The following is a 56,250-nucleotide window of genomic DNA, read 5'->3' on the forward strand; positions in this document are numbered from 1 at the left end:
GGCCATTAGCTCAGTTGGTTAGAGCGCTGTGTTGATAACGCAGAGGTCCCAGGTTCGAGTCCTGGATGGCCCATTAAGAACTAGGAGAGGTTTTCCTCTCCTTTTTTGTTGCCTTTTAGTAGATAATGGGTTAAAATGAGAGCAATAGTTACCATAAGTAGCGCATTTTAGAAAATCATTGGTTGATGAAAAATGGTACGCGTGAAACTCCAGTAACAAACTTTTAGCAGGTAATGCTGCTCGGAATCGCCGTTACCGATAATGAAGTGTTATGATTTACTTATAATCATAAAAATTGGGTGGTACCACGGAAATGCGTTTTTCGTCCCTTGTTTAGCGACAAGAGAAGAACGCATTTTTTATTTTATGAAAAAGAGGACATATTATATGTTAGATATACGTTATATTCGAAAAAACAGCGCAGAAGTTAAGCAGCGTTTAGAAAATCGTGGTGTTAGCCCAGAAACAATTGACGAATTATTGGCACTTGACCAACAACGACGAGATTTGATCCAAAAAGTTGAGTCTCTCAAGGCACAACGTAATGAAGTATCAGACAAAATTGCTTTTGCTAAGCGTCAAAAAGAGGATGCTAGTCAAGCAATCTTGCAAATGAAGCAAGTTGGAGCAGATATTAAGAGTCTTGATAATGAGCAAGCACTACTAGATGAACAGGTTCGAGAAATCGCTGCTCATTTACCAAATATGGCTGCCGTTGATGTACCAGTTGGTCCAGATGAATCTGCTAATGTAGAACAACGAAAGTGGGCGCCGGAGTCATATGGATCACGTCCGCACGCATTAGAAAATACACCGTGGGTTAAAGCTCATTATGAAATTGGCGAGCGGTTAGGAATACTTGACTTTGAGCGAGGTGCAAAAGTTTCAGGTGCCCGTTTCTTATACTACGTTGGTGATGGAGCAAGGCTGGAACGTGCGGTATATAACTTTATGTTAGATGAACATAGGCAAGAAGGGTATACTGAAATGATTACACCGATTGTGGTGAATGATTCAGCGATGTTCGGAACAGGACAGTACCCAAAGTTTCAAGATGATGCGTATCGTGTAGAAGGTTTGAATCAAACATATATTCCAACAGCAGAAGTGCCTTTGACGAACTATTATTCAGGTGAAGAATTGCCGAGTGAAGACTTGCCAATCAAATTCACTGCATTGTCACCTTCTTTCCGTAAAGAAGCAGGATCAGCAGGTAAAGATACACGTGGATTAATTCGTTTGCATCAATTTAATAAGGTTGAGATGGTTAAGTTTACTAAACCAGAAGATTCTTATGAAGAGTTAGAAAAGATGACACTAGATGCGGAAAACATTTTACAAAAATTGAATTTACCTTATCATGTGATTACATTGTCAACAGGTGACATGGGATTCTCAGCAGCAAAAACATATGATATTGAAGTTTGGATGCCACAGCAAAATGTTTATCGAGAGATTTCTTCAGTATCAAATACTGAAGATTTCCAAGCCCGTCGAATGCATATTACTTATCGTGATGCAAATAATAAGTTACAACTTGTGCACACATTAAATGGTTCTGGTCTAGCAGTTGGACGAACAGTAGCGGCTATTTTAGAAAATTATCAAAATGAAGATGGTTCAGTGACTATTCCAAAAGTTTTGCGACCTTATTTAGGCGGACAAGAGAAGCTAGAACCAACACCACATCATTAATTCAAAGGAAGGGTCTATATTTTGGGCTCTTTTTTTGGTATAATTAAACATATAATACACTTATTTTGCAGTAATATACAAAAAATAGATTTCAGAGGAGAAATGGGCGAACTTAATACTCGCGCGTTAAAAGTAATGGCCAATCCAATACGTAAATTAGTTGATAATTCAAAGCAACAACTAAAGAAATTAAATAAAATTGCCGATCAAGTCGAAAGCTATGCAGACACAATGGCTAGCATGTCAGATAGTGAGTTACAGGCTAAAACTGGAGAATTCAAGTCGAAAATTGCTGATACAATTGATAGTATTGAAGATAAGGACAAGCAAAATAAGGCTTTGGCAAAAGTTTTAGATGAGCTTTTACCAGAAGCCTTTGCAGTAGCACGGGAGGGAGCTAAACGAGTTCTTGGTTTGTATCCTTTCCATGTTCAAATCATGGGGTCCATTGTATTACACGGTGGTAATTTAGCCGAAATGCGTACAGGTGAAGGAAAAACCTTGACAGCAACGATGGCAGTTTATTTAAATGCGTTATCAGGTCGTGGTGTACATGTCGTTACGGTGAACGATTATTTATCTGCTCGAGATGCTGAACAAATGGGTCAATTGTATAATTGGCTTGGATTGACAGTTGGTGTCAATGTTGGTGATGCACCGGCAGAAGAAAAGCGTGCTGCTTATAACGCTGATATCACTTATTCTACCAACTTTAATATCGGCTTTGACTATCTGCGTGACAATATGGTACGACGAGCGGATGAGCGTGTGATGCAACGTGGACTGAACTTTGCCCTTATCGATGAAGCAGATTCAATTTTGATTGATACAGCACGTACACCGTTGATTATTTCCGGACCTGGTTCTGGCGTCTCACAACTCTATGCTCGTGCTGACCGTTTCGTGAAAACTTTGCAACGTGATGAGGACTTTAAGGTTGACGAAGAAGCTAAGGCAACTTTGTTAACATCTGAAGGAATTCATAAAGGCGAAATATTCTTTAACTTGGATAACTTGTATGATGCCGATGATACAGCTTTAACGCATCATATTGACCAAGCCTTACGGGCTAATTTTAACTATATCAAAGATAAAGATTACGTCGTTCAAGATGGCGAGATTAAGTTGATTGATCAGTCAACAGGCCGTATTTCTGAAGGCACACGTTTATCAGACGGTTTACACCAAGCAATTGAAGCTAAAGAAAACGTCGAGATTCAAGAAGAAAATAAATCAATGGCACAAATTACTTATCAAAATTTGTTCCGTATGTATAAAAAACTTTCAGGCATGACTGGAACTGCTAAAACTGAGGAAGAAGAATTACGTGAAATTTACAATATGGAAGTAATCAGCATTCCTACGAATCGTCCTGTTAGACGTGTGGATAAACCTGATTTGCTTTATACGTCTATTCGTGCCAAGTATAATGCGGTTGTAAAATTGATTGTTGAGTTGCATGAAAAGGGACAACCTATTTTAATTGGTACGGGATCTGTCGAAGATTCAGAATTATTATCAAAAATTTTGATGACAAAGAATTTGCCTCATAATGTTTTAAATGCTAAAAACAATGCTAAGGAAGCTGAAATCATTGCGAATGCTGGACAGCGTGGTGCAATAACAGTAGCTACAAATATGGCAGGTCGTGGAACAGATATCAAACTTGGACCTGGCGTTGCAGAACTTGGTGGGTTAGTTGTTATTGCTACAGAACGTCATGAGTCACGTCGTATTGATAATCAGTTGCGTGGTCGTGCAGGTCGTCAGGGCGATGAAGGCTTTTCACAATTCTTTCTTTCATTAGAAGACGATTTGATGATTCGGTTTGGTGCTGAACGTGTCCGCTTGATGATGCAGAGAATGAATCTAGATGAAGATACAGTGATTACCAACGGATTTATTACTCGTTCTGTCGAATCAGCTCAAAAGCGTGTTGAAGGAAACAACTACGATACACGTAAAAATGTTTTACAGTACGATGATGTTGTACGTGAACAGCGTGAATTGATTTATCATGAACGTGATATTGTCATTGATGAATCAGAGTCATTGGAATGGGTATTGATGCCAATGGTTGAACGTACAATTAACCGTGTCGTGGATGCTCAAACGAAAGAGAAAAAGTCTTCCGATTGGAATCTACCACAAATTGTTGCTTTTGTTGGTAATGCTCTAGCGCATGATGATGCCGTTACAGTGCAACAGCTGCAGGGATTAACTCGTGATGAAATTAAAGCAAAATTATTAGAGCTAGCAAAGTCGAATTATAAAGAAAAGCAAAGCCAGCTTTATGATCCAGAACAAATGTTAGAGTTCGAGAAAGTTGTTATTTTGAGAGCTGTTGATCAACACTGGACAGATCATATCGATTCTCTTGATCGCTTGCGTCAAGGTGTTGGTTTACGTGGATATGGACAATTAAATCCGCTCATCGAATACCAAAGTGAAGCGTTTGCAAACTTCCAAAAGATGATTGCAGATGTTGAATATGACACAACACGTACATTTATGAAAGCTGAAATTCGTCAGAATTTACGTTCTTAATATACAAATAAAAGCGAACTTTGTTCGTTTTTATTTTGAAAGGAATCAATATGGAAATTATCGATGCAAAGCATGCCGTTAGTGATATGCAGGAGAATATCGAACGTTTTCGCGGAACGCTCGATATGGAAGCACTTACGGAAGAAATTGCTGATTATGAAAATCGTATGACAGAACCCGATTTTTGGAATGACAATGAAAAAGCACAAAAGGTTATTGAAGAAAATAATGTTTTAAAAAATCGTCGTGATTCATTCTTAAATTTAACAAATCAAGTTGAAGAATTAGAATTATTAATAGAAATGGCTGTAGAAGATCCTGAGGATGAAGACACGCTTGGTGAACTTGAATCAGGGGTTGCAAAAGCACAAAAAGATATTGATGCTTATAATTTAGAGCAACTATTAACTGAGCCGTATGATGCCAATAATGCTATTCTAGAAGTCCATCCAGGATCTGGCGGTACTGAGTCGACAGACTGGGGTGCTAACCTGTATCGCATGTATACGCGATGGGCACAACAACATGATTTTCAAGTTGAAACTTTAGATTATCATGCAGGTGATGAAGCGGGTATTGATAGTGCAACGATTAAAGTAACGGGACATAATGCCTATGGATTTTTACGGAGCGAAAAAGGTGTACATCGTTTCGTCAGAATTTCTCCTTTTGACAGTGCTGGTCGGCGTCATACGAGTTTCGTATCAGTTGATGTAATGCCTGAACTAGATGATTCGATTGAGGTTGAGGTACGTGACGATGATGTTAAGATGGACGTGTTCCGTTCTGGTGGTGCCGGTGGACAAAACGTCAACAAAGTTTCAACAGGTGTTCGTCTAACACATGAACCTACTGGAATTGTTGTTTCATCAACTGTAGAGCGTACTCAGTATGGTAACCGTGATTATGCTATGCGTCTGTTAAAAAGTAAACTATACCAGCTCGAGTTAGAGAAAAAAGAGGCTGAGCGTGCAGCGCTAACAGGTGAAAAAATGGAAAATGGTTGGGGATCGCAGATTCGCTCTTACGTTTTGCACCCCTATCAAATGGTTAAGGATCATCGAACAAATTATGAAACTAACCAACCACAAGCAGTTTTAGATGGTGATTTAGATCCTTTCATCAATGCATATTTACAGTGGCAGTTGTCGCTTAAAAATCCTAACTAATACCTAGTCGAAACAGTACTGTTTCGACTTTTTAAATTGTATAAGTATAGATAGAGTAAACAAAAATATTTCCTAATAAATGTTTAATAGGTTATAATATAAGTCAATAAAGACGTAGGCAGCCTAATTTTAAGGAGGCAAGCATGGATAATAATTATACACCAAGTGCGCAGAATGTATTAGTTCTGGCACAGGAACAAGCAAAGTATTTTAAGCACCAAGCTGTGGGAACAGAGCATCTTTTACTCGCCCTGGCAATAGAAAAAGAAGGCATTGCTAGTAAGATATTAGGCCAATTTAATGTTATGGATGATGATATTCGTGAAGAAATAGAACACTTTACAGGATATGGTATCACTAGTCGTTATGATAAAAATAGCTATTTACCTTATTCACCAAAAGCGGCGGATATTTTACATCAAGCGAATGAAGAGTTACGCGCTTTAGCACAATCAAAAGTTGGAACAGAGCATATTTTATTATCTTTATTACAAGATGAAAGTATACTATCTTCGCGAATTTTACTAGCATTAGATGTTAATTTGCAAGATATGCGCCGTGCACTTCTTAGGAAATTAGGCATTACTGACGTACGGAAGCAGATGAAACAACAGGAGAAGCAGCAAGCATCAGCAGGAACACCTACGCTAGATGGATTGGCACGTGATTTGACTCAAATGGCGCGAGACAACAAAATCGATCCAGTAATCGGCCGTCCAAAAGAGGTTCGCCGCGTTATACAAATATTATCTAGGCGGACAAAAAATAATCCTGTGTTAATCGGAGAGCCTGGTGTTGGGAAAACAGCCATTGCTGAGGGTTTGGCACAAAAAATTGTAGATAATGAAGTCCCAGAAAACTTAGCCAAGAAACGTTTGATGGCATTAGATATGGGTTCACTGGTTGCAGGTACAAAATATCGTGGTGAATTTGAAGACAGATTAAAAAAAATCATTGAAGAAATTTACAATGATGGTGAGGTTATTTTGTTTATCGATGAGTTGCACACATTAATTGGTGCTGGTGGAGCTGAAGGTGCTATTGATGCATCGAATATTTTAAAGCCAGCGCTAGCGCGTGGTGAGCTGCAGACTTTGGGTGCTACAACATTTGATGAGTATCAAAAATATGTTGAATCTGATGCCGCGCTAGAGCGGCGCTTTGCATCAGTCACAGTTGATGAGCCGTCCCAAGATGACGCTATCGCTATTTTGAAAGGCATTCGCCCTCATTTTGAGCAACATCATCAAGTTCAGATTGATGATACGGCTATTGAAGCGGCTGTAAAACTCTCGGCTCGGTATATTTCAGATAGGTTTTTGCCTGATAAAGCTATTGACTTGATGGATGAAGCTGGGGCGAAAGTGCGTATCGACACCGATGGAAAGACGACACCAATATCGAAAGCTAAGGCCCGTTTTGCAGAAGTTCAAGCAGAAAAAGAAGCTGCTATTACGTCATTAGACTTTGAAAAAGCAGCCCAGTTGCGCACTGAAGAGATGAAGTTGAAGCAGAAACTGGCAAAGTCAGAAGCTAAAAATACTCAAAATAGCCAAAAAGAAAATGCTGAACGATATTCGATTCATGTTACAGAAGAAGATATTGCTGAGGTTATTTCGCAACAAACAGGTGTGCCTGTTATGCAAATGGAAAAAAATGAGCAGAAACGTTTAGTCAATTTGGAGTCAGTTTTGGGACGTCGCGTTATTGGACAAAAAACGGCCATATCTGCAGTGGCTAGAGCAATTCGTCGTGCGCGTTCTGGATTAAAAGATCCTAGTCGCCCGATTGGTACATTCATGTTCTTGGGACCAACTGGTGTTGGAAAGACTGAACTAGCTAAAGCATTAGCTGAAGCCATATTTGGTAGTGAGGATAACTTGATTCGTATCGATATGTCGGAGTATCAAGAACGTTGGTCATCCAGCCGTTTGATAGGTTCAGCACCTGGATATGTTGGTTATGACGAAGGTGGTCAATTAACGGAGCAGGTTCGTAATCACCCGTATTCTGTTGTCTTATTGGATGAGGCGGAAAAAGCGCACCAAGATATCTTTAATTTAATGTTACAGGTGTTTGATGATGGGTATTTAACGGATTCAAAAGGACGAAAAGTTGATTTTAAAAATACAATCATCATTATGACTTCCAATCTTGGTGCAACACGATTACGTGATGAAAAATCGGTTGGCTTTGGTGCGGTTGATTTGAAGGACAATCATGAAGCAGTAGCTGAAAAAATACGGGAAACGTTAAAAGAAACATTCAGACCAGAGTTTATTAACCGGTTAGACGAAGCTATCGTGTTTGAAAGTTTGACAAAATCTGAACTGCATGAAATTGTGAAACTAATGAGTCGTTCAGTTCTACAGCGTGTGGCTGAACAAGGTATCAGTGTTAAGATAACACCCGCAGCAATTGATGTAGTAGCTTCGGCGGGATTTGATCCTGAATATGGTGCACGCCCAATTAGACGTGCACTTCAAACTAAAGTTGAAGATGCTTTAAGTGAGGAACTACTGCGCGGTAATATAACGACTGATGACGCGGTAACGATTGGTGCTAAAAATGGTGAAATCAGAATTAGCACAAAGCCATTAAAAAAAGATACGACAAAATCGTAAGCTTTTAAAGCAAAAATAATAGATAAAGATTAGTGATTACCCAACCACCGCTCAAAAACGGTACAAAAGGTAATCTTTTTTGTTGTGAGCATAATAGATAGAGTAAAGCCAGGCAACAACTGATGAATAAAGTACAAGCAAAAATAATAGGTGTACTTGATAGTACTAAAATCAGTAGTACAGGTATATCGCCACTGCCCAATGCGTGTCGTTGTTTGACAAGAATTAGGGATAAAAGAAAAATGAAAACGGCTAGAAATAGATGTGCGGTATCATGATGAAGTACAAATAGATAGCCTATCCAAGGTAATAAAATATTCACGTGTATACGTTGTTTTGAACAGTCTTCTAAGGACAAAAATAATAATAAAATTCCTGTAATCCAAGTTATAGGTGTAGTCCATAAGAATGTGCCGATTAAAATGTAAGATAATTCGAAAATAGTATAGTAGCGACCGAAAGGTATATCGCAATAGCGGCATTTATTGCGTAAAACACATGCCGAAATAACTGGTATAATATCAAACCAAGCTAAATGATGGCCACAATAAAAACAAAAAGAGCGTTTTATGCTGAGGGGGACACCGTTGGATAACCGATCCGCAGCGCATATAACAGTTGAGATAATAATGCTATTAAATAAAAAAATAAAAATCTTTTCCATAACTTATCGTACGTTATAGAAAAGATTTTTTCATGTCACATGAAAAGTTGTTAAAATCTATTGACAATACGGCTCAAAATGGTATTATATTGAACGTGCTTTTGAGTAATCTGTTCTGTGACATCGTCACACTGTGCTGAACGGCGCTGTAAAGGCAATTGTCAGCAGATTTTCAGTGTTGTGATTTTTGAAAATATAAAAATGATACACCTGGAACTGTGAAATTAATGAAAATTTAAAGGAGACTGTAGCATGCCTACAATTAACCAACTGGTTCGTAAGCCACGTAAGTCAAAGGTTTCTAAGTCAAAATCACCTGCTTTGAACTTTGGCTACAACTCAATGAAGAAGAAGGCAACTAACAATGCTGCACCACAAAAGCGTGGTGTTGCTACTCGTGTCGGAACGATGACACCTAAGAAGCCTAACTCAGCTTTGCGTAAGTACGCCCGTGTGCGTCTTTCAAACTTATATGAAGTAACTGCATATATTCCAGGTATTGGACACAACTTGCAAGAACACTCTGTTGTTTTGATTCGTGGTGGCCGTGTTAAGGATTTGCCTGGTGTACGTTATCACATTATCCGTGGAGCTTTGGATACTGCGGGCGTTGATGGTCGTATGACTTCACGTTCAAAGTATGGCACAAAGGCACCAAAGAAGTAAGAAGGAGACTGACTAATGCCACGTAAAGGTTATACTAAGCGTCAGGAAATTTTACCTGACCCAATTTACAATTCAAAGCTAGTTTCACGTTTGATCAACAAGTTGATGCTTGATGGTAAGCGTGGTACAGCTTCAACAATTTTGTACGATGCTTTTGATCGTATCAAAGAAGCAACTGGTAACGATCCATTGGAAGTTTTCGAACAAGCTATGGAAAATATCATGCCAGTATTGGAAGTTAAGGCTCGCCGTGTTGGTGGTTCTAACTACCAAGTGCCAATTGAAGTTCGTCCAGATCGTCGTTCAACTTTGGGACTTCGCTGGTTAGTTAACTACTCACGTTTGCGTAACGAACATACAATGGATGAACGTTTAGCTAAAGAAATCATGGATGCTGCCAATGATACAGGTGCATCTGTGAAGAAGCGTGAAGATACACACAAGATGGCTGAAGCGAACCGTGCATTTGCACACTACCGTTGGTAAATATTTAATACTGAGGTTAGTAGAACATACAACCCTTGGTATGCAGATAGTGTACAATTGTCATAGATGGTGTTTGTCACACGCAAGCACCATCAAAAAGCGAACACAAATATGTGTCGCTTTTTGTTGCATATAGAACTAAACCAGGAGATAACTCACAATGGCAAAACGTGAATACCCACTAGAACGTACACGTAATATTGGAATCATGGCCCACATTGATGCGGGTAAGACAACAACTACTGAACGTATCTTGTACTATACAGGTAAAATTCACAAAATTGGTGAAACACATGATGGTGCTTCACAAATGGATTTCATGGAACAAGAAAAGGAACGTGGAATCACTATTCAGTCAGCGGCTACAACAGCTGTATGGCATGGTTTCTTTGACCAATTCGCTAAAACACCTTACCGTGTCAACATCATTGATACACCAGGGCACGTTGATTTCACAATTGAAGTTGAACGTGCATTGCGTGTTTTGGATGGTGCCGTAGCGGTTTTGGATGGTGCTGCCGGTGTTGAACCACAAACTGAAACAGTTTGGCGTCAGGCAACAACATATGATGTGCCACGTATCGTGTTCGTCAACAAGATGGATAAGATGGGTGCTGACTTCCAAATGTCAGTGGATTCAATCCATGAACGTTTGCAGGTTAATGCTGAAGCTATTCAATGGCCAATTGGTGCTGAGGACGACTTTGAAGCTGTTATTGACTTGATTACACAAGAAGCATACTATCCTGAAGATGATTTGGGAGAAAAGTGGGCACCTCGCGAAATTCCTGCAGAATTAAAGGAATTAGCCGAAGAAAAGCGTAATACATTGATTGAAGCTGTCGCTGATGTTGATGATGATTTGATGGAGAAGTATCTTGAAGGTGAAGATATTTCAATCGAAGAATTAAAGGCTGCAATTCGTCGTGCTACTTTGGCATTGCAATTCTATCCAGTTCTTGCAGGTTCTGCCTACAAGGATAAGGGTGTCCAAATGATGTTGGATGCGGTTGTTGATTATTTGCCAGGACCTTTGGATGTTAAGCCATATATCGCTAACGATCCAAAGACTGATGAAGAAATTGACTTGATTGCTGATGATACAAAGCCATTTGCTGCTTTGGCATTTAAGATCATGACTGATCCATTCGTTGGTCGTTTGACATTTATGCGTGTGTATACTGGTACTTTGAAGTCTGGCTCATACGTACAAAACACATCTTCTGATACTCGTGAACGTGTTGGTCGTTTGCTCCAAATGCACGCTACTTCACGTACTGAAATCGAAGAGGTATTCTCAGGTGATATCGCTGCTGCGATTGGTTTGAAGAATACAACAACTGGGGACTCGCTGACAGATGTTAGCCACCAATTGATTCTTGAATCAATGGAATTCCCAGAACCTGTTATTGAATTAGCTATTGAGCCTAAGACTAAGGCTGACCAAGATAAGCTATCAAATGCTATTCAAAAGTTAGCTGAAGAAGATCCTTCATTCCGTGCAACAACGAACCAAGAAACTGGTCAAACTTTGATTGCTGGAATGGGTGAATTGCAATTGGATATCATGGTTGATCGTATGCGCCGTGAGTTTAACGTTGAAGCAACCGTTGGTGCGCCTCAAGTTGCTTATCGTGAAGCGTTCACTAAGACGGTGCAAGCTCGTGGATTCTTCAAGCGTCAATCTGGTGGTAAGGGTCAATATGGTGATGTTTATATTGAATTCGCACCAAACGAAGAAGGTGCTGGCTTTGCGTTCGAAGATGCTATTGTCGGTGGTGTTGTGCCACGTGAATACATCCCTTCAGTTGAAGCTGGTTTGAAGGATGCATTAAATGCTGGTCCTTTGGCTGGATTCCCATTAGTTGACTTGAAGGCTAAGTTGTATGATGGTTCATATCACGATGTCGATTCTAGTGAAGCAGCCTTTAAGATTGCTGCATCATTAGCTTTGAAGGAAGCTGCAAAGACTGCTGGTGCGGTTATTCTTGAACCTATCATGGCTGTTGATATTGTTGCACCCGAAGACAACCTTGGTGATGTTATGGGACACGTTTCAGCTCGCCGTGGTATGATTGAAGGTCAAGAATCACGTGGACCTGTATTGGCTGTTAAGGCTAAGGTTCCTTTGTCAGAAATGTTTGGTTATGCAACTACTTTGCGTTCAGCTACGCAAGGTCGTGGTACATTCCAAATGGTATTTGATCACTATGAAGCTGTTCCTAAGAACATTCAAGAAGAAATCATCAAGGCAAATGGTCAAGAAGATTAATTCTAATATTTAAATATCTAACTGACAGATGGTTCAGTATAAACGGCGTCACTCATATTGAGTGACGCCGTTTTAATAGGAAAAAAGTAAAATGCTAAAAAATAATAAAAATCATAGTAAGTTTTTAGTACCTGGAATAATTGTTGTGGGCATGGTTTTACGTTTACCCTTTACGGCTATTCCGCCAATATTGGGAGATATTGCACGATCATTGCATGTGCCGGTTTCTAGCCTAGGGACCCTAACAACGATACCTTTACTGGCGTTCGCCATATTTTCGGTTTTTGCACCAAAAGTAGCACAAAAGTTGGGGTTAGAACGTGCTTTTACACTCATGTTAGGATTGCTTATTGTTGGTTCGTTCATCCGAATTTTAAATACACCACTTCTATACATTGGTACTGCGTGCATAGGCGTTGCGATTGCACACATGAATGTTTTATTGCCTAGTGTGATTCGAACATATTTTCCCCAAAAAGTTGGCTTTATGACTTCGATATTTACATTTAGTATGATGCTGGCGACTGCTATAGGAGCTGCGTTATCGGCACCTATTACTGCTGTGACAGGTTGGCCTACATTCATAACTTTGCTAACAGTTTTATTGATAATTGCATTACTTGTTTGGTTACCTAATCAAAAATTTGCCCATAATAATCAAATAACTGTTAAAACAAAATCTGAGAATGTTTTGAAGCCCAGTATTTGGAAAAATAAGTATGCTTGGTTATTGTTGTTTTTTAGTGGCGTGCAGTCAATAATGTTTTATATTCTATTGGCCTGGGGACCGACGATGGCAGTGCAGACCGGCTTATCAGCTTCCACAGCAAGTCTGTTTGCTGGCTTGAATTCATTGATTGGTCTGCCTTTTGCTTTGTTTATTCCATCGATTGTTGCTACACTTGATAGTAGACAACGACAGTGGCTAGTGGGGATATTTTCAATACTGGGCACGTTAGGATACGTGCTGTTACTTTTCCCACAGGCGACGTTTACTTATTGGCTAATTGTTAATTTATTAATTGGGATTGGTACATCGGCATTATTCCCATACTTAATGACAACGTTTAGTTTAAAAACTAGTAACGCAGAACAAACAGCGCAGTTGTCTGGCATGGCACAAAGTGGTGGCTATTTATTAGCTGCAACGGGACCACTATTGTTTGGTTATGCATATGGTTGGTTCCATTCGTGGATACCACAAATTATTATGTTAGTAATCTTATTTATTCTGATGACAATTGCGATACTAATTGTGGAAAATCAAGATAAAATTTTGGATTAAAAAGCGCAATCGTCGCGCTTTTTTTGTTTTTGTAATTAGTGTAAAATGTATTCTATTGAAAAGATTCGAGGGTAGGCAAGTGAGTGAGAAACAAGTACCAATTATTGCTTTTAATCAAGTAGATTTATCTTTTGGAGATACACATGTTTTAAAAAATGTTGATTTAGAAATTGAAGCTGGTAAATTTTATACATTGCTTGGACCATCTGGTTCAGGAAAATCAACAATCTTGAAATTAATTTCAGGACAGCTAACGGCTGACTTGGGAGATATATCTTTTGAAGGTCAACGTGTTAATGATGTACCTGCGGAAAAAAGAAGAGTGAATACTGTATTCCAGAATTATGCATTATTTCCAAATATGAATGTTTTTGATAATGTTGCTTTCGGTCCAACTTTAAAAGGAATGAATAAGACGCAAATTAAGAACAAAGTGAAAGAAATGCTTGATTTAGTGAAATTAAGCGACTTTGTTGATCGTGAGATTGATGAGTTATCAGGAGGACAACAGCAACGTGTTGCGATTGCACGTGCTTTGGCTAACGACCCAGAGGTGTTATTACTTGATGAACCTTTGTCAGCCTTAGATTATAAGTTACGTAAAAACATGCAATATGAACTTCGAGAAATACAGCAGCGCTTAGGAATTACTTTTGTTTTCGTAACACATGACCAAGAAGAAGCGTTGGCTATGTCTGATTGGATATTTGTTATGAACGATGGGGTTATTCAGCAAAATGGCTCACCAGAAGATATTTATGATGAACCAATCAATCATTTTGTTGCTGATTTTATTGGTGAGAGCAATATTGTTGATGGTATCATGAAGGAAGATTATGTAGTCCACTTTGTCGGTAAAGATTTTGAAAATGTTGATGCAGGAATGCGCCCTAATGAGAGAGTTGAAGTAGTGTTACGGCCTGAGGACTTAGACTTGACGTCTATTGAAAATGGTAAGTTAATAGTTACGATTGAAGATCAGTCATTTCGTGGAGATTACTATGAAATTACCGCTAGAGATGATGACGGCAATGAATGGCAAGTTCAAGCAACAAATTCAGCAATAGTTGGTGCTAGAGTAGGTCTTACATTTGATCCTGAAGATATCCATATTATGCGGTTTAATGAGTCTGAGGACGATTTTGATGCGCGTCTGGAGAGTTATGAGGACGATGATGAAATCTAAACAACAACGTCAAATATTTTATATTGTTCCTTATGGTATTTGGTTATTATTATTCGTTATTGCACCATTGATATTAATGTTATTTCAGTCATTCACGACTGCTAGTGGACATTTCACGTTTAGCAATTATGCTGCCTATTTTGGCAGTGGGACATATTTGCGGATGACCTTCAACTCAGTATGGTACGCCTTTCTGATCACGGCGATTACTTTAGTGATTAGTTATCCTACTGCCTATTTATTGAATCAACTGAAACAAAAACAGTTCTGGCTATTATTAGTTATATTGCCTACATGGATTAACTTACTATTAAAAACGTACGCTTTCATTGGACTATTATCCAAGACTGGGACTGTGAATAATTTCATTTCGCTGTGGGGCATTGCGCCACAGCAATTGTTGTTTTCAGACTGGAGCTTTTTGTTGGTGGCAGCTTATATCGAAATTCCTTTTATGATTTTGCCCATTTTTAATTCGTTAGCGGAGATTGATTCAAGGCTCTCTCAGGCTAGCCACGATTTGGGTGCTAATAAATGGCAGACAATCCGCTACGTTATCTTCCCGTTATCAATGCCAGGTGTTAAGGCCGGTATCCAGGCGGTATTTATTCCTAGTTTGTCGTTATTTATGATTACACGTTTGATAGGAGGTAATCGAGTGATTACCCTAGGAACCGCAATTGAAGAGCACTTTTTGGTCACGCAAAATTGGCAAATTGGTTCAACGATTGGTGTTGTTTTGATTGCTGCAATGCTTGTTACGATGATACTGACACGTGACCGTATGCACAAAAATCGAAGGAATTGAGGTATGGCTAATCATGCATAAAAAATTTAGATGGTCTAATTTATATTTAGTGTTTATATTTGTTTTGTTGTACTTACCTATTTTCTTTTTGATTATTTACTCTTTTAATGCGGGAGATGTCATGCAAGGATGGGATGGCTTTTCATTGAAGCATTATGCTGAGCTTTTTGTTGATACAAGGATTTTAGAGATTGTGGTTAACACATTTTTAGTTGCGCTGTTATCTTCACTACTGGCTAGCATAATTGGCACAGCAGGAGCCTTGTATATTTACAATCAACGGCATCAATTGGCAAAAAATATTTTCTTGTCACTGAATAATATCTTACTTGTTTCGCCGGATGTTATTATTGGTGCTTCGTTTTTAATTCTATTTACCGTTGTTGGCTTTACTCTCGGTTTTACTTCTGTTCTGCTTTCGCATATTGCTTTCAGTATACCGATTGTTGTTTTAATGGTATTACCCCGTTTGCAGGAGATGAATCCTGATTTAGTCACCGCAGCAAAGGATCTTGGTGCCAATAATTTGCAAATGTTGTCTAGGGTGGTGTTACCAGTTATCTCACCGGGCATTCTAGCAGGATTTTTTATGGCATTTACTTACTCATTGGACGACTTTGCAGTGACGTTCTTTGTAACAGGAAATGGTTTTTCAACTTTGTCAGTCGAAATATATTCCCGTGCGCGCCAAGGGGTTAGTTTAGAAATCAATGCGTTATCGGCAATGATGTTTTTGGTTTCGCTATTATTAGTATTCATCTATTATATGATTTCTAACAGATCTTCTAAAGGCAAAAAGCGGGGCGGAACCAATCTTGTAATGCCGGCTACGGAGGGACTATAAGATGAAAAAATTATTGTCCAGTGTAGTGGGAATATTAATTATTGTTGTTTTGCTGATTAGTGCACAGCATTATTTTTCGACACAGACAGGCACAGGAGATAAAAGTGGTAAAGTTTTGAATTTATATAATTGGGGAGACTATATTGATCCTGCCTTATTAAAAAAATTCACCAAAGAGACAGGGTACAAGGTTAGTTATGAAACTTTTGATTCAAACGAAGCGATGTATATGAAAGTTAAGCAAGGTGGTACACCGTATGACTTAGCAGTACCCTCGGAATATATGATAGAGAAAATGAAAGCAGATAATTTACTCCTACCACTTGATCATAGTAAATTAACCGGTTTGGACAATTATGATAGTCGTTTTCTAAATCAATCTTTCGACAAAGGTAATAAATATTCAGTGCCCTACTTTTGGGGCACACTTGGTATTATTTACAATGATAAGTATGTCAAAGCCGAAGATGTTCAACACTGGGATGATCTTTGGTCATCAAAGTTTAAAAATCAGGTGATGCTCATTGACTCAGCCAGAGATATTTTGGGTATCACTTTAATTACACAAGGCAAGTCCGTGAATAATAAATCAGTGGCTGATTTAGCTGCAGCACAAGGGAAACTAACAACTTTGATGCCAAATGTCAAAGCCATTATTGCTGACGAGATTAAAATGTATATGGCTCAGGATGAAGCCGCCATAGCTGTAACTTACTCTGGTGAAGCTGCAGAAGCAATGAATAGAAATACTCATCTGCATTATGTTGTGCCTAGTGAAGGCTCGAATTTATGGTTTGACAATATTGTGATGCCAAAAAATGCTAAACATAAAGCAGCAGCATATGCTTTTTTGAATTTTATGAGTGAACCGAAGAATGCTGCTCAAAATGCAGAATATATTGGTTATGCTACACCAAATAAGAATGCGTTACCATTGTTACCAAAATCGATTCGTGAAGATAAACAGTTCTATCCGGATGAAAAAACAGTCAGCAATTTACAAACGTATGATGATTTAGGACAAAAATGGACTGAAAAGTATAATGATGCATTCTTAGAGTTTAAGATGACGCAACGGTGAAATAAAGTTAATCGATTTAGTTGTAGAAATTCGTTAAAAATAGACAATAAACATTGTCAAATTAAAAGAACAAAACCCTTGCAAAGCAAGGGTTTTTCTGTTATTATATTTAAGTACGCTTTTGGAACAGTAGTAGTAAAACCCTACCGAAAGCCTAGTGTATCAATGTTTAGCGATGATGATTAAGGTTGCGACACGCGCGGCCGCGTTGCCATGGGCGCGCAAAACACAAGCAGTGTTGTCGGTTTTTAATCGAAGTTAGCTGATTTACAAAATCAACGAGGAGGCATGAAATAATGGCACAAAAGAAGATCCGTATCCGTTTGAAGGCATACGAACACCGTATCTTAGACCAATCAGCAGAAAAGATTGTTGAAACAGCTAAGCGTACGGGCGCAGAAATTGCTGGTCCTATTCCGCTACCAACTGAACGTACATTATATACAATTTTACGTTCACCACATAAGCATAAGGATAGCCGTGAGCAATTTGAAATGCGTACGCATAAGCGTTTGATTGACATTGTGAACCCTACTGACAAGACAGTTGACGCACTGCGTAAGCTTGAATTGCCATCAGGTGTTGCAATCGAAATCAAGTTGTAATCCATAACGGATATAACTTCCATGTCTCATCGAGGCAAAATTAAAATAAGAAAAATATTTAAGGAGATTAGTCATGACTAAAGGTATCTTAGGCCGCAAAGTCGGTATGACTCAGGTTTTTACAGAATCTGGTGAATTGATCGCCGTGACTGCTGTTGAAGCAACACCAAACGTCGTTTTGCAAGTAAAAAATGCAGAAACAGACGGATACAGTGCTATTCAACTTGGTTACCAAGATAAGCGCACAGTTTTGTCAAACAAACCTGAACAAGGCCATGCTTCAAAAGCAAATACGGCCCCTAAGCGCTACATTCGTGAAATCCGCAATGCGGGAGACGAATTTAACGTTAGGGATGAGATTAAAGTTGACACATTCCAAGCGGGCGAATACGTCGACGTAACAGGAATCACGAAGGGACATGGTTTCCAAGGTGCTATCAAGCGTTTGGGACAGTCTCGTGGTCCTATGACTCACGGTTCTCGTTACCACCGTCGCCCAGGTTCAATGGGTGCTATTATTAACCGCGTTTTCAAGGGTAAGCTTTTGCCAGGACGTATGGGTAATAATAAGCGAACAATGCAAAATATTGCTATTGTTCATGTTGATGTTGAAAACAATTTGTTGCTTTTGAAGGGTAATGTACCTGGTGCTAACAAATCACTTTTGACAATCAAATCAACTGTAAAAGTAAACGCAAAGCATCCTGAAGTTAAGATGGCTAATGCATCTGCATCTGCTACTAACTCAGAAGAAGCTTAATATAAATTATATAGAAAGGAGAACAATCAATCATGACTAAAGTTGCTGTATTAAAGCAAGATGGTAGTCAAGCTGCAGAAATCGAATTGAATGATGCAGTATTCGCCATCGAACCTAACAATGCCGTTATTACTGATGCAGTATTGATGCAGCGTGCATCATTGCGTCAAGGTACACATGCTGTTAAAAACCGTTCTGCGGTTTCTGGTGGTGGACGTAAGCCTTGGAAGCAAAAGGGTACTGGTCGTGCACGTGCCGGTTCAATTCGTGAACCACAGTTCCGTGGTGGTGGAATTGTTTTCGGACCTACACCACGTTCATATGCTTACCGTATTAACCGCAAGGCATATCAATTGGCATTAAAGTCAGTTTTGTCACAAAAAGTCGCTGATAACAAGCTGGTAGTTGTTGATGCTTTGTCATTTGAAGCACCAAAAACACAAGACTTTAAGAAAGTTTTGGCAAACTTGTCAGCTGATAAAAAGACATTAGTAGTTGTTGATGAAGACAACGAAAACGCAATCTTGTCAGCACGTAACTTGGCTAACGTTCAAGTTATGACAACAAAGGGTATCAACGTGCTTGATGTTGTTAACGCAGATAAGCTGGTGATTGTTCAATCATCAATCGAAGAAATCCAAGGAGGTCTTGCCTAATGGATGCACGCGATATTATCCGTCGCCCTATCATCACTGAAGCTTCAATGGCGCAAACAGAACGTAAGCGTTATGTCTTCGAAGTTGATACACGCGCAACAAAGCCTGAAATTAAAAAAGCTATCGAAGAAATCTTTGAAGTTCAAGTTTCTGGTTTAAACACAGCAAACGTTCGTGGTAAGAAAAAGCGCCAAGGTCGTTATGTTGGTTATACACGTAAATTAAAGAAGGCAACGGTTACGTTGTCAAAAGATTCAAAAGATATTCAAATCTTTAACGAAGGTTAATCTAAATAGGAGGATAAGACATTGGCTATCAAGAGTTATAAGCCAACTTCTGCCGGACGTCGTAATATGACGACTTCAGATTTCTCTGAAATCACAAAGACAACGCCCGAAAAGAGTTTGTTGGCCAAAAAGTCAAAGACTGGTGCGCGTAATGCATCTGGTCGTATGACAGTTCGCCACCATGCTGGTGGACATAAGCAAGCCTACCGTATCGTAGACTTCAAGCGTACTAAAGATGACAAGACAGCTACTGTAAAAGCTATCGAATATGATCCAAATCGTACTGCTAACATTGCTTTGTTAGTATACGAAGATGGTATCAAGTCATATATCTTGGCGCCAAAGGGATTAAAGGTTGGCGACAAGGTTCAATCTGGTCCTGATGCCGACATTAAGCCCGGCAATGCCTTGCCATTGAGTGCTATTCCTGAAGGTACTTTGATTCACAATATCGAATTGAAGCCTGGTAAGGGTGGACAATTGGCTCGTTCAGCTGGTGCATCAGCACAGATTTTGGGACGTGATGGTAAATATATCATCGTTCGTTTGACTTCAGGTGAAGTTCGTTTGGTATTAGCTACAAACCGTGCAACAATCGGAGAAGTTGGTAATGCTGAACATTCATTGATTAACTGGGGTAAAGCTGGTCGTAATCGTTGGCGTGGAAAGCGTCCACATGTTCGTGGATCAGTTATGAACCCTAACGACCATCCACACGGTGGTGGTGAAGGTAAAGCACCAGTTGGTCGCCCAAGTCCTATGTCACCATGGGGTAAGAAGACTGCCGGTAAGAAGACTCGCGATAAGAAGAAGGCTTCAACAAAGTTTATCGTTCGCGGTCGTAAGAGTAAGTAAGGGAAAGGAGACAACTAATGGCTCGTAGTTTAAAAAAGGGACCATTTGCGGACCCACACTTGCTTAAGAAGATTGAAGCGCAAGCTGATTCTGAAAAGAAATCAGTGATCAAGACTTGGTCACGTCGTTCAACAATCTTCCCAAGCTTCATCGGCTTTACAATTGCCGTTTATGATGGTCGCAAGCACGTTCCAGTTTATGTGCAAGAAGATATGGTCGGACACAAGTTAGGTGAATTCGTACCAACTCGTACGTTCAAGGGACACAAGAACGACGATAAAAAGACTGGTAAATAAGGAGGAAGTGAAAAATGGCTGAACAAGTTACATCAGCTCGTGCGACTGCTAAGATCGTTCGCGTTGCCCCACGTAAGGCACGCTTAGTTCTTGACACTATTCGCCGTAAGAGCGTTAACGAAGCATACGCAATTTTGAAGTTCCTACCTAATACTTCTACTGAAGATATTTACAAGGTTTTGAACTCAGCAGTTGCTAATGCTGAAAATAACTTCTCGTTAGACCGAGAAGATCTTATCGTGAAGGAAGCCTTTGCTAACGAAGGACCAACGCTCAAGCGTTTCCGTCCTCGCGCCAAGGGTTCTGCTTCACCTATTAACAAGCGTACAAGCCACCTAACAATTGTGGTTGCTGAGAAGGAGGCAAAGTAATGGGTCAAAAGATTAACCCTACTGGATTCCGTGTCGGCGTTATTCGCGACTGGGATGCAAAGTGGTTTGCTGACAAGGCTGACTATGCTAACCAACTTCACGAAGACTTACGTATCCGTAAGTATATCGAGAAAAACTTAGCAGATGCCTCAGTTGATCGCATTGAAATTGAACGTACAACCAAGTCACGTGTTGACGTTTCTATCCAAACTGCCAAGCCAGGAATGGTTATTGGTAAGGGTGGTTCAGAAGTTGAAAAGCTTCGTACACAATTGGCAAAGTTGACAGATACTGATGAAAAAGGTCGCTCAAAGCGTGTCTTTATTAACATCGTAGAAATCAAAAAGCCAGATTTGAGTGCGCACTTAGTTGGACAACAAATCGCTGGTGATTTGGAACGCCGTGTGGCTTTCCGTCGCGCTATGCGTGGTGCTATCCAACGTGCCACTCGCTCAGGTGCCAAGGGTATCAAGGTTATGGTCTCAGGTCGTTTGAATGGTGCTGATATTGCACGTATTGAACAATATACTGAAGGTACAGTACCTTTGCATACTTTACGTGCCGATATCGATTACTCATGGGATGAAGCAATGACTGCTTATGGAAACTTGGGTATCAAGACTTGGATTTACCGTGGTGATGTATTACCACAAAAAAAGAACAGTAAGTAAGGAGGGAAGCAAACATGTTAGTACCAAAGCGTGTTAAGTTCCGTCGTGTACACCGTGGTCACATGCGTGGCGAAGCAAAAGGTGGCAAGACGGTAACATTCGGTGATTTTGGCTTGCAAGCAACAACTTCAAGTTGGATTACTAACCGTCAAATTGAAGCTGCTCGTATTGCAATGACACGTTATATGAAGCGTGGTGGTAAGGTTTGGATTAAAATCTTCCCTCATAAGTCATATACATCTAAAGGTGTCGGTGTTCGAATGGGTAACGGTAAGGGTGCACCCGAAGGTTGGGTTGAACCAGTTAAGCGTGGCAAGGTAATGTTTGAAGTTGCAGGTGTTCCTGAAGCAACTGCTCGTGAAGCATTACGTTTGGCACAACACAAGTTGCCTGTACGTACAAAGATTATTGCTCGGGAGGCTGAATAATGGCTAAAGCAAGTGAATTGAAAGAATTGTCACTTGCGGATTTGCAAAAGCGCGAAGCCGAATTCAAGGAAGAATTATTCAACCTACGTTTTCAATTGGCTACTGGTCAACTAGAAAACACGGCGCGTATCGCACAAGTTCGTAAGGACATTGCACGAGTTAAGACAGTTATTCGTGCACAAGAATTGGCAAACGCCAACAAATAAGACGAAAGGAAGAAGCTGAAAAATGAGTGAAGAACGTAATACTCGTAAGGTTTACCAAGGACGAGTTGTTTCAGATAAGATGGACAAAACAATTACTGTTGCTGTTGATACTTATTTGACACATGATGTCTACGGTAAGCGTGTCAAGTACACAAAGAAGTTTAAGGCACACGATGAAAACAATGCTGCCAAGCAAGGCGACATTGTTCAAATCATGGAAACACGTCCTTTGTCTGCAACTAAGCACTTCCGTTTGGTTAAGATCGTTGAAGAGGCTGTTATTCTTTAATGCTCTACCCAAAACGTCGTAATTAATTGCTAACAAGGAGGAAGAACCATGATTCAACAAGAGAGTCGTTTAAAAGTGGCTGACAACTCTGGCGCACGTGAAATCTTGACGATTAAAGTGCTCGGTGGTTCAGGCCGTAAGTTTGCTGGTGTAGGTGACATGATTGTTGCTACAGTTAAGCAAGCAATCCCTGGTGGTAACGTAAAGAAGGGTGACGTCATTAAGGCTGTTATCGTTCGTACTGTTTCTGACGTTCGTCGTGCAGATGGCTCATACATCAATTTTGATGAAAACGCCGCTGTTATCGTGAAGGACGACAAGTCACCAGTAGGTACACGTATTTTTGGTCCTGTTGCACGTGAATTGCGTGACAACGACTATATGCGTATCGTTTCATTGGCACCAGAAGTGCTCTAATACTGACAAGGAGGAGCCAAATCATGTTTGTAAAAACAGGTGATAAGGTTCGCGTCATTGCCGGCAAAGATAAGGGAAAAGAAGGCACAATCACTAAGACTGTTGCTGGAAAAGATCGCGTCGTTGTCGAAGGCGTGAACATCGTTAAGAAGCATCAAAAGCCTTCTAACGAATATCCACAAGGTGGTGTTATCGATATCGAAGCACCTATCCATGTTTCTAACGTGCAATTGCTTGACCCTTCAACTAATGAACCAACACGTGTTGGATTCAAGGTCGAAGATGGCAAGAAAGTTCGCGTATCTAAAAAGTCTGGTAACGTACTAGGCTAATATCGAAAGGTGAAATCATTTTCATGGCTAATGCTTTAAAAGAAAAATATGTTAATGAAGTTCAACCTGCTTTGATCGAAAAGTTTAACTTTAAGTCATCAATGCAAGCCCCAAAGATTGAGAAAATCGTCTTGAATATGGGTGTTGGTGATGCAGTTTCAAACTCAAAGAACTTGGATGAAGCGGTTGAAGAATTGAAGTTGATTGCTGGTCAACAACCAGTTATCACAAAGGCAAAGAAGTCAATCGCTGGGTTCCGCTTGCGTGAAGGTATGTCAATCGGAACAAAGGTTACACTACGTGGAGAGCGTATGTATGACTTTTTAGACAAGTTGATCAACATTTCATTACCTCGTGTTCGTGATTTCCGTGGTGTATCATCAAAGGCTTTTGATGGCCGTGGTAACTATACACTCGGCATTCGTGAACAATTAATTTTCCCTGAAATTGACTTTGACAAAGTTAACCGCGTACGTGGTTTAGACATTGTTATTGTTACAACAGCGCAAAACGATGAAGAAGGTCGTGAGTTGTTGACACAAATGGGAATGCCATTTGCTAAGTAATTGGTAAATAAAAATGTTGTTGCTCTAAATGAGTGACGCGTTTTTAACTGTTATTGACAAAAATAGTCTATAATAGTTAAGAGCGTGTCATTTTGCATGATTACGTTCAAAATAAAAAGGAGGATATCGATAGATGTCTATGACTGATCCAATTGCTGATTTTTTGACTCGCGTTCGTAATGCCAATTTGGCACGTCACGAAGTAGTTGAAGCTCCAGCATCAAAAATTAAGAAGAGCATCGCTGAAATCTTGAAAGCAGAAGGTTTTATCCGTGACTTTGAATACATCGACGACAACAAACAAGGTGTTATCCGTGTATTTCTCAAGTATGGAGAAGATCGTAATCGTGTGATTACAGGAATTCAACGTATCTCTAAGCCTGGCTTACGTAAGTATGCTAAGGCTGAAGAGTTACCAAAAGTTTTGAACGGTTTGGGAATTGCTATTATCTCAACTTCTGCAGGTGTTATTACTGACAAAGAAGCACGTTCTAAGCAAATCGGTGGCGAAGTTATCGCTTACGTTTGGTAATATATCTAAGAAAGGAGACTTACCATGAGCCGTATTGGAAACAAAACAATCACTTTACCAGCTGATGTGACAGTATCTCAAGAAGGTACAGTTGTAACAGTTAAGGGCCCAAAGGGTGAATTGTCACGTGAAATCGTCCCAGTTATCACAATGACTGTAGAAGGAAACGAAGTTTCTTTCAGTCGTGATAGCGATGACAACAAGACTCGAGCATTGCATGGCACAACTCGTGCAAACGTTGCAAACATGGTCGAGGGTGTATCTGAAGGTTTCACTAAGACATTGAAACTTGTTGGTGTCGGATATCGTGCAGCAAAGTCAGGATCAAAATTGACTTTGAGTGTTGGATATTCTCATCCTGTTGACTTTGAAGATCGCGAAGAATTGACTGTTGAAGTGCCAGATGCTTTGACAATCAAAGTTTCAGGGATTTCAAAGCAAAAGGTTGGCGATTTAGCAGCTGAAATTCGTGCCGTGCGTTCACCAGAACCTTATAAAGGTAAAGGTATTCGTTACGAAGGCGAAGTTGTACGCCGCAAGGAAGGTAAGACAGGAAAGTAATCTATTACTTTTTGTCTACCAAAACTTTATTAATAATAAACTTAAAATGGCATTTGCCATAAGAAAAGGAAAGCACAGCTATGATTTCAAAACCAGATAAGAATAAGCTTCGCGTAAAGCGCCACAAGCGCGTTCGTGGAAAAATCTCTGGTACTGCTGCTCGCCCACGTTTGAACGTTTTCCGTTCTAATGCAAACATCTACGCTCAATTAATTGATGACGTAGCGGGTGTAACGCTAGCAAGTGCCTCAAGTCATGATGCCGAAGTAACGGGATCGAAGACAGAACAAGCAATTAAAGTTGGTGAGTTGATCGCTTCACGTGGTAAAGCCGCAAACATCGAAGAAGTTATTTTCGATCGTGGTGGTTACGTTTATCATGGACGTGTTCAAGCATTAGCAGAATCAGCCCGTGAAAACGGCTTGAAGTTCTAAGGAAAGGAGGAATATAAAAATGGTTGAATTCGTTAATCCTAAGTCACTTGGTGAATTAGAAGAGAACGTTGTTGCTATTAACCGTGTCACAAAGGTTGTCAAAGGTGGTCGTCGCTTGCGTTTCGCAGCTTTGGTCGTTGTTGGTGATAAGCAAGGACACGTTGGTTTTGGTACTGGTAAAGCACAAGAAGTTCCTGAAGCTATCCGTAAAGCTATTGAAGATGCTAAGCGTAAGTTGATCACTGTGCCAACAGTTTCTACAACTATTCCTCATGATGTCCTTGGTGAATGGGGTGGCGGTAAGATTTTAGTTAAGCCCGCCGAAGAAGGATCTGGTGTTGCTGCTGGTGGTGCAGCACGTTCTGTTATGGAACTTGCTGGTATCGCCGATGTGACTGCTAAGTCACTTGGTTCAGCAACACCAATTAACGTTATTCGTGCTACTTTCGATGCGCTTACAAGCTTGAAAGATGCCGAAGAAGTTGCTAAGTTGCGTGGTGTTTCTTTAGAACACTTAGCTGAATAAGGAGCGATAAAATGGCTGATTTGAAAATCACTTTGATTAAGAGTGCGGTTCATCGCTTACCTAAGCAACGCGCGATCGTTAAGTCTCTTGGACTTGGACGCGTATCTAGTTCAGTGGTGAAGCCTAACAACGAAGCTACACGTGGTGCGATTTTCCATATCGCTCACCTAGTTAGCGTTGAAGAAGTTAAGTAATTACACAATTAAAATAGGAGGTACCGAAAGATGAATTTGAACGAATTACAACCAGCTGCTGGTTCACGTCACGTACGTAACCGTGTTGGTCGTGGTACATCATCTGGAAACGGTAAGACATCCGGACGTGGTCAAAAGGGTCAAAAAGCTCGTGGCAAAGTGCGTTTGGGGTTTGAAGGTGGTCAAATGCCTTTGTACCGTCGTATTCCAAAGCGTGGATTTACTAACATTTCACGTAAGGAATTCGCAGTTGTTAACTTGAACAAGTTAAACAGCTTTGATGATGGTACAGAAATTACACCAACACTTTTGATTGAAAACGGTATTGTTAAAAATCAAAAGTCTGGTATTAAGATTTTGGCTGTTGGTCAACTTGAAAAGAAGTTGACTGTTAAGGCACATAAGTTTTCTGCAGCTGCAGTTGCTGCAATTGAACAAGCCGGTGGGTCAACTGAGGTACTTTAATGCTTAGCACGTTATTTAATGCAGTACGTGAAAAGGACATTCGCAAAAAATTAGGGTGGACATTTTTTATTCTGTTTATTTACAGAGTTGGAACGCACATAACTGTGCCTGGTGTTAACCCTTCTGCTATGTCTGAGATGGCTAGTTCCGGATTAATGAACATTTTGAACATCTTTTCTGGTGGTGGCCTGACAAACTACTCGTTGTTCGCAATGGGCGTGTCACCATACGTGACAGCACAAATTATTGTACAACTTTTGCAATTAGATATCGTGCCTCGCTTTGTTGAATGGAGTAAGCAAGGTGAAGTTGGTCGCCGAAAGTTGAACAACGCTACGCGGTGGTTAACACTTATTCTTGCGTTTGTTCAATCTGTTGGTATCACAGCTGGATTTAATTCATTATCATCTTATGGATTAGTGAGTCAAACTAATAGCGTAATGTCATTTGTTGTAATCGGTTCTGTTATGACTATTGGAACATTTTTTGCAATGTGGCTTGGTGAAATGATTACTGAAAAAGGCCTAGGAAATGGCGTTTCAATGATTATTTTTGCGGGTATAATCGCCCAAGCACCGGAAGGTTTCTATGAAATTTTCAAAGAAAATATTCTGCAAGCAGACAGTAGTGACATGCTTAATGGTTGGATATTTGTTGTTGTATTAATTATAGCTATGATTTTAGTAGTTGCATTTACGACATGGTCTTATGAAGGAACTCGTCGATTACAAATGCAGTATACCCGATCTGCCACATCATATGGTAGTGAGGCGTATCTACCATTAAAGGTGAATGTTTCTGGTGTTATACCTGTCATATTTGCTTCATCATTTATTAGTACACCACAAACGGTTATGCTAGCGTTTCAAGACAAATATTCATCAGCCCAGTGGTACCAAATTATGCAACAGATATTCAGTATGACAACTTTGCCTGGTGCAATTCTGTATACTGCATTGATTGTTGTTTTCACATATTTTTATGCCTTTGTTCAAGTTAATCCTGATAAGTTATCAGAGAATCTACAGAAACAAGGTGCATATATTGTTGGTGTTCGTCCCGGTGCAGAAACAAAAGCCTTCGTTTCAAAGCTCTTGTTAAATTTGAGCTTTGTTGGATCAATTTTCTTGGGAATTGTTGCGTTGGTTCCTTTGATTGCATCGGATGTTTGGGGACTCAATGAAAAGATAGGTCTTGGTGGTACAAGCCTGTTAATATCAATAGGTGTCGCTTTGGATCTAATCCGTCAAATTGATGGTTTGATGCAGAAAAAAAATTACGTTGGATTTATTACAAAAGATCAGTTAGCAGCTCGGGAGGCAATCAATGGCTAAAAATTTGATTTTGTTGGGTTTGCCAGGTGCTGGTAAAGGCACACAGGCAGACTTCATTGTGAAGGATTATTCTATTGTTCATATTAGTACTGGAGATATTTTCCGTGCCAATTTGGCAGAGAATACTGAATTAGGACAAAAGGCGCGCCAATTCATGGATGCGGGCGACCTAGTTCCTGACGAAATCACAAATGCTATGGTTGCTGACCGTTTAAACCAAGCAGACGTTGAAACTGGTTTTATGCTTGATGGTTATCCTCGTAATGAAGCACAAGCAGTATTCCTAGATAAGTATTTATCAGATAACGGTAAATCTGTGTCAGCAACATTATATTTTGAAGTTACTGACACATTATTGCGCGAACGTCTTTTAGGACGTGGTCGTGCAGATGATACACCCGAAGTTATTGACAACCGTTTGGCAGTTAATAAAGCAGCTAACTTACCTTTGGTAGATTACTATCAAAAGGCAGGTGTGTTGCACACAATCGATGGCGGTCGTGAACTTACTGATGTGTATCATGATGTCAAGAAAGTTTTGGACAATTTAGACTAATTATTCAAAATACCATTGTTGAGAGATATCAGTTTTTCTGGTATAATTTGATAGGTTAAGCACTTATCAACAATGTTGAACATTATAAGCACAGGAGGTTAAGTGCGTGGCCAACGATGTAATTGAAATCGAAGGTAAAGTTAAAGAAACTTTGCCAAATGCGATGTTCCAAGTAGAACTCGAAAATGGTGCTGTGATCTTGGCGCATGTATCTGGTAAAATTCGAAAAAATTTTATCCGTATCTTGCCAGGTGATCGTGTTACCGTTGAAATGTCACCATACGACTTAACGAAGGGTCGTATTACTTATCGTTTCCGATAAGTAAAAGTTATAATAATCAGTTAACCGAATAGGAGGAATAGATTATGAAAGTACGCCCATCAGTTAAAAAGATGTGTGATGCTTGCCGTGTTATCAAGCGTAATGGTCGAACAATGATCATTTGTTCTGCTAACCCCAAGCATAAGCAACGCGCAGGAAAGTAATTTCTGAGTGTTATAAATATTGATTGAATAAAGACATAACTGTCATTTTCAAAAATACTAAAGGAGGTAAATTGTTATGGCTCGTATAGCAGGTATAGATTTGCCACGTGACAAGCGAATTGTCATTGGCTTAACTTACATCTACGGAATCGGTAATACTACTGCACAAAAGGTCTTGGCTGAGGCTGGCGTTTCTGAAGACGTTCGCGTACGCGATTTAACGTCTGACCAAGAAGATGCCATTCGTGCAACAGTTGACAAGTTAAACTTGCAATTAGAAGGTGACCTACGTCGTAAGGTATCACTTGATATCAAATCATTGCAAGAGATTGCATCATACCGTGGCATTCGTCATCGTAAGGGCTTGCCCGTTCGTGGACAAAACACGAAGAACAACGCTCGTACACGTAAAGGCCCAGCTAAAGCAATTGCTGGAAAGAAAAAGTAATTTACTTTTTCTTGTTGTATCCTCATCGATGCGACACATGATTATCGCAACCAAAGTTGTGTAATGTTGGTTATTTTTATTTTAACCCGAGAAATTATAAGAAAGTATTGAAAAGGAGGCAAATAAATGGCAGGTCGTACAACGCGTAAGCGTCGTGTGAAGAAGAATATTGAATCTGGTGTGGCTCATATCCATTCAACATTCAACAACACTATTGTAATGATTACTGATGCACAAGGTAACGCAGTTGCTTGGTCATCAGCCGGTGCACTGGGCTTCAAAGGAAGTCGTAAGTCAACACCATTCGCTGCTCAAATGGCGGCGGAAGCTGCAGCAAAAAGTGCCATGGAAATTAACATGCGCACAGTTGCAGTAACTGTTAAGGGTCCTGGTTCAGGTCGTGAATCAGCTATCCGTGCTTTGGCAGCAGCTGGCTTGGAAGTAACGTCAATTAAGGATGTTACACCAGTTCCCCACAACGGATCACGCCCACCAAAGCGTCGTCGTGTTTAATTGAATTTCATTGCTCTTGCTGTGAAAGAAGGGGTAAGAATTTACAGATGATTGAATTTGAAAAGCCAAATATTCATAACATCGAAGAGGATGCCCGCTACGGCAAATTTGTTGTAGAGCCTCTTGAGCGTGGATATGGTACGACACTTGGTAACTCATTACGTCGTATCTTATTGTCTTCGCTTCCTGGCGCAGCCGTTAATACGGTGCAAATTGACGGCGTAGTTCACGAGTTTTCAACCGTGGATGGCGTTGTTGAAGATGTCACACAAATTATCTTGAATCTCAAGAAGGTTGTGCTGGCGATTGATTCAGATGATGAACGTTCACTTGAGATTGATATTCAAGGGCCAGCAGATGTAACAGCTGCAGATTTGCAGGGTGGTGCGGATGTTGAAGTTTTGAATCCTGATTTGCATATCGCTACTGTGGCAGCAGGTAAGTCATTACATATGACAGTCACGGCAGTAAAAGGTCGTGGATATTCATCAGCAGATGAAAATAAGAAATTACGTGATGAAATGCCTATTGGTGTTTTAGCCGTTGATTCTATTTACACACCTATTGAACGTGTAAACTACCAAGTAGAAAATACACGTATTGGTGCTCGTGACGATTATGATAAGCTTACTTTTGATATTTGGACAAATGGTTCTATCAAGCCAAGTGATGCCTTGAGTTTGGGTGCTAAGATCTTAGCTGAGCATCTTGGTTTGTTTATGGATATTTCTCCTGTAGCTGCTGAAGCTAGTGTTATGGTTGAAGCGGAACCTGTTGCTGCTAGTGCATCAGATTCTGCTCCAATTGAAGATCTAGATTTATCTGTTCGCTCATATAATTGTCTCAAACGGGCCGGTATCAACACTATTGTAGAGTTGACGGATCGCACTGAAGCTGACATGATGAAAGTGCGTAACCTCGGTCGGAAATCACTTGACGAAATCCAAGAAAAGCTCACTGATATGAACTTAGGATTTCGCAAGGAAGATTAACACATGTCTTTAAATTAAAAAAAGGAGGATTCACCAATGGCATATCGTAAATTGGGTCGTACATCTTCACAACGTAAAGCTATGTTGCGTGATTTGACAACTGATCTTTTGATCAATGGTCGTATTACTACTACTGAAGCACGCGCTAAAGAAGTTCGTAAGACAACTGATAAAATGATTACATTAGGTAAGCGTGGTGACTTAAATGCTCGCCGTCAAGCAGCTACTTTTGTTCGTAATGAAGTTGCGGATGTTATAGAAGATGGCGACGATGTTAAAGTACAATCAGCTTTGCAAAAGTTGTTTGATGATGTTGCACCTCGCTTTGCAGAACGTAATGGTGGTTATACACGAATTCTCAAGACAGTCCAACGTCGTGGCGATGCTGCGCAACTGGTTATCTTGGAGCTCGTTGATTAATAAAAAAACTTGAGAATTTCTTTCTCAAGTTTTTTTTTTTGCTAATTTTTACGATTTAATAATAATGTGGCAAGATGATTTAATTTTTGTCGTAATGCGTCATTTGGTAATTTATTTAGTAGGTCGTCGAGTTCCTGACTATATTCAGCTAGAAGAGAATTTAGGCGTGACATGGCATCGCTTTCAAGAACAATACTGTGAATGTGCACAAGCTGATTATCAGTAATTTCATCCCTTAACGACAGTAGTTCTTTCAATTCTACATTGATATTTGGGTTTTCTAAGGCAAATAAAATGGGGGCTGTATATATGCCATTTCGAATGTCTTGACCAGCAGGTTTACCGAGTGATAGCTGTTCAGTAATTGAGTCAAAATCAAGATAGTCATCCAATAACTGAAAAGCCACGCCAAGATTCTCACCAAGTTTACCTACAATATTAAGTAATTGAGAACTGGCACCCTTTGAACTTGTGGCACCAAATAAGACACTGAGTTTAAATAAAGCAGCTGTTTTACCAGTGATTTGGGTAAGATAGTCATCAAAAGAAGTGTCAGTTAAATATCGATTGTTTTTTTGTGTTAACTCACCAAACAAGATATTTCTTAAAGATTCTAATGCCAATTTATTTGCTTGAATATTATCAGCGTCATTTAATAGTGATAACATGCCAGTAAGCAAGTAATCACCAGCATAAACAGCTGTATCTTTACCAAAATGTGCTTGAATACTATCTTTTCCACGTCTCAGTTTGGACTCGTCAATGATATCATCATGTATTAGTGTAGCAAGGTGTAAAAGCTCGACGCTTGCTCCTAGCACGATAGCTTTCTGATTATATGGTGCGTCAGTTAATTCAGAGAAAAGCAATGTCAATGCAGGGCGGACTAATTTTCCGGCACTAGCTTGTGAACGAATAGCGTTATCGATTTCTGAAAAACCAATGTGCCAACTTTCAGACATTTCAGTTAATACATTTTGCAGTGGTAAGTTTAATTCTGGGAAAGTGTCCCAAATTTTTGGTAACAACGGCATTGCCATGGGAGTCTCTTTTCATTGATTATGTACAAAGTACGAGAATTATAACACTCGCACTTTATTATTATAACTTATTTTTCTAATTCATTATATGTTGACTTTGCTTTACCATACCAGAGACCACCAAAAATCTTTTGGAGTAGTGGCACGACATAAAAATCTAACCCAAATCCGCGACCAGAACCGTTCATAATTGCCAAACTACTCAACATGACAAACCAATGCGTGATTTCAAATGAATGTGTTGCTCCGGAAACAATTGTGACTAGGATCGATAATAAGCCCAAAGGCCACGTAAACAATCCAAGCAAGATACCTGCGCCAGTAATAATTTCAATGAAGCTAGCAAAACCACTTTGCCAGAAGAATTTGTTTAAATCACCGGCATTGCCTAATGCAACTAAAATCCAAAATAGTCCTAGAAATAAACGTAATGGTGTTGACCATAGGACATTACCAAGACGTGATACGCTTCCTTTGAACGGATTACGACCGTCTTCTGTACGGAAAAATTCATCCATCATATAATGGAAGATAGAATAGGCTGAACGGATTTGAGAGTAGAAGAAGAGGTTGATACCGTGCTTTGCAATGCTGGCGATAAATCCTGAAAAGTTAAGGCCCATTAAGCTAGCTACGGTGTAATGAGATCCAATTGAAACCGCGAAACCATGATACTTTACAGCTTCAGAGAATGTTTTGGCCTTGCCTAGTCCAAAATCAGCAAGGATATTAGCTGAAACTGCGCGAGCAGCACTTTCAGCACCTTCAACGGTTTGTGGTATTGGGCCTGTTTTTTCATCAACGTAGGAAAGTGTATCTCCAGCTACATAAATGTCCTTTTCTGGCGTACCATCTTCTTTGGTAGCGCGCATGTAATCATCAGCTTCAATACGACCACCGCGGCCGTACTTGAATCCCCAGTTTGATATAAATGACTTGGCTTTGACGCCAGCAGTCCATATTAGTGATTTTGTTGGTAATGTTGATCCGTCTTGGAAGAATACACCATTTTCATCTACCCCAGTGACCCTTGAGTTCAATCTTATGTCAACACCATTGTCTTCCATATACTTGAAAGCTTTGTCAGCTAATTTACGGTCTTTTAACATATTTAGAATAGAAGGAGATGCCTCAAGTAGGACAAGTTTAATTTCGCTTTCATCTAACTTGTAAGTTTGAGCTAATACTTTACGTTGTTCGATAAATTCGCCCATCAGTTCGGCGCCCGTGAAACCAGATCCAACAACAGCAATAGTCAGCATTTGTTCACGCTTGTCAGGATCAAGTTCAGCAGCACCTTGACCAATAATATTTTCAATATGATTTCGAATTTTTAGTGATTCTTCCATTGACCACAATTCAAATCCGTGTTCTTTAACGCCAGGCGTACCAAAATCGTTTGATTGACCCCCAACTGCTAAAACAAGTTTTTCGTATGGAATATCACCTTGTGTTGTTGAGATTGTCTTCTTATCTTTATTGATATTTGTTACTTCAGTCGTTAACAATTTAACATTCTTATCTTGGTAGAAGAGATGTTCTAAATCTTCTTGTACATGCTTTGGTTTAACACGTTGAGAAGCAACTTCGTGTAATTCTGTCATATATGTAAAGTATGAATGTTTGTCAACTAAGATGATATTATACTCTTTATGATTTCTTAGCTTTTTAGACAATGTTTTTGCTGCGAAGACGCCACCAAAACCGGCGCCTACAATGACGATATTTTTCTCGTTCATGGGATGCTTCCTTTGTGAAATTTATTGTTTATTAGCGTTTTACCTTTTCTAGTATAGACTAGTTTATGCTAATTTACTAGGTTTATGAGAGTAGTTCTTTGTGAAAATATGGAATTAGTATTGTGAAATCGTTCCACCTATTTTTTAGCGGAAAATATGCTAAAATAAGTAGTAATGGTTAAAGCAATAAAAATAGACAATTTAAAGTATAGTTATGATGAACGCCCATTATTCAGTGATTTCAATTTAGAGATTGATCCTGGACAATGGGTTGCTTTGGTGGGACACAATGGATCCGGCAAATCAACCTTGGCTAAATTGGTTTTAGGCTTGTTAGTGGCAGAGGAAGGAAATATTGACGTTTTTGATGAACGTCTGACTGTCGAAACTGTGCACCATGTCCGATCAAAAATTGGCATGGTTTTTCAAAATCCAGATAATCAATTTGTTGGTGCAACTGTTGCTGATGATGTTGCTTTTGGTCTAGAAAATATTCAGGTTGAAAGTTCAGAAATGCCTCAAAAAATAGATGATGCACTGACTATTGTTGGCATGCAAGAGTTTAAAAATCGTGAGCCACATACACTGTCGGGCGGACAAAAACAGCGTGTTGCATTGGCAAGTGTGTTAGCCTTACAACCTAAGATTATTATTTTAGATGAAGCGACTGCAATGTTAGATCCTGATGGCCGCACTACGGTCATGGAGACATTACAGAAATTGAAAAAGCAGTTTGGTGAGGAATTAACATTAGTGACTATTACCCACGATATGGATGAGGCGACACTCGCCGACCGAGTAGTGGTTATTAATGACGGACAAAAAGTCCTAGATGGCACACCAGCTGATGTTTTTTCACAACGACAAGTATTACATGAAAATGGATTAGAATTACCTTTTGCTAACGAGTTAGCATTTCATTTAAACGAGAAACCTGATAAATATATGGACGAGAGAGAACTGATACAGTGGCTATCAACTTTGAACAAGTGAATTTTAGTTATGGCGCTGGTACAACTTTAGCGCAGCCAATTTTGCATGATATTAATGTAACAATACCAGATGGACAAGTAACTGCAATTATTGGCCAGACTGGTTCTGGTAAGTCAACTTTCATACAACATTTAAATGGTTTATTAAAACCTACAACTGGACGAGTAGTTATTGATGATTTTGTTTTGACGAGTGATTTGAAGGAAAAAAACTTGGTTTCTTTGCGTGCCAGAGTGGGTATGGTTTTTCAATTTCCAGAAAATCAGTTATTCGCAAATACAGTCTTAGAAGATGTTATGTATGCCCCGATAAATTTTGGTTATACTAAAACAGATGCTGAGTTTGCGGCAAAAAATGCTTTAAAACGTGTGAATGTTTCTGAGGAATTATGGAATAAATCACCTTTTGAGCTCTCGGGTGGACAGATGCGTCGTGTAGCTATGGCGGGAACGTTGGCAAGTGATCCAGATATTATTGTTTTAGATGAACCGGCTGCAGGCCTAGATCCAAAAGGGCAAAAAGAGTTGCTTGAGATTGTGAAAGGACTGAAAAAAGCAGGTAAGCTGGTCGTTTTCATTTCGCATCAAATGGATCATGTAATCGCTGTAGCTGACCATGTAATCGTGATGCATGATGGTGGTGTCGTGGCAGAGGGAAAGCCAGTTGAAATATTCAATAAAAATCTAGATTGGTTTAAAACAGTTTCTTTAGATTTACCTAAGGCTGGACAGTTTGCGGAGCAGTTACGTCAAAAAGGGCGTACATTGCACTATCGCCCATTAATATTGACGGAATTAGCAACTATGTTAAATGAGGAAAAACGGCATGAATAATATTATGATTGGCCGTTTTGTGCCAGGTGATTCTTGGATTCATCGTTTAGATCCAAGAACTAAACTGATTGGAACCTTTGTTTTTATTTTTGTCATGTTGTGGTCAACATCTTGGGCAACCTATGTATGGTCAGCGGCTTTCGTTATTTTAGCAATACGCTTAACACAGCAGCCGTTTAGACTATATTGGGATGGGCTAAAACCAATTTTTTGGTTAATTCTATTTACAGTGATTTTGCAACTGTTTTTTACGCCAGGGACACCAGTATTGTTACATGCTGGGCCACTCAAAGTGACGGTTCCGGGCATTATTAATGCTATTTATGTTATGATTCGTTTTGTTTTAATTATTTTGATGTCAACAATTCTCACATTAACAACACCACCGACAAGTATTGCAAATGCATTGGAATCTTTATTGAAGCCTTTAAAAAAGCTTCGGGTACCAGTAGCTGAACTTTCATTGATGTTATCAATTGCATTGCGTTTTGTACCATTGCTAATGGATGAAACGCAAAAAATTATGAACGCGCAAAAGTCACGTGGCATGAGCTTTTCAACGGGGGGACCTATTAAAAGAGCTAAAGCTATTGTGCCATTACTTATTCCGCTGTTTGTGGGTGCATTACAGCGTGCACTGGATTTAGCCAATGCGATGGAAGTTCGTGGATTTCAAGATGCCACACAACGAACAAAGTATCGGGTACTATCATATGGCAGTAATGATTACAGTGCATTTATTGGATTAGTCGGGTTTACGATTATATTTATTGGTATTAAATTTTTTATACAGTAGGGCAATAAGAGGAGAAATTTATGCCGCGATATAAAGCAGTTATAGCTTACGATGGTGCTGAATTTTTTGGATTTCAATTGCAAACAAAAAATGGTGTCGAGTCTGTACGTACAGTTCAAGGAGAGCTTAATAAAGTCATCAATAAAATGGCAAAAAATCCGTCGCCGCAGATTAAAGTAGTAGGTGCATCGCGCACAGATACAGGCGTGCATGCTTTTGGTCAAGTAGTGCACTTTGATTTACCATTCAATATTGATCCAGCAGGTGTGCGCAAGGGGATGAATACATTGTTGCCATTTGATGTAATTGTAAATCATGTTGAACGTGTTGCTGACGACTTTCATGCAAGATTTAATACTCATTCAAAACGATACATTTATCGTGTATCTACGACTGATTATAAAGACCCTTTTAAACGTAAATATACGGGACATTTTCATTGGAAACTAGACATCAACAGGATTAAAGCTGCTTTACCTGATCTCTTAGGCGAGCATGATTTTGCTAGCTTTGCTGCTTCAGGGAATGAGACGGCTACAACTGTTCGGTTGATTACTCGGGCTGATGTTGATGAGAAACCAGAGGAACATGAGATAGTGTTCACTTTTGAAGGAAATGCCTTCCTATACAATCAAATTCGTATTATGGTTGGCGTACTATTAGAAATTGGTACCGGAAAACGACCGGTGCATGATATTGTTCGATTGATAGAAGTTAAGGATCGGGAACAAGCTAGGTATACAGCACCAGCAAGTGGCCTATACCTCGATGAGATTGATTACAATTGAACAATGTTTGTTATAATGAAACCAGAACTACTTTAAGGGGGCGTAATTATGACATTTTTTGAAGAATATATTCAAGCTTCTCGGGGGCTTGTTTTCGTTGCAACTGTTAAAGATAATCAACCAAGTATTGGAATTATGGGATTTGCGGTCAGTCCAGAACGTGAAAATCTGTGGTATTTTAACGTTGATCCGACATCATATAAAGTGAACGATGTTGATAATAATGACAGGGTAGCTATCATTACACCATTCAATGAAAATGGCGCACGAATTGAATCAAATGATGCAACTATGACACGTTCTAATAAAACATGGGCAGATGTTAAACCATTATTTATTGGCAATAAATCTTATATGCAGGCGCACCCAAATATAGAAAATGAGATTGTACTGGAACTCTACATTCATTCTGCTAGCCTTACGTCGTACGGGTATAAAAAAGATGTTAATTTTGAGTAAAATAATTGACATGAGACGCTTTTTTGGTTAAGATAGAAGACGGTATTGTTTACCTCACGATAAGCCCCGGAAACTTATTGTAAATGCTTAGCAAGGAACGGCCAAGTAAGTAAACAACTAATCAAAGGAGCGCAAACATGCGTACAACATTTTTAGCAAAACCAGGTGAAATCGAAAAGAAGTGGTATATTATTGATGCAAAAGACGTCGTTTTGGGACGTTTGTCAACAGTAGTAGCTTCAATTTTGCGTGGTAAGAACAAGCCAACGTTTACACCAAACGTTGACATGGGTGACAATGTCATCATCATCAATGCAAGCGAAGTTAAGTTGACTGGTAAGAAAGCTACTGATAAGGTTTATTACCACCACTCAAACCACCCAGGTGGTTTGAAGGCTCGCACAGCTGGAAACTATCGTGAATTCAACCCTGAAAAGTTGATTGAATTATCAATCCACGGTATGTTGCCAAAGAACACTTTGGGACGTAAGCAAGGCTTGAACTTGCACGTGTATGCAGGATCAGAACATGATCATGCCGCACAAAAGCCCGAAGCACTTGACATCAACAAGTTAGTTTAAGAAAGGAGAATCTCAATTATGACTACAGCAGTACAATATGCCGGCACAGGTCGTCGTAAGAACTCAGTTGCTCGTGTACGTTTGGTTCCAGGTAATGGCCAAATCACAATGAACGGCAAGTCAATCGAAGAATATATTCCTTTTGCTAACTTGCGTGAAGTTGTTTTGCAACCATTTAACGTTACTGAAACATTAGGTAACTATGACGTATTAGTTAACGTTATCGGTGGTGGTTATTCTGGTCAAGCTGGTGCAACACGTCACGGTATCGCCCGTGCTTTGTTGACAGTAGATCCTGATTTCCGTGCAGCATTGAAGGCAGCAGGTTTGTTGACTCGTGACTCACGTATGAAGGAACGTAAGAAGCCAGGTTTGAAGAAAGCCCGTAAGGCATCACAATTCTCAAAGCGTTAATATATGTAATATTGAATTCTGTAATCAATACCGATTATATGAGGCAGTATAACTTAAAACACTGAGTTTAAAAGCACACAACTTGAACAAGTTGTGTGCTTTTTTGTGAGTTAGAATGACGGTTAAAAAGTAGTTATTATGAAATAACTACTTTTTAATATTATTTTATTTAAAGTTTGATCGTTCATAAATAATCCATGAGATTAAATAAGTGGAAAAGATAATAATAAGTAACGAACTTAGCATGATGATTATAAATATGCTGACAGTTGTTATATTTGCGGCTAGTGACAGACTAAAAAATAATGTAGCAACGATAACAAATATCAAGCAGTAGACCAGAACTTGTAGTGTTCTCTTCATAGCAAAATAGCTGACATATTGTTCACGTTCGTCCCTAACACTAAACTCGCCATCATTACTATTGTAACCATCATTGGCATATTTTTGATAAAAGTGTTTGAAGATACCAAAAATTAAAAACCAAGCAGCTAGCAAAAACCAACCATATCCGAAATGAATTTGAGATGAGTTTGGTGTTGGTGTTGGTGAAAGTACAATAGTTTGAATTAAAGCAAAGCCTAGTATAACTACAGTAATCACGTTGCCAATTTGTTCAAGAATTATTTTTTTCATATTTCATCTACCTCAGTAATAGTAAATAGTTCAGTGAGGGGTGTTTTCAGTGCTCGCGCTAATTGAAAAGCTAACATTAAGGAGGGCGTATAGTTACCTTTTTCTATTGATACAATCGTACGACGAGAAACACCGATATTTTTTGCCAGTGTATCCTGTGTTAAATTAAGGTTTTTTCTAATATGCTGAACATTATTGTCGATTTTCATATTATAGTTCCTAATCCTAATGTGCAATAAACTTCACATATAGTATATCATCCACTAAAAGAGAAGTCAACTTCACTTTCAGTAATAATTATTATAAAAACACTTGCTATGTATCTCGATATTTGATATACTAATATAGTTGTTTGAGATATGGGAGTGTAGCGAAGTCTGGCTAAACGCGACGGACTGTAACTCCGTTCCTTCGGGTTCGTAGGTTCGAATCCTACCGCTCCCATTGCCGATTAAAGCTAACGGCAAAATAAATTAGCTATTGCCCCTTCGCCAAGTGGTAAGGCATCGGTTTTTGGTACCGACATGCGCTGGTTCGAATCCAGCAGGGGCAATTAAGATAAAAAGGAACTTGAGAAAGTTCCTTTTTTGTATAAAATAAATTTTAAAGACAAAGAAAAAGCTATACTTAATTGTATAGCTTTTTTATAGTGCAGCTGGCGGGAGTCGAACCCGCACGCCCTAAACGGGCACAGGATCCTTAATCCTGCGCGTCTGCCAATTCCGCCACAGCTGCATATATAAATTGACAACTATATAATTATACCCATTAAATCTAATCTCGTCAATAGATATTCAATGACAGCAAGCATGTAATTTTGATAGAATAGAAGTAATGGAGAAAGTACATGAGATTTTTTAATCGAAAAAAAACAGAAATAATTACACCAGAAATACAAGCACATAATGAGGCTTTACAAAATGAAAATGATGATTTATTAGATCAAATTGAAGCTTTGAAATTAGATGTTTCAGAATTGAAATCAGAAAATCAACATTTGACCGAACGCCTATCACGTAGCAAGTACCAGCAAAAATTAACTAAAACAGGTGGTGGATTGGTTGTTTTGTTTATTAGCTACATGTTGCTATCCTTATTTGGTGAACCTTCACGTTATATGATTTGGTTACTATTAATTGAAGCGGTTTTTATTTTTATGATGCTTAGAGGAGACGAAAAATGAGTCAACATAATGCTTCGCGTATACCCTTTGTAGTTGCGAATTGGAAAATTAATAAGTTGCACGCCGATGTTGCAGAATTTTTGGACCAAGTAAATGGTAAGGTGCCTGCTGAAAATATTGTGGAAACAGGTATTGCAGCACAAGATTTATTCTTGTCAGACATGGTTCGAGCTACAGCACACTCACCCATACATATCGTCGCAGAAAATGTTCATTGGGAAGATAGTGGGGCTTATACAGGTGAAACATCGCCAAAGGCATTGAAAGATATTGGTGCCAAATATGTTTTAATTGGGCACTTTGAGCGGAGAAAATTCTTTAATGAGACCGATTCAACAGTTAATTTGAAAGTCACTGCTGCACTTAGAAATGGTTTGCGGCCAATTATTGATGTTGATGAGGACATGAGTACTTATGCCCAGTTTATGGACGCAGAACCCTCAGTGGCTCAAGTGGCTGCTGCCTTAGCGGGTGTCTCTGTTGATCAAATTCGCAATGTTACACTGGCATATGAGCCTACGTGGGCAATTGGATCAGGTGAGGCCGCAAGTGCGGCCCAAGCGCAAAAAGCAGCTCATTTAATACGACAGACGCTGGCCAAGTTATATTCGCCTGTTATTGCAGAACAAGTTCGCGTGTTATATGGCGGATCTGTGACGCCAGACAATGCTCGTGAAATTATGTTACAAAAAGATATAGATGGCGTGTTGGTTGGCACGTCTGCGCTTGATCCAGAAAAATTTTTACAATTGGTAGCCATTGCACAAGACCCTGAAGTGCCAGAGTTTAATATTGAAAACACATAAAAAGAACCCTGTAAGAACATAATCAAGATAGTTTTTTGAACATTACACTGGCTCGTGTGTTTAGTAAATTTTTGGATATGATTCTTACCCTGTGATATAATATACATGGTATATAACCGAAAACCAAAGGAGAATTAAAACATGTCTTTAATTACTGATATTATCGCACGTGAAGTCCTTGACTCACGTGGAAACCCTACACTTGAAGCTGAAGTTATCACAGAATTAGGTGGCTTTGGCCGTGGAATGGTGCCTTCAGGTGCATCAACGGGTGAACACGAGGCTGTTGAATTGCGTGATGGAGACAAGTCACGTTTTGGTGGTAAGGGAACAACAAAGGCTGTTGCCAATGTTAACGATGCTATCGCTAAGGCTTTGGTTGGTAAGTTCGATGTAACTGATCAACGTGCAATCGATCAAGCTATGATCGAACTCGATGGTACAGAAAACAAGGGTAAGTTGGGTGCAAACGCTATTTTGGCTGTTTCAATCGCTGCTGCCCGTGCTGCTGCTGATGAATTAGGTGTGCCTTTGTTCTCATACTTGGGTGGTGCAAATTCATACGTATTGCCAACACCTATGATGAATGTTATCAACGGTGGTGCTCACTCAGCAAACAAGGTTGATTTCCAAGAATTCATGATTATGCCTGTTGGTGCACCAACAGTTAAGGAAGCAATCCGTTACGGTTCAGAAACTTTCCACGCCTTGAAAAAGTTGTTGGAAGCTGATGGTAAGGCAACTTCAGTCGGTGATGAAGGTGGATTTGCTCCTGACTTCGCTGACAACGAAGAACCTTTGAAGTATTTGATCCGCGCAATCGAAGCTGCTGGTTATAAGCCTGGTAAGGATATCGCAATTGCTGTCGATGTTGCTTCATCAGAATTGTACGATGCAGAAACAAAGACATACAAGCTACGTTGGTCAACAGGTGAAGAATTTACAACACCTGAATTCATCAAGTATCTTGAGGACTTGGCAGATCGTTACCCAATCATTTCAATCGAAGATCCTATCGACGAAAACGAATGGGAAGACTGGGCTACAATTACTGCAGAATTGGGCAAGAAGGTTCAATTGGTTGGTGATGACTTCTTCGTTACTAACACACAATACCTTGAAAAGGGTATCAACATGGGTGCTGCTAACTCAATCTTAATCAAGGTTAACCAAATCGGTACTTTGACAGAGACTTTCGAAGCTATTGAAATGGCTAAGGAAGCGGGTTACACAGCTATCGTTTCTCACCGTTCAGGGGAAACAGAAGACACAACGATTTCAGACTTGGTTGTTGCTACAAATGCTGGTCAAATCAAGACAGGTTCATTGTCACGTACTGATCGTATCGCTAAGTACAACCAATTGATCCGTATCGAAGAGTTGTTGGACACAACTGCTAAGTATAAGGGTATCCATTCATTCTATAACTTATCAGCTGCTGCCCGTGAAGTTATTGAAAACAAGTAAAAAAACGAATCGGCCATTTGGTCGTTTTTTTTTACATGAAATTTTTAAAAATTATATTAATCTTGTAAATACGAGTGAAAAAGGAGCAAGTACAGTGGATAATTTAAAACGTTGCTCTTGGGTAGATAATTATCCAGCTTCCGATATGATGACAGTTTATCATGATAAAGAATGGGGACAGCCCAACCAATATAGTGATGAAGAGCTATTTGAATTACTGACTTTAGAAATTTTTCAAGCAGGTCTAAGCTGGGAGACCTCATTAAAAAGGCGTTTAGGGATGAACCATGCATTTCTATCCTTTGATATTGATTTAGTATCTAAAATGACAGACGACGATATTGAACGTTTAAAACACGATCCTAATATTATTAGCAACAGATTAAAAATAACATCGACCATTCACAATGCACAGGTCATCAGACAAATTCGTCAGCAGAAAGGAAGTTTTTCTGATTACATGTGGTCGTTCACTGATGGTCAAATTATCAATCATCATATTGTTAGTGGGGATGAAATTCCTAGTCAAAATGAATTATCGCAACAAGTAACGAAGGACATGAAGAAACAAGGGTTCAAATTTATCGGACCGGTAATTGTGTATTCTTACCTACAAGCAATAGGAATTATCAACGATCATGAGCAATGTTGTAGTTTTAACCCTGATTATACAAGATTATGAGTAATGATATAGTTGTTTTTTCTAATACATTCCTCATATTAAATGTGATAAACTACCCTTAGAGGACTAGATTTATGGCAAAATTACAGGGTGTTATTCTTTTAAACACTGATGCTGCTGCACTGCAAATTGTTGACAGTCGTGGGCGTCAAATTGAGCATGTTAAACGCGAATATAGTGAAAAAAATTTATCATTATCTAGTTTTTCTGCTGAAGTAATGCAGCGCGCATTATCACAGTTACAACGGTTCCAACAACTTCTTCGTGACTATGGTGTAGAAGATGTACGATTGTATGGCAGTGAAAATCTTTCTAAGATGCTGAATGCCATTTATTTTGTCGATCAAGTAGAAAATGTAACGGGCCTTGAATTACTTTGGCTGAATGCCAACCAAGAAAATTATTATCGGCAATTGGCATTACGTGTTCATGAAGAAAAAATTCTAAATGAACGATACACATTTGTACTAGGTGTCAGCTCTACCAGAATAGACTTATCCTATTTTGAAAATAATCAGTTTAAATTCTCGCAGCATTCGGCTATCGGTCCAGTACGGTTAACACAGTCTATCAGAGACATGGCCGCAGAGTTTAGTGAAATACCAGATTTGATACCGGAATTTATTGACAGTAAATTAGCAGATTTTTGGCATATGCTACCACCTTTTCAATCAACTGATACAATCATTTTACTTGGCGCCGATGTAGTAAATCAGTTATTTTTAAATAACAAGTCTAAAACTACAGTTCATAAATCAGAACTACAGTCATTGATTAGTGATTTTAATCGGATGAATAAACAAGCTATTGCTGAGCAATATGGCATCGATTCAAATGATGTTTGGATGGTTTTCATGGAAGCAGTATTGGTTGTCGAAGTGATGTCAGCTATTGGTGCTACTAATTTACATATTAGTAGCTTAACAGTCCTAGATGGACTGGTTGTTAAAGACAACAATGCACAAAATGATATTATTACTGCCGCACGTGGTATTGCAGATAGATATATGGTTGAAGAGAAACATCGAGAGTTAGTTCTTAAATATACTTGGCGACTATTCGATCGTCTAAAAAAAATGCACCGATTGAGTGCGCGTGATCGGCTTCTATTGGGTGTCGCTGCTTTGACGCACGATGTTGGCAGTTTTATCAATTCTCAGAAGCATTACCAATATTCTGAAGAAATTCTAGAAGGGATTGACTTTCATGGATTATCAACCTCTGAGCAGCGAATGATTGCCGCCATTGCGCGTTATCATAGCGCTGAAACGCCAGATAATGCACTGAGATCAACGCAAGAGTTCTCACCAAGGCAACGTATGCGTATTGCTAAAATGGCGGCTTTGCTACGCTTGGCAGATGCACTTGATGATAGCCGGTTACAAAAAATTAGTAAGCTAACTGTGTCTATTGGTGCAGAAAAGATTACAGTAATCGGACAATCAGCCAAGAATTTACAATTGGAAATGTATATATTTGCACAAAAAGCGCATTTTTTTGAGGCTGTGTTTGGATTACCTATTGTATTGAAACATCAGGTGAAAAGGAGCTGACAAGCATTATGACAGATCTGAAACAACACAAATATTATGTCAATCGTGAAATGAGTTGGTTAGCTTTTAATAGACGTGTACTCGAAGAAGGGCGCGATACACAAAATCCTATTCTTGAGCGTGCTAATTTTTTGGCGATTACACAGAAAAACATGGACGAATGGTTCATGGTTCGGGTGGCAAGCTTACAACAACAAATGTTTGTAGGTCACGATAAAGTGGATGCATCTGGTTTATCGCCGAAAGAGCAGCTAATTAAAATTTCTGCCGCTGCAGGAGAACAAATTAAAAACCAGTATCAAGTATTAAATCGTAGTATTATACCGACTATGAAAAAGTTAGGTTTTTCATTAGTTCATAAAGATGATTTGACGGATACACAAGTTAACTTTTTAAAAGAGTTTTTTGAAAAAGAGTTGCGACCAGTTTTAACGCCGATGGCAATCGATAGTACCCGACCATTTCCTTTTTTGGCAAATGATACGTTAAATATTGGGGTTCGTTTGAAAAAAAACGATGAACAAGCTGAAAAATATATCGCAGTATTACAAGTTCCAGAGACCTCTGGACGTGTGATTGCACTACCAGAAGACAACCAAGTGATTTTAGTAGAAGAGGTTGTGCAATTATTTTTAGATGCACTTTTTCCAGGTTACACCATTAAAGAATCAAATGTTTTTCATATTTTGCGTGATATGGAATTAGATGTTGCTGATGATGAAGATACGCCTAATATTTTGCAAGAAGTACAAAGTAAATTGCAAGAACGGGAGCGTGGACGAGTTATCCGTGTGATTGTAAGTACTAATACGGGTAAAATGTTAATGACTAAACTTATCAAAGCTTTACAAGTGCCGGATGATCGAATCTATGAGGTGAATGGTCCGATTGATTTAACATTTATTAGTTCGTGGTTGAAAGTAATTGATGCACCTACATTAGGGTACACATCATTTCAAGGATACGAAAATCCCGACTTGACTGCTGATAAAATATTTGAAAGTATACGAAAACGCGATTATCTGTTGCATCACCCCTATGATTCATTTAGACCAGTAGTTCAATTCATTCAAACAGCTGCGATAGATGAGGATGTGTTAGCCATTAAAATGACGCTATACCGTGTGTCCGGTAATTCACCAATTATTAAAGCACTCTCTGATGCTGCTCAACGCGGTAAGCAAGTGACAGTGTTACTTGAAATTAAGGCACGCTTTGATGAAGAAAATAATGTCCACTGGGCGCGCGAATTAGAGCAAAAGGGCGTCCATGTGGTTTATGGACTTCGAGGACTAAAAGTGCATGCTAAAATGGCCATGGTAGTGCGACGGGAAAGTGATACGATACGTCGATACGTCCATCTCGCTACTGGAAACTATAATGATGTTACAGCGAATTTTTATACGGATCTTGGACTGCTAACAGTGGATAGTGAATTGGGCGCAGATGTGGCTTCGATTTTTAATATTCTAACGGGTTACTCTGATCCAAGTTTTTTTCATCAACTGCATATGTCACCCGATGGTATTCGTGAATTTATTTATCAAAAAATAAACGTCGAAATTAAAAATGCCAAAGCAGGAAAACCGTCTGGTATTAGGATGAAATTCAATTCGTTATCTGATGAACGAATGATTCGTCATTTGTACGAAGCAAGTGAGACTGGTGTACCAGTTGAATTGATTGTTCGAGGAATTACAATGCTCAAGGTTGGTATTCCGAAAGTCAGTGAAACCATAGCTGTGCATTCAATTGTTGGTCGTTTTTTGGAACATAGTCGGGTATTCATTTTTCATAATGATGATAACCCGCAGGTTTATTTGTCCTCTGCAGATTTAATGACAAGAAATTTGAATCGACGTGTTGAATTGTTATTTCCAATTCGCAATGATGATTTGTCCCAACAGGTGATTAATATTTTTGAAATTATGTGGGCAGATAATGTTAAAACACGTGTTCTGCAACCCGATGGGTCATTTGATAAAATTGATCGCAGAGGCTTATCTTCTGTTAATGCACAAGAAATGTTTATAGCCGAATCTATGGTGAAACAAATTGAGTTAAAGCAACAACAAGATCGAGAAAATTCACAAAAAGAGTTTGAGCCGATTAATAACCCGTTTATAGGAGGTGAATCATGACTGTTATAGCAATAATAGATTTAGGATCGAACTCAGTACGGATGACGATTAGTAGATATCATCAAGATGGTCATTATGAGGTATTGAATAGATTACAAGAGATGGTGCGTCTCTCCGAAGGAATGGGTGAAAATAAAGTTTTACAACCTGAGGCTATTAAACGTACGATGAACGCTTTGAAGAATTTCAAGGAAATGTTAGATAAGTATCCAAAGGCAAAGATCAAAGCAGTGGCCACTGCAGCTGTTCGGCAAGCAACAAACCAAATGGTATTTCTGACAGAATTCGAAAAAACAATGGGATTCTCGTTGCAAGTACTAACAGGAGAAGAAGAAGCACACTATGATTACGTTGGTATTGTTAATACGCTAAGCATAAATGATGCCTTGATTTTGGATACTGGTGGTGCCTCTGCAGAATTGATTTTAGTTCGAAACAAAGAATCAGTTCACGAAATAAGTCTGCCCATTGGCGCAGTGACAATTAGCGAAATGTTTCTTGAAAAGGATGTTATTAATGCAGCTTCGCTATTTCAAGCCATCGTAGCATTAAGGCAAATGTTTGGTGATGTTTCTTGGCTCAATGATGCTATGCATTTACCATTAGTGGCATTAGGTGGTAGTAATCGTACTTTAGCTAAAATTTCACGACGTCAGCGGAAAATCACTGATATGCCAATTCATGGGTATCATCTGAGTAAGCAAGATGCAACAGACATATATCAAAAGATATTAAGTAAAAATCTAGTTGGACGACAGAAGATGGCTGGTTTGGCCAAAGATCGTGGTGATATTATTGTCGGTGGCTTATTACCATTGATAGAACTGCTTATTTTTCTAGGTGGACAACAGGTCATATTCTCGCAAGCTGGTCTGCGAGAAGGCATTTTATTTGAAACAATTAGGCAAGAAACAGGCCAACGTGTTATTGCGCCAGAACCTGCTTCAATGACGATAGATTAATAAAAAAAGCCAATAGGAATATTGGCTTTTTTTATTTAATGATCCACCCGGGAGTCGAACCCGGATTTCAAGAACCGGAATCTTGCGTGCGATCCATTACACTAGCGGATCATAACTATTCAATTATAGCCTATTTTACCGGAATTTCAAAGTGGGTTTCGTCACCAATATCAAATAATATGTGCCCAGAAAACTGGTCGATCAAATCTGATTGGAATTTGGCCAAATCCTCTTCAGATACTGGGACTACGACGTGAATAGTTACATCATATTGTGTGTCTATTATTGAATAATTATGGCTGTTTAGCCAATAATTTAATGTTTCTCCATGCTTATAATCAATGCTAATAGTAACTTGTAGACGTGTTAGTCGTTCCACGAAGTTAATTGACTCAAGTCCTTCAGCAACTGTGCTAGCGTAAGCACGAATCAATCCACCTGCACCTAATTTAATACCGCCAAAATAACGAGTTACTACTGCTACGACGTCATGTAGGTTATTTTTCTGTAAAACTTCTAGCATTGGTATGCCAGCTGTACCACTTGGTTCACCGTTATCGCTATAGCGCTTAATGCTATCATTATCACCCAATACGTAAGCAAAAACATTATGGCTAGCTTTATAGTGGACTTTATTTATTTTTTCTATAAAACAGCGAGCATCATTTTCAGAAGTGATGCGTGCCATGTTTAAAATGAAGCGTGATTTTTTAATTTCTTTTTCCCAAGTGAATGATGAGGGCTCGATTGTGAAATATTCTATCATATAACGTATTATACAGCATGAATGATGAATATTTCTATGGTCGTCAAATTGTTCAACCCAAAGTGGAAACAACGACTAAACATATTATTGAACCTTTTGTGGGTAAGAAGTGCCAACGGTGTGGACAGAAGAATATCGAGAAATTGCCTAATCAACATTATTACTGTAATGGCTGTTTGATATTAGGGCGAGTTAGTTCTCTTGATAACTTAGTTTCGTTACCGGAACCAAATCGGTTTTCTGGTAACGCTAAAATGACGTGGCAAGGTAAATTAACGCAACAACAAGAAAAAGTTAGCAACGAACTATTAATGACTTTGTCTCAAAAAGGGGAACATTTAGTGTGGGCGGTTACTGGTGCGGGTAAAACTGAAATGTTATTCCCGGTTATCCACAAAGCACTATGCCAACGATTACGTGTAGCAGTTGTTTCACCACGCGTAGATGTCATTGTGGAGTTAGCACCGCGCATTCAGTCGGCATTTGAAGAAACTGATTTAATGATATTACATGGTAACCAGAAAGAGGCCTATCGATATACACAGTTAGTTTTAGCGACCACACATCAGATGCTACGATTTTATCATGCGTTCGATCTTCTGATCGTTGATGAAATTGATAGCTTTCCGTTTGCAGGGGATGCCATGCTGATGTATGCAGTGAATAAAGCCCGGAAAGAAAATAGTGCCTCAATTTATTTAACTGCGACACCAACATTAGCAATGCGCAAAAAAGCAGGTAAAAAATTACCAACTTCTTATTTACCATTGAGATTTCATCAGCATGTCTTACCTGAAATAAAAGTAAAATTAGTTCGTAACTGGCGTAAAAAACTACCGAATGTTATCAAAAAACAAATTATTCAACTAATTACAACTAAACAACGATTTCTAATTTTTGTACCAAAAGTTTCTGATTTAAAACCGCTACATCAAAAACTACAACGGTTATTTCCAGATGTGCAAAGTGATTACGTACATGCAGCAGATCCATTTCGGCAAGACAAGGTTAAAAAAATGCGTGATGAAAAGTTGCAGTATTTAATTACGACTACAATATTAGAAAGAGGAGTTACTTTCCCCAGAATCGATGTGTTAATTATAGGAGCAGACGATAAAACATTTAGTGAAAATGCACTTGTCCAAATTGCGGGTCGTGTAGGACGTAGTGCTGATCGACCTACCGGTTTAGTACAAGCATATGTACAACATATCAATTTAAAGGTTAGGTCAGCACAAAAACAAATTATCATGATGAATCGTCGTGGTAAAAAATTAAAATGTCGAATGGATCGTTAGAAAAGGAGAAACCATGCATTGTGCATTGTGCCAAACAGAATTATTTGAAGTAAATTCATTTTTACAGTTTTTTGGCCTCGTAAGACTTGAAAATAGCGTATTGTGTGAAAGTTGTCGATGCAATTTTGATGTAATCGATGATCAACATTGTCTAGCATGCGGGCGGCAGCAACTAAATAATAACACATGTTACGACTGCCGAAGGTGGCAATTTAATAACAGACCTATACTTTATCATCGAGCCTTATATCAATATAATGCTGCTATGCGACTATTTATGCAACAGTATAAATTCAATGGTGACTACAAACTACGTAAAATTTTTAATCGTGAATTAATCAACCTAGTTCATCGTTCAGGTATGGATTTAGTAGTAGCAGTTCCTGTTAGCCATCAGACGATGATGACACGTGGATTTAATCAAGTAACTAGTTTGCTAGAAGGTATTGAGTTGACAGAAGTCTTAAAAGTTAAGGTGACGAATAAAATACAACAATCACATTTGAATCGTAAAGCCCGCATGAAAAGGGAACAGCCCTTTTCCATAATCGACGAAAAAATGATTGCGGGACAAAATATTTTACTTGTAGATGATGTGTATACGACAGGAAATACATTGCACCATGCTGCAAATTTGCTATTAATACATGGAGCAAATTCTGTGAGGAGCATTTCATTAGCGCGATGAAAATGAATAAATTGTAATTTTACAGTAAACGCTTACAGATGTGTTATAATAATTGTAGAACCAATATAAAATAACTGACTTAATGATAACGTTTAGAATTTTATCATTAAAGAAGGAAATTTGGAGGAATTAGTTTATGTTAGATTACAATGTACGTGGTGAAAATATCACAGTCACAGATGCAATTCGTGAATATGTGGAAAAGCGTTTGACGAAATTAAATCGTTATATCGAAGAAAATGCCAAGGCCAACGTTAACTTGCGCACATACAAGTCTGATAATTCTGGTAAGGTTGAAGTAACTATTGTGTTACCTTATGTCGTTTTGAGAGCTGAAGATACGAATCAAGATTTATACGCAGCTGTTGATAATGTTTCTGAAAAAGTAGAACGACAAATTCGTAAGTATAAGACAAAAATTAATCGTAAATCGAGAGAAACTGGATTTAAAGGGATTGATTCGAAGGGTGAAATTCCTGAAGAAGAGGTCGATGATTCTGCTCTCCAAATTGTTCGTACTAAGCAAGTTGATTTGAAACCAATGTCACCTGAGGAAGCTGCCTTGCAAATGGATTTGCTTGGACATGTGTTCTTTATCTTTAAGGATGCAGAGTCAAATACTGATTCAGTAATCTATAAGCGGGCTGATGGAAAGTATGGTTTGCTGGAAACGGCCGAATGATATTGGTCATTGTGTGTTATTGACTACAAAGTGGGGAACATTTTTCCATAATTTAGTTAAGAATCGTAAAAGTTTATAAAGTTATCCAAAAGACCAGTTCAATTGCGTATGCTAGATTAAGCAGAGTTTAAATTGAAGAGGTCTTTTATGTTTGGTTGGCAAACGGTATTAAAAAATAAGCATAGTTTAGTTAAGTGGCTATTGGCAGTGGGAATTCCCGTAATTTTAGTGGCAGGTTACCTTGGCGCAACTAGTCATGTAACACAGCATGCGGACCGTTTAAAGGTCGCTGTTGTTAATTTAGACAAACCTGCGCAGTTTGAGGGCGAGCAGCAAAGCGTTGGTGATAAATTAATTAATCAATTTAAAGACAGTAAAAAGTTAGTGATCAAGAAGTATAGTTCAGAAAAGTCAGCTCGAGAAGCCTTAAAGTTGGGACAGGTTAGTAGCGTGATTGTTTTTCCAAATAACATGACGCAGCAGTTAGCTAATTTTAAAAGTTCAGGTAAAAATGTGAACGTTAAGCAAGTCATAGCTACTGGTAATAATCAATTTGCGACACAATATACGAGACGTATGCTTGAAGATTTGGTTAATGAAGCCAATGTCAAATTGAGCATGGGTATCTCGAACGAATCTACCTTGAAAAATTTAGCAAAGCAGAGTAATAGTTTAGCGAACAAAACATCTGATTTGCAAGCTAATTTACAAGCTGTTGGAAATGCTATTGATACAGATACAGCTAAAGATTTGCAGACAGACTCGAGTGATTTAGCCACGCAGTTGGCATCTTATTCTGTAGAGCTTAATACGGCCATTAGTAATAGTGATACCGATAAAATCAAAGAAGCGGCAGCTAAGATAAATGATGTTTCTTACAAAATGCAAACAACGGTAGTAGGCGGAATTAGTAATATTGTTGTGAATTTGAATAATACACAAGCTTTAAGTCAGAAGTCTGGTATTATTCAAACCGAAGCCACATCCGTAAAAAATGGTCAAGCTGCTATTTCCAATAAATTAAAATCATTGCTCGGGGAAAAGTCCGATACGACCACTTCTTTGACGCAGATGCTTACGCTAAGCACAACTGATATTAAGCCAGTGCAAAACGATGGGCAAGCCATTTTGCCACAGGTATTGGCAGTTGGTGTGACAGTAATGGCAATATTATTTGGGTTGATATTGCCGATTAAACCGGAAAAACCAGAGGCACTTGCGCTTGAACAATGGTGGGATAATTTCCAAATTGGTGGCGTATTGAGTGTCATAGGTGCTTTGTTAATGACAACCAGTGCAGTATTGTGGAAAATACCACTTACCAATTTTTGGTTTACTGTGGGCGTGGTTATATTAGCCGAGTGGATCATGTTGAGTTTTGTTTGGTATCTGAAACAATTACTTGGCCAAGCAGGTTGGTGGCTAGCTACAGGCATTTCTGTTTTACAATTAATTATAGTTGCTGTTAGTTATCCAGCAATTGTACAAGATCCAGCGTTTGGTATTTCTAGACCATTCTGGCCATTGACAGCACTAATCAATGCTGTCAATCATATAGCGTTTAGTGGTGAGATACAGCAAAATGTCATGATCTTAGTAATTTGGTGGATTATACTTACCATCTTATTAGTTTCACAGTATCGCTTTAGACAACGAAAAATTTTGACAGAAAAAATTGCTGAATAAAAAAAGCGAGCACATTTGAGCTCGCTTTTTTATTATGAATTAAATATGGTTGAGTCATCGTTAAAGTTAGTAATTTTAGTATGGTCAGTAGCCAATTCAAGTTGTGTGACAGCACCGTTTTTAACACTAATTTTGGCAAAATCATGATAGCCAAAGTAATCAGCAATAGCACGGATAGTTGTACCATGAGAAACGATGAGTACATTATCTCCGTCTTGATGGCGAGAAAGAATATCATCAAAACCGTGTTGTATACGTGTTATAAATTGTTGATAGTTCTCCGCGATTTTGAAAGGGTCACCTTCGCGGATTAAGTCCATCGCTGCAGGCATACCATATTTAGTGATAACATCGGAAAAGTCTGAGAAGGTATCTTTTTTATAAGCCCCAAGAGTTGTTAAGGCCAAACCAGTGTGTACACCTTCAAAATAGCCAAAGTTTTCTTCACGGAAGTCTGGTAATTGAATTGCTTGATTGGGTGAATCAGATTTATTATTGGCTAAGATATATTGTGATGTGTGGATAGTTCGTGTTAAACCGGATGAATAAGCGCCATCGAAGTGTACGTTGGCCAGCCGAGTACCAGCTGCATAACCGTCTTGAATTCCTTTTTCTGTTAAGGGTGCATCAGACCAACCTTGGAAACGATGCAAAAGATTAAAATAGGTTTCGCCATGGCGTACCATGTAGATGTTGACTGTCATAAGTTTCCTCCTGAAGATAACTATTTCCATTTTACCACAAGTATTTTGGTAGCAAAATGAAAAAGATGCATTCCCGAAGGAATGCATCTTTGGTTAATTAGCAGTAACATCATCTTCAGAATGCTTTTCTGATGGTACTTCATCTTCGTCGAAGATACCATTTTGATTTAAATCATCTTTTGGTAAAGGTAATTCTTTGACAATGAATTGAGAAATATAAGCATTATCATAATTAAGTGCTGTCAACTCAAAGTTGGCGACTTTCATAGTGTCTCCGGCACGGAATTCAGGGTCATGATTCAAGACATATCCGGTTAGAGTAACTGCATCATCATTTTCAAGTTCTTTGATATTGCGATTAAAGTAACGTTCAAAATCATATAATGTCATCTTACCTGAAATTTTAAAGCGGTGATCACCGAGTTTTTCAATATAGTCATCGGAAACATCATCAATTTCATCACGGACGGTACCAAACAGTTCTTCATAAATATCTTTGTCAGTAATCAGTCCAGAAGTACCGCCATATTCATCAACAACGATTGCAATAGGAGAACGCTTTATAATCATTTCATCCATGACATCGTGTAGATCCATATTTTCTGGAACAGCTGGAATATCACGCATAATTTTGGAAACGGGATCAGATGACTTAATGCGGGCTTGTCGTACTAAGTCGTAGTTGAAAACATACCCTAAAATTTTATCCTTATCATTATCTGCCACAACTGGGAAACGTGAATATCGTTCTTTTAAGTATAAGTTGAGACCATCGGCAATTGAGGCCGTAACATCGATGATTGTCATAGATGTACGGTCAATCATGATGTCCACGGCGACTTTATCATTCATTTCAAATGCACGTTGCATGAAAGTAAGGTCTTCTTCATCGAGTTCACCAGCGGCAGCAGCATTTTTAGACAACGACAAAATTTCTGTTTGAGAATAAATATCCTCTTCACCGTCTGTCCGGAAACCAAGTAAATGGGTAATACCATTTGACAAATGATCTAATGTCCAAATTAAAGGAAACAGAGCAATATGGAAGAATCGTACAGGGCGTACAATAAGAAGCAACACCTTGACCGGAGACTCAATTGCAATATTCTTCGGTACTAAGTCGGTAAATACAGCATGGACGATCGTAAATATAATCATAGCTGCTACTGAAGATATCGCACGAGCATACTCAGCAGGAAGTAGACCAGAGCCAAGAAGGATATCAGCAACAGTTTCTTCACCTATCCAACCTAAAATCAGACTTGTCAATGTAATACCGACTTGTGCAGTCGATAGGTATTCAGTTAAATGTGTTGTCATATAAATGGCATTGCTAATGTTTCGCGAAGGTTTTTCACGAGTTTCTTGCAATGCCTTTAATGCACTTAAACGTACTTTTACTAATGAATATTCTGTTAAGGTAAACAGAATAGCTAGTAAAAGGACCACCAAAATAACGAAAAAATTGATGATCATAGACGGACCAGAATCCAAATTCTTAAACCTCTTTTCATATTATAACTAATACACATTATAACAAAGATACTGAGCAGACGTTGAATTTTATAACTTTCTTAAGGGAGATTTTTATCAGTATTAGCTATTTCTAAAATATTAATAGGAAGGGAACAAATATATGGTTCTTCTCAATAATTGAATATGATTTATAAAAAAGTAGAGTACTATAGAATCTTAAGCAATACATATTTTAGTGCTTGAAACGTTGGTATAATAGGATTGTTCTTTTTATTTCCCGGCTGTTCTCTGGCAATATTTTTTGGAATAATCCATTCAAATCGTAGGAACAAATGTTCGCTGAGACAACA

At 38.9% G+C, this 56,250-nt stretch carries 66 protein-coding genes and 4 tRNA genes (1 of these 70 only partly in view); 61 read left to right on the top strand and 9 right to left on the bottom strand.

What is annotated here, in order from left to right:
• From GJV51_03335 to GJV51_03355, 5 genes are all read left to right on the top strand, one after another.
• Positions 1 to 73: transfer RNA gene (locus tag GJV51_03335), tRNA-Ile, on the top strand (it extends 1 nt beyond the left edge of the window).
• A 314-nt stretch (positions 74 to 387) separates the two neighbouring features.
• Entirely contained in the window at positions 388 to 1,695 is a 1,308-nt protein-coding gene (gene serS, locus GJV51_03340; protein QGM25041.1) for a serine--tRNA ligase, read from the top strand.
• Positions 1,696 to 1,830: 135 nt separating this feature from the next.
• Positions 1,831 to 4,242 carry a preprotein translocase subunit SecA gene (gene secA / locus GJV51_03345; protein QGM26103.1) on the top strand — a complete coding sequence of 804 codons (2,412 nt, stop codon included), beginning with the start codon at positions 1,831 to 1,833 and terminating at the stop codon, positions 4,240 to 4,242.
• A 50-nt stretch (positions 4,243 to 4,292) separates the two neighbouring features.
• Positions 4,293 to 5,411, top strand: a complete 1,119-nt coding sequence (locus GJV51_03350; GenBank protein ID QGM25042.1) for a peptide chain release factor 2 — start codon at positions 4,293 to 4,295, stop codon at positions 5,409 to 5,411.
• 143 nt (positions 5,412 to 5,554) lie between these two features.
• Complete coding sequence (locus GJV51_03355; GenBank protein ID QGM25043.1) at positions 5,555 to 8,035, top strand: AAA domain-containing protein; 2,481 nt, start codon at positions 5,555 to 5,557, stop codon at positions 8,033 to 8,035.
• A gap of 4 nt (positions 8,036 to 8,039) precedes the next feature.
• Here GJV51_03355 and GJV51_03360 read toward each other — a convergent pair whose 3' ends face one another.
• On the bottom strand, positions 8,040 to 8,699 hold the full coding sequence (locus GJV51_03360; GenBank protein ID QGM25044.1) for a peptidase A24: 660 nt from the start codon (positions 8,697 to 8,699) through the stop codon (positions 8,040 to 8,042).
• Positions 8,700 to 8,951: 252 nt separating this feature from the next.
• Here GJV51_03360 and rpsL point away from each other — a divergent pair, with 252 nt between their 5' ends.
• The 36 genes from rpsL to rplQ all read left to right on the top strand — a co-directional run bounded on the left by rpsL (position 8,952) and on the right by rplQ (position 31,527).
• Complete coding sequence (gene rpsL, locus GJV51_03365; GenBank protein QGM25045.1) at positions 8,952 to 9,365, top strand: 30S ribosomal protein S12; 414 nt, start codon at positions 8,952 to 8,954, stop codon at positions 9,363 to 9,365.
• A gap of 15 nt (positions 9,366 to 9,380) precedes the next feature.
• Positions 9,381 to 9,851 (top strand): 30S ribosomal protein S7, encoded by a 471-nt coding sequence (rpsG, locus tag GJV51_03370; GenBank protein QGM25046.1) that lies wholly within the window; start codon positions 9,381 to 9,383, stop codon positions 9,849 to 9,851.
• 160 nt (positions 9,852 to 10,011) lie between these two features.
• Positions 10,012 to 12,123 (top strand): elongation factor G, encoded by a 2,112-nt coding sequence (fusA, locus tag GJV51_03375; protein QGM25047.1) that lies wholly within the window; start codon positions 10,012 to 10,014, stop codon positions 12,121 to 12,123.
• Between the two features lie 91 nt (positions 12,124 to 12,214).
• Entirely contained in the window at positions 12,215 to 13,408 is a 1,194-nt protein-coding gene (locus tag GJV51_03380) for an MFS transporter (GenBank protein QGM25048.1), read from the top strand.
• A 55-nt stretch (positions 13,409 to 13,463) separates the two neighbouring features.
• A complete protein-coding gene (locus GJV51_03385; protein QGM25049.1) occupies positions 13,464 to 14,594 on the top strand; it encodes an ATP-binding cassette domain-containing protein in 1,131 nt (376 codons plus the stop codon).
• Entirely contained in the window at positions 14,581 to 15,402 is an 822-nt protein-coding gene (locus GJV51_03390; GenBank protein QGM25050.1) for an ABC transporter permease subunit, read from the top strand. The genes GJV51_03385 and GJV51_03390 overlap by 14 nt, the downstream gene beginning before the upstream one ends.
• A gap of 13 nt (positions 15,403 to 15,415) precedes the next feature.
• Positions 15,416 to 16,246 carry an ABC transporter permease subunit gene (locus GJV51_03395; GenBank protein ID QGM25051.1) on the top strand — a complete coding sequence of 277 codons (831 nt, stop codon included), beginning with the start codon at positions 15,416 to 15,418 and terminating at the stop codon, positions 16,244 to 16,246.
• A gap of 1 nt (position 16,247) precedes the next feature.
• Positions 16,248 to 17,327 (top strand): extracellular solute-binding protein, encoded by a 1,080-nt coding sequence (locus GJV51_03400; GenBank protein ID QGM25052.1) that lies wholly within the window; start codon positions 16,248 to 16,250, stop codon positions 17,325 to 17,327.
• 296 nt (positions 17,328 to 17,623) lie between these two features.
• Positions 17,624 to 17,932, top strand: a complete 309-nt coding sequence (gene rpsJ, locus GJV51_03405; GenBank protein QGM25053.1) for a 30S ribosomal protein S10 — start codon at positions 17,624 to 17,626, stop codon at positions 17,930 to 17,932.
• Between the two features lie 73 nt (positions 17,933 to 18,005).
• A complete protein-coding gene (rplC, locus tag GJV51_03410) occupies positions 18,006 to 18,692 on the top strand; it encodes a 50S ribosomal protein L3 (protein ID QGM25054.1) in 687 nt (228 codons plus the stop codon).
• A 32-nt stretch (positions 18,693 to 18,724) separates the two neighbouring features.
• A complete protein-coding gene (gene rplD / locus GJV51_03415; GenBank protein QGM25055.1) occupies positions 18,725 to 19,348 on the top strand; it encodes a 50S ribosomal protein L4 in 624 nt (207 codons plus the stop codon).
• The gene (gene rplW / locus GJV51_03420; GenBank protein ID QGM25056.1) at positions 19,348 to 19,635 is read left to right on the top strand and encodes a 50S ribosomal protein L23; all 288 of its coding nucleotides are present in this window, start codon (positions 19,348 to 19,350) and stop codon (positions 19,633 to 19,635) included. Before rplD ends, rplW begins: the two co-directional genes overlap by 1 nt.
• A 21-nt stretch (positions 19,636 to 19,656) precedes the next feature.
• Positions 19,657 to 20,490, top strand: coding sequence for a 50S ribosomal protein L2 (rplB, locus tag GJV51_03425; protein QGM25057.1), 834 nt, complete (start codon positions 19,657 to 19,659; stop codon positions 20,488 to 20,490).
• 17 nt (positions 20,491 to 20,507) lie between these two features.
• The gene (rpsS, locus tag GJV51_03430; GenBank protein ID QGM25058.1) at positions 20,508 to 20,786 is read left to right on the top strand and encodes a 30S ribosomal protein S19; all 279 of its coding nucleotides are present in this window, start codon (positions 20,508 to 20,510) and stop codon (positions 20,784 to 20,786) included.
• 14 nt (positions 20,787 to 20,800) lie between these two features.
• On the top strand, positions 20,801 to 21,157 hold the full coding sequence (gene rplV, locus GJV51_03435; GenBank protein QGM25059.1) for a 50S ribosomal protein L22: 357 nt from the start codon (positions 20,801 to 20,803) through the stop codon (positions 21,155 to 21,157).
• Positions 21,157 to 21,828 carry a 30S ribosomal protein S3 gene (rpsC, locus tag GJV51_03440; protein ID QGM25060.1) on the top strand — a complete coding sequence of 224 codons (672 nt, stop codon included), beginning with the start codon at positions 21,157 to 21,159 and terminating at the stop codon, positions 21,826 to 21,828. Before rplV ends, rpsC begins: the two co-directional genes overlap by 1 nt.
• 14 nt (positions 21,829 to 21,842) lie before the next feature.
• Positions 21,843 to 22,256 carry a 50S ribosomal protein L16 gene (gene rplP / locus GJV51_03445; GenBank protein ID QGM25061.1) on the top strand — a complete coding sequence of 138 codons (414 nt, stop codon included), beginning with the start codon at positions 21,843 to 21,845 and terminating at the stop codon, positions 22,254 to 22,256.
• Positions 22,256 to 22,462: a 50S ribosomal protein L29 gene (gene rpmC / locus GJV51_03450; protein QGM25062.1), complete on the top strand. Its 207-nt coding sequence runs from the start codon at positions 22,256 to 22,258 to the stop codon at positions 22,460 to 22,462. The genes rplP and rpmC overlap by 1 nt, the downstream gene beginning before the upstream one ends.
• Positions 22,463 to 22,484: 22 nt before the next feature.
• On the top strand, positions 22,485 to 22,751 hold the full coding sequence (rpsQ, locus tag GJV51_03455; protein QGM25063.1) for a 30S ribosomal protein S17: 267 nt from the start codon (positions 22,485 to 22,487) through the stop codon (positions 22,749 to 22,751).
• Between the two features lie 48 nt (positions 22,752 to 22,799).
• Complete coding sequence (gene rplN / locus GJV51_03460) at positions 22,800 to 23,168, top strand: 50S ribosomal protein L14 (GenBank protein QGM25064.1); 369 nt, start codon at positions 22,800 to 22,802, stop codon at positions 23,166 to 23,168.
• 23 nt (positions 23,169 to 23,191) lie between these two features.
• A complete protein-coding gene (rplX, locus tag GJV51_03465) occupies positions 23,192 to 23,500 on the top strand; it encodes a 50S ribosomal protein L24 (GenBank protein ID QGM25065.1) in 309 nt (102 codons plus the stop codon).
• 23 nt (positions 23,501 to 23,523) lie between these two features.
• Positions 23,524 to 24,066 (top strand): 50S ribosomal protein L5, encoded by a 543-nt coding sequence (gene rplE / locus GJV51_03470; GenBank protein QGM25066.1) that lies wholly within the window; start codon positions 23,524 to 23,526, stop codon positions 24,064 to 24,066.
• Positions 24,067 to 24,199: 133 nt separating this feature from the next.
• Positions 24,200 to 24,598, top strand: a complete 399-nt coding sequence (gene rpsH, locus GJV51_03475) for a 30S ribosomal protein S8 (GenBank protein QGM25067.1) — start codon at positions 24,200 to 24,202, stop codon at positions 24,596 to 24,598.
• A 24-nt stretch (positions 24,599 to 24,622) separates the two neighbouring features.
• On the top strand, positions 24,623 to 25,159 hold the full coding sequence (gene rplF / locus GJV51_03480; protein ID QGM25068.1) for a 50S ribosomal protein L6: 537 nt from the start codon (positions 24,623 to 24,625) through the stop codon (positions 25,157 to 25,159).
• A gap of 80 nt (positions 25,160 to 25,239) precedes the next feature.
• A complete protein-coding gene (gene rplR, locus GJV51_03485; protein ID QGM25069.1) occupies positions 25,240 to 25,593 on the top strand; it encodes a 50S ribosomal protein L18 in 354 nt (117 codons plus the stop codon).
• Between the two features lie 19 nt (positions 25,594 to 25,612).
• Entirely contained in the window at positions 25,613 to 26,119 is a 507-nt protein-coding gene (gene rpsE / locus GJV51_03490) for a 30S ribosomal protein S5 (GenBank protein ID QGM25070.1), read from the top strand.
• An 11-nt stretch (positions 26,120 to 26,130) separates the two neighbouring features.
• Complete coding sequence (rpmD, locus tag GJV51_03495; protein QGM25071.1) at positions 26,131 to 26,313, top strand: 50S ribosomal protein L30; 183 nt, start codon at positions 26,131 to 26,133, stop codon at positions 26,311 to 26,313.
• Between the two features lie 30 nt (positions 26,314 to 26,343).
• Positions 26,344 to 26,778 (top strand): 50S ribosomal protein L15, encoded by a 435-nt coding sequence (gene rplO / locus GJV51_03500; protein QGM25072.1) that lies wholly within the window; start codon positions 26,344 to 26,346, stop codon positions 26,776 to 26,778.
• A complete protein-coding gene (gene secY / locus GJV51_03505) occupies positions 26,778 to 28,112 on the top strand; it encodes a preprotein translocase subunit SecY (protein QGM25073.1) in 1,335 nt (444 codons plus the stop codon). Before rplO ends, secY begins: the two co-directional genes overlap by 1 nt.
• Entirely contained in the window at positions 28,105 to 28,668 is a 564-nt protein-coding gene (locus GJV51_03510) for an adenylate kinase (GenBank protein ID QGM25074.1), read from the top strand. The genes secY and GJV51_03510 overlap by 8 nt, the downstream gene beginning before the upstream one ends.
• Before the next feature lie 106 nt (positions 28,669 to 28,774).
• Entirely contained in the window at positions 28,775 to 28,990 is a 216-nt protein-coding gene (gene infA / locus GJV51_03515) for a translation initiation factor IF-1 (GenBank protein QGM25075.1), read from the top strand.
• A 44-nt stretch (positions 28,991 to 29,034) separates the two neighbouring features.
• Positions 29,035 to 29,154, top strand: coding sequence for a 50S ribosomal protein L36 (gene rpmJ / locus GJV51_03520; protein ID QGM25076.1), 120 nt, complete (start codon positions 29,035 to 29,037; stop codon positions 29,152 to 29,154).
• Positions 29,155 to 29,230: 76 nt separating this feature from the next.
• Positions 29,231 to 29,602, top strand: coding sequence for a 30S ribosomal protein S13 (gene rpsM / locus GJV51_03525; GenBank protein ID QGM25077.1), 372 nt, complete (start codon positions 29,231 to 29,233; stop codon positions 29,600 to 29,602).
• Positions 29,603 to 29,728: 126 nt separating this feature from the next.
• On the top strand, positions 29,729 to 30,115 hold the full coding sequence (rpsK, locus tag GJV51_03530; protein QGM25078.1) for a 30S ribosomal protein S11: 387 nt from the start codon (positions 29,729 to 29,731) through the stop codon (positions 30,113 to 30,115).
• Between the two features lie 47 nt (positions 30,116 to 30,162).
• On the top strand, positions 30,163 to 31,107 hold the full coding sequence (locus GJV51_03535; GenBank protein QGM25079.1) for a DNA-directed RNA polymerase subunit alpha: 945 nt from the start codon (positions 30,163 to 30,165) through the stop codon (positions 31,105 to 31,107).
• 36 nt (positions 31,108 to 31,143) lie between these two features.
• Entirely contained in the window at positions 31,144 to 31,527 is a 384-nt protein-coding gene (rplQ, locus tag GJV51_03540) for a 50S ribosomal protein L17 (GenBank protein ID QGM25080.1), read from the top strand.
• Positions 31,528 to 31,568: 41 nt separating this feature from the next.
• Here rplQ and GJV51_03545 read toward each other — a convergent pair whose 3' ends face one another.
• Both GJV51_03545 and GJV51_03550 read right to left on the bottom strand, forming a co-directional pair.
• Positions 31,569 to 32,567, bottom strand: a complete 999-nt coding sequence (locus tag GJV51_03545) for a polyprenyl synthetase family protein (protein QGM25081.1) — start codon at positions 32,565 to 32,567, stop codon at positions 31,569 to 31,571.
• Between the two features lie 68 nt (positions 32,568 to 32,635).
• Positions 32,636 to 34,306, bottom strand: a complete 1,671-nt coding sequence (locus GJV51_03550; protein QGM25082.1) for an NADH-quinone oxidoreductase subunit D — start codon at positions 34,304 to 34,306, stop codon at positions 32,636 to 32,638.
• 174 nt (positions 34,307 to 34,480) lie between these two features.
• Here GJV51_03550 and GJV51_03555 point away from each other — a divergent pair, with 174 nt between their 5' ends.
• The 7 genes from GJV51_03555 (at position 34,481) to rpsI (ending at position 39,170) form a co-directional block, all read left to right on the top strand.
• Entirely contained in the window at positions 34,481 to 35,299 is an 819-nt protein-coding gene (locus GJV51_03555) for an energy-coupling factor transporter ATPase (GenBank protein ID QGM25083.1), read from the top strand.
• Positions 35,275 to 36,132, top strand: coding sequence for an energy-coupling factor transporter ATPase (locus GJV51_03560; protein ID QGM25084.1), 858 nt, complete (start codon positions 35,275 to 35,277; stop codon positions 36,130 to 36,132). Before GJV51_03555 ends, GJV51_03560 begins: the two co-directional genes overlap by 25 nt.
• Entirely contained in the window at positions 36,125 to 36,928 is an 804-nt protein-coding gene (locus GJV51_03565; protein QGM25085.1) for a cobalt ABC transporter ATP-binding protein, read from the top strand. Before GJV51_03560 ends, GJV51_03565 begins: the two co-directional genes overlap by 8 nt.
• 20 nt (positions 36,929 to 36,948) lie before the next feature.
• Entirely contained in the window at positions 36,949 to 37,716 is a 768-nt protein-coding gene (gene truA / locus GJV51_03570; GenBank protein QGM25086.1) for a tRNA pseudouridine(38-40) synthase TruA, read from the top strand.
• A 48-nt stretch (positions 37,717 to 37,764) separates the two neighbouring features.
• Positions 37,765 to 38,175 carry a pyridoxamine 5'-phosphate oxidase family protein gene (locus GJV51_03575; protein ID QGM25087.1) on the top strand — a complete coding sequence of 137 codons (411 nt, stop codon included), beginning with the start codon at positions 37,765 to 37,767 and terminating at the stop codon, positions 38,173 to 38,175.
• A gap of 137 nt (positions 38,176 to 38,312) precedes the next feature.
• The gene (gene rplM / locus GJV51_03580; GenBank protein QGM25088.1) at positions 38,313 to 38,756 is read left to right on the top strand and encodes a 50S ribosomal protein L13; all 444 of its coding nucleotides are present in this window, start codon (positions 38,313 to 38,315) and stop codon (positions 38,754 to 38,756) included.
• 18 nt (positions 38,757 to 38,774) lie between these two features.
• Positions 38,775 to 39,170 carry a 30S ribosomal protein S9 gene (gene rpsI, locus GJV51_03585; GenBank protein ID QGM25089.1) on the top strand — a complete coding sequence of 132 codons (396 nt, stop codon included), beginning with the start codon at positions 38,775 to 38,777 and terminating at the stop codon, positions 39,168 to 39,170.
• A 165-nt stretch (positions 39,171 to 39,335) separates the two neighbouring features.
• On the opposite strand, the gene GJV51_03590 is transcribed toward rpsI, so the two are convergent.
• Complete coding sequence (locus tag GJV51_03590) at positions 39,336 to 39,806, bottom strand: hypothetical protein (GenBank protein ID QGM25090.1); 471 nt, start codon at positions 39,804 to 39,806, stop codon at positions 39,336 to 39,338.
• Entirely contained in the window at positions 39,803 to 40,015 is a 213-nt protein-coding gene (locus GJV51_03595) for a helix-turn-helix domain-containing protein (protein ID QGM25091.1), read from the bottom strand. Before GJV51_03595 ends, GJV51_03590 begins: the two co-directional genes overlap by 4 nt.
• Before the next feature lie 152 nt (positions 40,016 to 40,167).
• On the opposite strand from GJV51_03595, the gene GJV51_03600 reads away from it, so the two are divergent.
• Positions 40,168 to 40,250: transfer RNA gene (locus GJV51_03600), tRNA-Tyr, on the top strand.
• Between the two features lie 37 nt (positions 40,251 to 40,287).
• Positions 40,288 to 40,359: transfer RNA gene (locus GJV51_03605), tRNA-Gln, on the top strand.
• Positions 40,360 to 40,456: 97 nt separating this feature from the next.
• On the opposite strand, the gene GJV51_03610 is transcribed toward GJV51_03605, so the two are convergent.
• Positions 40,457 to 40,541, bottom strand: a tRNA-Leu gene (locus GJV51_03610).
• A gap of 112 nt (positions 40,542 to 40,653) precedes the next feature.
• Between GJV51_03610 and GJV51_03615 the strand changes: the two genes are divergently transcribed.
• The 7 genes from GJV51_03615 to ppx all read left to right on the top strand — a co-directional run bounded on the left by GJV51_03615 (position 40,654) and on the right by ppx (position 48,600).
• Complete coding sequence (locus GJV51_03615) at positions 40,654 to 40,989, top strand: hypothetical protein (GenBank protein ID QGM25092.1); 336 nt, start codon at positions 40,654 to 40,656, stop codon at positions 40,987 to 40,989.
• Positions 40,986 to 41,795 (top strand): triose-phosphate isomerase, encoded by an 810-nt coding sequence (locus tag GJV51_03620; GenBank protein QGM25093.1) that lies wholly within the window; start codon positions 40,986 to 40,988, stop codon positions 41,793 to 41,795. Before GJV51_03615 ends, GJV51_03620 begins: the two co-directional genes overlap by 4 nt.
• Before the next feature lie 141 nt (positions 41,796 to 41,936).
• Entirely contained in the window at positions 41,937 to 43,262 is a 1,326-nt protein-coding gene (locus tag GJV51_03625; protein QGM25094.1) for a phosphopyruvate hydratase, read from the top strand.
• 94 nt (positions 43,263 to 43,356) lie between these two features.
• Positions 43,357 to 43,944, top strand: a complete 588-nt coding sequence (locus tag GJV51_03630) for a DNA-3-methyladenine glycosylase I (GenBank protein ID QGM25095.1) — start codon at positions 43,357 to 43,359, stop codon at positions 43,942 to 43,944.
• A 74-nt stretch (positions 43,945 to 44,018) separates the two neighbouring features.
• Positions 44,019 to 45,497: an HD domain-containing protein gene (locus tag GJV51_03635; GenBank protein QGM25096.1), complete on the top strand. Its 1,479-nt coding sequence runs from the start codon at positions 44,019 to 44,021 to the stop codon at positions 45,495 to 45,497.
• Between the two features lie 5 nt (positions 45,498 to 45,502).
• Positions 45,503 to 47,638 carry an RNA degradosome polyphosphate kinase gene (locus GJV51_03640; GenBank protein QGM25097.1) on the top strand — a complete coding sequence of 712 codons (2,136 nt, stop codon included), beginning with the start codon at positions 45,503 to 45,505 and terminating at the stop codon, positions 47,636 to 47,638.
• The gene (gene ppx / locus GJV51_03645; protein QGM25098.1) at positions 47,635 to 48,600 is read left to right on the top strand and encodes an exopolyphosphatase; all 966 of its coding nucleotides are present in this window, start codon (positions 47,635 to 47,637) and stop codon (positions 48,598 to 48,600) included. Before GJV51_03640 ends, ppx begins: the two co-directional genes overlap by 4 nt.
• A gap of 130 nt (positions 48,601 to 48,730) precedes the next feature.
• Here the strand turns inward: ppx and GJV51_03650 are convergent, their stop codons facing one another.
• Complete coding sequence (locus GJV51_03650; GenBank protein ID QGM25099.1) at positions 48,731 to 49,366, bottom strand: YigZ family protein; 636 nt, start codon at positions 49,364 to 49,366, stop codon at positions 48,731 to 48,733.
• A 17-nt stretch (positions 49,367 to 49,383) separates the two neighbouring features.
• On the opposite strand from GJV51_03650, the gene GJV51_03655 reads away from it, so the two are divergent.
• The 4 genes from GJV51_03655 (at position 49,384) to GJV51_03670 (ending at position 53,720) form a co-directional block, all read left to right on the top strand.
• Positions 49,384 to 50,664: a DEAD/DEAH box helicase gene (locus tag GJV51_03655; protein QGM25100.1), complete on the top strand. Its 1,281-nt coding sequence runs from the start codon at positions 49,384 to 49,386 to the stop codon at positions 50,662 to 50,664.
• Between the two features lie 13 nt (positions 50,665 to 50,677).
• Entirely contained in the window at positions 50,678 to 51,352 is a 675-nt protein-coding gene (locus tag GJV51_03660; GenBank protein ID QGM25101.1) for a ComF family protein, read from the top strand.
• Positions 51,353 to 51,488: 136 nt separating this feature from the next.
• Positions 51,489 to 52,034, top strand: coding sequence for a ribosome-associated translation inhibitor RaiA (raiA, locus tag GJV51_03665; GenBank protein QGM25102.1), 546 nt, complete (start codon positions 51,489 to 51,491; stop codon positions 52,032 to 52,034).
• A gap of 147 nt (positions 52,035 to 52,181) precedes the next feature.
• Positions 52,182 to 53,720, top strand: coding sequence for a hypothetical protein (locus GJV51_03670; protein QGM25103.1), 1,539 nt, complete (start codon positions 52,182 to 52,184; stop codon positions 53,718 to 53,720).
• Positions 53,721 to 53,752: 32 nt separating this feature from the next.
• Here GJV51_03670 and GJV51_03675 read toward each other — a convergent pair whose 3' ends face one another.
• Together GJV51_03675 and GJV51_03680 are read right to left on the bottom strand one after the other, a co-directional pair.
• Entirely contained in the window at positions 53,753 to 54,424 is a 672-nt protein-coding gene (locus GJV51_03675; protein QGM25104.1) for a histidine phosphatase family protein, read from the bottom strand.
• A 93-nt stretch (positions 54,425 to 54,517) separates the two neighbouring features.
• Positions 54,518 to 55,918: a DUF21 domain-containing protein gene (locus GJV51_03680; GenBank protein QGM25105.1), complete on the bottom strand. Its 1,401-nt coding sequence runs from the start codon at positions 55,916 to 55,918 to the stop codon at positions 54,518 to 54,520.
• Positions 55,919 to 56,250: the final 332 nt, after the last annotated feature.

Origin of the sequence: Leuconostoc mesenteroides subsp. mesenteroides (assembly GCA_009676745.1) — a bacterium.
In the GTDB taxonomy this organism is placed as follows: domain Bacteria; phylum Bacillota; class Bacilli; order Lactobacillales; family Lactobacillaceae; genus Leuconostoc; species Leuconostoc koreense.

Excerpts from the sequence above, each read along its gene's own strand:
- GJV51_03535 (QGM25079.1), top strand. The coding sequence starts at position 30,163 with ATGATTGAATTTGAAAAGCCAAATATTCATAACATCGAAGAGGATGCC.
- rpmC (QGM25062.1), top strand. The coding sequence starts at position 22,256 with ATGGCTAAAGCAAGTGAATTGAAAGAATTGTCACTTGCGGATTTGCAA.
- GJV51_03595 (QGM25091.1), bottom strand. The coding sequence starts at position 40,015 with ATGAAAATCGACAATAATGTTCAGCATATTAGAAAAAACCTTAATTTA.
- rplD (QGM25055.1), top strand. The coding sequence starts at position 18,725 with ATGACTAAAGTTGCTGTATTAAAGCAAGATGGTAGTCAAGCTGCAGAA.
- rplM (QGM25088.1), top strand. The coding sequence starts at position 38,313 with ATGCGTACAACATTTTTAGCAAAACCAGGTGAAATCGAAAAGAAGTGG.
- rplV (QGM25059.1), top strand. The coding sequence starts at position 20,801 with ATGGCTGAACAAGTTACATCAGCTCGTGCGACTGCTAAGATCGTTCGC.
- GJV51_03360 (QGM25044.1), bottom strand. The coding sequence starts at position 8,699 with ATGGAAAAGATTTTTATTTTTTTATTTAATAGCATTATTATCTCAACT.
- rpmD (QGM25071.1), top strand. The coding sequence starts at position 26,131 with ATGGCTGATTTGAAAATCACTTTGATTAAGAGTGCGGTTCATCGCTTA.
- GJV51_03660 (QGM25101.1), top strand. The coding sequence starts at position 50,678 with ATGCATTGTGCATTGTGCCAAACAGAATTATTTGAAGTAAATTCATTT.
- secA (QGM26103.1), top strand. The coding sequence starts at position 1,831 with ATGGCCAATCCAATACGTAAATTAGTTGATAATTCAAAGCAACAACTA.
- GJV51_03395 (QGM25051.1), top strand. The coding sequence starts at position 15,416 with ATGCATAAAAAATTTAGATGGTCTAATTTATATTTAGTGTTTATATTT.
- rplP (QGM25061.1), top strand. The coding sequence starts at position 21,843 with ATGTTAGTACCAAAGCGTGTTAAGTTCCGTCGTGTACACCGTGGTCAC.
- ppx (QGM25098.1), top strand. The coding sequence starts at position 47,635 with ATGACTGTTATAGCAATAATAGATTTAGGATCGAACTCAGTACGGATG.
- GJV51_03675 (QGM25104.1), bottom strand. The coding sequence starts at position 54,424 with ATGACAGTCAACATCTACATGGTACGCCATGGCGAAACCTATTTTAAT.
- rpsH (QGM25067.1), top strand. The coding sequence starts at position 24,200 with ATGTCTATGACTGATCCAATTGCTGATTTTTTGACTCGCGTTCGTAAT.
- rpsG (QGM25046.1), top strand. The coding sequence starts at position 9,381 with ATGCCACGTAAAGGTTATACTAAGCGTCAGGAAATTTTACCTGACCCA.
- GJV51_03550 (QGM25082.1), bottom strand. The coding sequence starts at position 34,306 with ATGAACGAGAAAAATATCGTCATTGTAGGCGCCGGTTTTGGTGGCGTC.
- GJV51_03625 (QGM25094.1), top strand. The coding sequence starts at position 41,937 with ATGTCTTTAATTACTGATATTATCGCACGTGAAGTCCTTGACTCACGT.
- rplX (QGM25065.1), top strand. The coding sequence starts at position 23,192 with ATGTTTGTAAAAACAGGTGATAAGGTTCGCGTCATTGCCGGCAAAGAT.
- rpsK (QGM25078.1), top strand. The coding sequence starts at position 29,729 with ATGGCAGGTCGTACAACGCGTAAGCGTCGTGTGAAGAAGAATATTGAA.
- rplC (QGM25054.1), top strand. The coding sequence starts at position 18,006 with ATGACTAAAGGTATCTTAGGCCGCAAAGTCGGTATGACTCAGGTTTTT.
- rplW (QGM25056.1), top strand. The coding sequence starts at position 19,348 with ATGGATGCACGCGATATTATCCGTCGCCCTATCATCACTGAAGCTTCA.
- GJV51_03565 (QGM25085.1), top strand. The coding sequence starts at position 36,125 with ATGAATAATATTATGATTGGCCGTTTTGTGCCAGGTGATTCTTGGATT.
- rpsJ (QGM25053.1), top strand. The coding sequence starts at position 17,624 with ATGGCACAAAAGAAGATCCGTATCCGTTTGAAGGCATACGAACACCGT.
- secY (QGM25073.1), top strand. The coding sequence starts at position 26,778 with ATGCTTAGCACGTTATTTAATGCAGTACGTGAAAAGGACATTCGCAAA.
- rpsC (QGM25060.1), top strand. The coding sequence starts at position 21,157 with ATGGGTCAAAAGATTAACCCTACTGGATTCCGTGTCGGCGTTATTCGC.
- truA (QGM25086.1), top strand. The coding sequence starts at position 36,949 with ATGCCGCGATATAAAGCAGTTATAGCTTACGATGGTGCTGAATTTTTT.
- GJV51_03400 (QGM25052.1), top strand. The coding sequence starts at position 16,248 with ATGAAAAAATTATTGTCCAGTGTAGTGGGAATATTAATTATTGTTGTT.
- GJV51_03355 (QGM25043.1), top strand. The coding sequence starts at position 5,555 with ATGGATAATAATTATACACCAAGTGCGCAGAATGTATTAGTTCTGGCA.
- rpmJ (QGM25076.1), top strand. The coding sequence starts at position 29,035 with ATGAAAGTACGCCCATCAGTTAAAAAGATGTGTGATGCTTGCCGTGTT.
- rpsL (QGM25045.1), top strand. The coding sequence starts at position 8,952 with ATGCCTACAATTAACCAACTGGTTCGTAAGCCACGTAAGTCAAAGGTT.
- GJV51_03615 (QGM25092.1), top strand. The coding sequence starts at position 40,654 with ATGAGATTTTTTAATCGAAAAAAAACAGAAATAATTACACCAGAAATA.
- GJV51_03510 (QGM25074.1), top strand. The coding sequence starts at position 28,105 with ATGGCTAAAAATTTGATTTTGTTGGGTTTGCCAGGTGCTGGTAAAGGC.
- GJV51_03390 (QGM25050.1), top strand. The coding sequence starts at position 14,581 with ATGATGAAATCTAAACAACAACGTCAAATATTTTATATTGTTCCTTAT.
- GJV51_03655 (QGM25100.1), top strand. The coding sequence starts at position 49,384 with ATGAATGATGAATATTTCTATGGTCGTCAAATTGTTCAACCCAAAGTG.
- rpsQ (QGM25063.1), top strand. The coding sequence starts at position 22,485 with ATGAGTGAAGAACGTAATACTCGTAAGGTTTACCAAGGACGAGTTGTT.
- rplE (QGM25066.1), top strand. The coding sequence starts at position 23,524 with ATGGCTAATGCTTTAAAAGAAAAATATGTTAATGAAGTTCAACCTGCT.
- GJV51_03380 (QGM25048.1), top strand. The coding sequence starts at position 12,215 with ATGCTAAAAAATAATAAAAATCATAGTAAGTTTTTAGTACCTGGAATA.
- serS (QGM25041.1), top strand. The coding sequence starts at position 388 with ATGTTAGATATACGTTATATTCGAAAAAACAGCGCAGAAGTTAAGCAG.
- GJV51_03590 (QGM25090.1), bottom strand. The coding sequence starts at position 39,806 with ATGAAAAAAATAATTCTTGAACAAATTGGCAACGTGATTACTGTAGTT.
- rpsM (QGM25077.1), top strand. The coding sequence starts at position 29,231 with ATGGCTCGTATAGCAGGTATAGATTTGCCACGTGACAAGCGAATTGTC.
- rplF (QGM25068.1), top strand. The coding sequence starts at position 24,623 with ATGAGCCGTATTGGAAACAAAACAATCACTTTACCAGCTGATGTGACA.
- rplN (QGM25064.1), top strand. The coding sequence starts at position 22,800 with ATGATTCAACAAGAGAGTCGTTTAAAAGTGGCTGACAACTCTGGCGCA.
- GJV51_03575 (QGM25087.1), top strand. The coding sequence starts at position 37,765 with ATGACATTTTTTGAAGAATATATTCAAGCTTCTCGGGGGCTTGTTTTC.
- GJV51_03555 (QGM25083.1), top strand. The coding sequence starts at position 34,481 with ATGGTTAAAGCAATAAAAATAGACAATTTAAAGTATAGTTATGATGAA.
- rpsS (QGM25058.1), top strand. The coding sequence starts at position 20,508 with ATGGCTCGTAGTTTAAAAAAGGGACCATTTGCGGACCCACACTTGCTT.
- rplO (QGM25072.1), top strand. The coding sequence starts at position 26,344 with ATGAATTTGAACGAATTACAACCAGCTGCTGGTTCACGTCACGTACGT.
- GJV51_03620 (QGM25093.1), top strand. The coding sequence starts at position 40,986 with ATGAGTCAACATAATGCTTCGCGTATACCCTTTGTAGTTGCGAATTGG.
- GJV51_03650 (QGM25099.1), bottom strand. The coding sequence starts at position 49,366 with ATGATAGAATATTTCACAATCGAGCCCTCATCATTCACTTGGGAAAAA.
- rpsI (QGM25089.1), top strand. The coding sequence starts at position 38,775 with ATGACTACAGCAGTACAATATGCCGGCACAGGTCGTCGTAAGAACTCA.
- GJV51_03670 (QGM25103.1), top strand. The coding sequence starts at position 52,182 with ATGTTTGGTTGGCAAACGGTATTAAAAAATAAGCATAGTTTAGTTAAG.
- rpsE (QGM25070.1), top strand. The coding sequence starts at position 25,613 with ATGGTTGAATTCGTTAATCCTAAGTCACTTGGTGAATTAGAAGAGAAC.
- GJV51_03350 (QGM25042.1), top strand. The coding sequence starts at position 4,293 with ATGGAAATTATCGATGCAAAGCATGCCGTTAGTGATATGCAGGAGAAT.
- fusA (QGM25047.1), top strand. The coding sequence starts at position 10,012 with ATGGCAAAACGTGAATACCCACTAGAACGTACACGTAATATTGGAATC.
- rplQ (QGM25080.1), top strand. The coding sequence starts at position 31,144 with ATGGCATATCGTAAATTGGGTCGTACATCTTCACAACGTAAAGCTATG.
- rplR (QGM25069.1), top strand. The coding sequence starts at position 25,240 with ATGATTTCAAAACCAGATAAGAATAAGCTTCGCGTAAAGCGCCACAAG.
- GJV51_03635 (QGM25096.1), top strand. The coding sequence starts at position 44,019 with ATGGCAAAATTACAGGGTGTTATTCTTTTAAACACTGATGCTGCTGCA.
- GJV51_03545 (QGM25081.1), bottom strand. The coding sequence starts at position 32,567 with ATGGCAATGCCGTTGTTACCAAAAATTTGGGACACTTTCCCAGAATTA.
- raiA (QGM25102.1), top strand. The coding sequence starts at position 51,489 with ATGTTAGATTACAATGTACGTGGTGAAAATATCACAGTCACAGATGCA.